The 55,389-nt window shown below is 74.5% G+C and carries 52 protein-coding genes (1 of these 52 running past the window's edge); 28 read left to right on the top strand and 24 right to left on the bottom strand.

Translation table 11 applies throughout. The features are described 5' to 3' along the window. The 10 genes from ACFVYI_RS20015 to ACFVYI_RS19970 all read left to right on the top strand — a co-directional run. A protein-coding gene (locus ACFVYI_RS20015; protein ID WP_387887267.1) for an AMP-binding protein crosses the window boundary here: on the top strand, nt 1-959 show its 3' portion. 742 nt of this gene lie to the left of the window's left edge; 959 of the gene's 1,701 nt are visible here — the last part of the coding sequence; its start codon lies off the left edge, out of view; its stop codon occupies nt 957-959. Further along, the gene (locus tag ACFVYI_RS20010; protein ID WP_387887264.1) at nt 956-1,249 is read left to right on the top strand and encodes an acyl carrier protein; all 294 of its coding nucleotides are present in this window, start codon (nt 956-958) and stop codon (nt 1,247-1,249) included. The genes ACFVYI_RS20015 and ACFVYI_RS20010 overlap by 4 nt, the downstream gene beginning before the upstream one ends. Further along, complete coding sequence (locus ACFVYI_RS20005; protein WP_387887262.1) at nt 1,246-2,664, top strand: flavin monoamine oxidase family protein; 1,419 nt, start codon at nt 1,246-1,248, stop codon at nt 2,662-2,664. Before ACFVYI_RS20010 ends, ACFVYI_RS20005 begins: the two co-directional genes overlap by 4 nt. A 224-nt stretch (nt 2,665-2,888) precedes the next feature. Beyond that, complete coding sequence (locus ACFVYI_RS20000; protein ID WP_387887260.1) at nt 2,889-4,595, top strand: class I adenylate-forming enzyme family protein; 1,707 nt, start codon at nt 2,889-2,891, stop codon at nt 4,593-4,595. Nucleotides 4,596-4,601: 6 nt separating this feature from the next. Continuing rightward, nucleotides 4,602-6,017 (top strand): KamA family radical SAM protein, encoded by a 1,416-nt coding sequence (locus ACFVYI_RS19995; RefSeq protein ID WP_387887257.1) that lies wholly within the window; start codon nt 4,602-4,604, stop codon nt 6,015-6,017. Continuing rightward, on the top strand, nt 6,014-7,129 hold the full coding sequence (locus tag ACFVYI_RS19990) for a RimK family alpha-L-glutamate ligase (protein ID WP_387887254.1): 1,116 nt from the start codon (nt 6,014-6,016) through the stop codon (nt 7,127-7,129). The genes ACFVYI_RS19995 and ACFVYI_RS19990 overlap by 4 nt, the downstream gene beginning before the upstream one ends. Continuing rightward, nucleotides 7,126-8,370, top strand: coding sequence for a phenylacetate--CoA ligase family protein (locus ACFVYI_RS19985; protein ID WP_387887252.1), 1,245 nt, complete (start codon nt 7,126-7,128; stop codon nt 8,368-8,370). Before ACFVYI_RS19990 ends, ACFVYI_RS19985 begins: the two co-directional genes overlap by 4 nt. Then, the gene (locus tag ACFVYI_RS19980; protein ID WP_387887249.1) at nt 8,367-9,692 is read left to right on the top strand and encodes an MFS transporter; all 1,326 of its coding nucleotides are present in this window, start codon (nt 8,367-8,369) and stop codon (nt 9,690-9,692) included. The genes ACFVYI_RS19985 and ACFVYI_RS19980 overlap by 4 nt, the downstream gene beginning before the upstream one ends. Then, entirely contained in the window at nt 9,689-10,558 is an 870-nt protein-coding gene (locus ACFVYI_RS19975; protein WP_387887247.1) for an SDR family NAD(P)-dependent oxidoreductase, read from the top strand. The genes ACFVYI_RS19980 and ACFVYI_RS19975 overlap by 4 nt, the downstream gene beginning before the upstream one ends. 68 nt (nt 10,559-10,626) lie before the next feature. Next, complete coding sequence (locus ACFVYI_RS19970; RefSeq protein WP_387887245.1) at nt 10,627-11,892, top strand: phenylacetate--CoA ligase family protein; 1,266 nt, start codon at nt 10,627-10,629, stop codon at nt 11,890-11,892. 86 nt (nt 11,893-11,978) lie between these two features. On the opposite strand, the gene paaI is transcribed toward ACFVYI_RS19970, so the two are convergent. Then, nucleotides 11,979-12,416: a hydroxyphenylacetyl-CoA thioesterase PaaI gene (gene paaI / locus ACFVYI_RS19965; RefSeq protein WP_387887243.1), complete on the bottom strand. Its 438-nt coding sequence runs from the start codon at nt 12,414-12,416 to the stop codon at nt 11,979-11,981. 273 nt (nt 12,417-12,689) lie between these two features. Between paaI and ACFVYI_RS19960 the strand changes: the two genes are divergently transcribed. The 3 genes from ACFVYI_RS19960 (at nt 12,690) to ACFVYI_RS19950 (ending at nt 14,591) form a co-directional block, all read left to right on the top strand. Then, entirely contained in the window at nt 12,690-13,064 is a 375-nt protein-coding gene (locus ACFVYI_RS19960; RefSeq protein ID WP_387887240.1) for a hypothetical protein, read from the top strand. Further along, a complete protein-coding gene (locus tag ACFVYI_RS19955; protein ID WP_387887238.1) occupies nt 13,034-13,906 on the top strand; it encodes a chitosanase in 873 nt (290 codons plus the stop codon). Before ACFVYI_RS19960 ends, ACFVYI_RS19955 begins: the two co-directional genes overlap by 31 nt. Before the next feature lie 247 nt (nt 13,907-14,153). Next, complete coding sequence (locus tag ACFVYI_RS19950) at nt 14,154-14,591, top strand: hypothetical protein (RefSeq protein ID WP_387887235.1); 438 nt, start codon at nt 14,154-14,156, stop codon at nt 14,589-14,591. An 88-nt stretch (nt 14,592-14,679) separates the two neighbouring features. On the opposite strand, the gene ACFVYI_RS19945 is transcribed toward ACFVYI_RS19950, so the two are convergent. Together ACFVYI_RS19945 and ACFVYI_RS19940 are read right to left on the bottom strand one after the other, a co-directional pair. Beyond that, entirely contained in the window at nt 14,680-15,255 is a 576-nt protein-coding gene (locus ACFVYI_RS19945; protein ID WP_387887233.1) for a hypothetical protein, read from the bottom strand. 87 nt (nt 15,256-15,342) lie between these two features. Next, a complete protein-coding gene (locus ACFVYI_RS19940; RefSeq protein ID WP_387887231.1) occupies nt 15,343-15,534 on the bottom strand; it encodes a hypothetical protein in 192 nt (63 codons plus the stop codon). Between the two features lie 306 nt (nt 15,535-15,840). Between ACFVYI_RS19940 and ACFVYI_RS19935 the strand changes: the two genes are divergently transcribed. The 3 genes from ACFVYI_RS19935 to ACFVYI_RS19925 all read left to right on the top strand — a co-directional run bounded on the left by ACFVYI_RS19935 (nt 15,841) and on the right by ACFVYI_RS19925 (nt 18,764). Further along, entirely contained in the window at nt 15,841-16,575 is a 735-nt protein-coding gene (locus tag ACFVYI_RS19935) for a DUF4232 domain-containing protein (RefSeq protein ID WP_387887229.1), read from the top strand. A gap of 116 nt (nt 16,576-16,691) precedes the next feature. Continuing rightward, complete coding sequence (locus ACFVYI_RS19930) at nt 16,692-17,639, top strand: MBL fold metallo-hydrolase (protein WP_387887227.1); 948 nt, start codon at nt 16,692-16,694, stop codon at nt 17,637-17,639. A gap of 195 nt (nt 17,640-17,834) precedes the next feature. Continuing rightward, nucleotides 17,835-18,764 (top strand): hypothetical protein, encoded by a 930-nt coding sequence (locus ACFVYI_RS19925; RefSeq protein WP_387887224.1) that lies wholly within the window; start codon nt 17,835-17,837, stop codon nt 18,762-18,764. A 60-nt stretch (nt 18,765-18,824) separates the two neighbouring features. Here the strand turns inward: ACFVYI_RS19925 and ACFVYI_RS19920 are convergent, their stop codons facing one another. From ACFVYI_RS19920 to ACFVYI_RS19900, 5 genes are all read right to left on the bottom strand, one after another. Beyond that, nucleotides 18,825-19,544, bottom strand: a complete 720-nt coding sequence (locus ACFVYI_RS19920; protein WP_387887222.1) for an AIM24 family protein — start codon at nt 19,542-19,544, stop codon at nt 18,825-18,827. Nucleotides 19,545-19,574: 30 nt separating this feature from the next. Then, complete coding sequence (locus ACFVYI_RS19915; RefSeq protein ID WP_387887220.1) at nt 19,575-20,267, bottom strand: AIM24 family protein; 693 nt, start codon at nt 20,265-20,267, stop codon at nt 19,575-19,577. 33 nt (nt 20,268-20,300) lie between these two features. Beyond that, the gene (locus ACFVYI_RS19910; protein WP_387887217.1) at nt 20,301-21,635 is read right to left on the bottom strand and encodes a TerD family protein; all 1,335 of its coding nucleotides are present in this window, start codon (nt 21,633-21,635) and stop codon (nt 20,301-20,303) included. Between the two features lie 213 nt (nt 21,636-21,848). Beyond that, a complete protein-coding gene (locus ACFVYI_RS19905) occupies nt 21,849-23,213 on the bottom strand; it encodes an FAD-dependent oxidoreductase (protein ID WP_387887214.1) in 1,365 nt (454 codons plus the stop codon). A 149-nt stretch (nt 23,214-23,362) separates the two neighbouring features. After that, nucleotides 23,363-23,863: a MarR family winged helix-turn-helix transcriptional regulator gene (locus ACFVYI_RS19900; protein WP_387887212.1), complete on the bottom strand. Its 501-nt coding sequence runs from the start codon at nt 23,861-23,863 to the stop codon at nt 23,363-23,365. Between the two features lie 102 nt (nt 23,864-23,965). On the opposite strand from ACFVYI_RS19900, the gene ACFVYI_RS19895 reads away from it, so the two are divergent. Further along, on the top strand, nt 23,966-25,207 hold the full coding sequence (locus ACFVYI_RS19895) for an alpha/beta hydrolase (RefSeq protein WP_387887211.1): 1,242 nt from the start codon (nt 23,966-23,968) through the stop codon (nt 25,205-25,207). 16 nt (nt 25,208-25,223) lie between these two features. On the opposite strand, the gene ACFVYI_RS19890 is transcribed toward ACFVYI_RS19895, so the two are convergent. Next, nucleotides 25,224-25,703: a hypothetical protein gene (locus ACFVYI_RS19890; RefSeq protein WP_387887208.1), complete on the bottom strand. Its 480-nt coding sequence runs from the start codon at nt 25,701-25,703 to the stop codon at nt 25,224-25,226. Between the two features lie 327 nt (nt 25,704-26,030). Between ACFVYI_RS19890 and ACFVYI_RS19885 the strand changes: the two genes are divergently transcribed. From ACFVYI_RS19885 to ACFVYI_RS19875, 3 genes are all read left to right on the top strand, one after another. After that, nucleotides 26,031-26,555, top strand: a complete 525-nt coding sequence (locus ACFVYI_RS19885; RefSeq protein ID WP_387887205.1) for a hypothetical protein — start codon at nt 26,031-26,033, stop codon at nt 26,553-26,555. A 37-nt stretch (nt 26,556-26,592) separates the two neighbouring features. Then, entirely contained in the window at nt 26,593-27,858 is a 1,266-nt protein-coding gene (locus ACFVYI_RS19880; protein ID WP_387887203.1) for a sensor histidine kinase, read from the top strand. A gap of 455 nt (nt 27,859-28,313) precedes the next feature. Beyond that, nucleotides 28,314-30,683, top strand: coding sequence for a HelD family protein (locus tag ACFVYI_RS19875; RefSeq protein ID WP_387887201.1), 2,370 nt, complete (start codon nt 28,314-28,316; stop codon nt 30,681-30,683). Between the two features lie 97 nt (nt 30,684-30,780). Here ACFVYI_RS19875 and ACFVYI_RS19870 read toward each other — a convergent pair whose 3' ends face one another. Then, nucleotides 30,781-31,764 (bottom strand): aldo/keto reductase, encoded by a 984-nt coding sequence (locus ACFVYI_RS19870; protein ID WP_387887200.1) that lies wholly within the window; start codon nt 31,762-31,764, stop codon nt 30,781-30,783. 149 nt (nt 31,765-31,913) lie between these two features. Here ACFVYI_RS19870 and ACFVYI_RS19865 point away from each other — a divergent pair, with 149 nt between their 5' ends. Continuing rightward, on the top strand, nt 31,914-32,471 hold the full coding sequence (locus ACFVYI_RS19865; protein ID WP_387887198.1) for a hypothetical protein: 558 nt from the start codon (nt 31,914-31,916) through the stop codon (nt 32,469-32,471). Between the two features lie 63 nt (nt 32,472-32,534). On the opposite strand, the gene ACFVYI_RS19860 is transcribed toward ACFVYI_RS19865, so the two are convergent. Next, entirely contained in the window at nt 32,535-33,470 is a 936-nt protein-coding gene (locus tag ACFVYI_RS19860) for an NADP-dependent oxidoreductase (protein WP_387887300.1), read from the bottom strand. 80 nt (nt 33,471-33,550) lie between these two features. Between ACFVYI_RS19860 and ACFVYI_RS19855 the strand changes: the two genes are divergently transcribed. Next, nucleotides 33,551-34,507: a GlxA family transcriptional regulator gene (locus tag ACFVYI_RS19855; protein WP_387887196.1), complete on the top strand. Its 957-nt coding sequence runs from the start codon at nt 33,551-33,553 to the stop codon at nt 34,505-34,507. On the opposite strand, the gene ACFVYI_RS19850 is transcribed toward ACFVYI_RS19855, so the two are convergent. Next, nucleotides 34,483-34,773, bottom strand: coding sequence for a WhiB family transcriptional regulator (locus tag ACFVYI_RS19850; RefSeq protein ID WP_387887194.1), 291 nt, complete (start codon nt 34,771-34,773; stop codon nt 34,483-34,485). The two genes, ACFVYI_RS19855 and ACFVYI_RS19850, sit on opposite strands and share 25 nt — an antisense overlap. A gap of 261 nt (nt 34,774-35,034) precedes the next feature. Next, on the bottom strand, nt 35,035-36,663 hold the full coding sequence (locus ACFVYI_RS19845; RefSeq protein ID WP_387887192.1) for an AMP-binding protein: 1,629 nt from the start codon (nt 36,661-36,663) through the stop codon (nt 35,035-35,037). Nucleotides 36,664-36,794: 131 nt separating this feature from the next. Here ACFVYI_RS19845 and ACFVYI_RS19840 point away from each other — a divergent pair, with 131 nt between their 5' ends. From ACFVYI_RS19840 to ACFVYI_RS19830, 3 genes are all read left to right on the top strand, one after another. Continuing rightward, nucleotides 36,795-37,241 carry an SRPBCC family protein gene (locus ACFVYI_RS19840; protein WP_387887189.1) on the top strand — a complete coding sequence of 149 codons (447 nt, stop codon included), beginning with the start codon at nt 36,795-36,797 and terminating at the stop codon, nt 37,239-37,241. A gap of 196 nt (nt 37,242-37,437) precedes the next feature. Then, nucleotides 37,438-38,595 (top strand): N-acetylmuramoyl-L-alanine amidase, encoded by a 1,158-nt coding sequence (locus ACFVYI_RS19835; RefSeq protein WP_387887187.1) that lies wholly within the window; start codon nt 37,438-37,440, stop codon nt 38,593-38,595. A gap of 93 nt (nt 38,596-38,688) precedes the next feature. Next, nucleotides 38,689-39,576 carry an NAD-dependent protein deacetylase gene (locus ACFVYI_RS19830; RefSeq protein WP_387887184.1) on the top strand — a complete coding sequence of 296 codons (888 nt, stop codon included), beginning with the start codon at nt 38,689-38,691 and terminating at the stop codon, nt 39,574-39,576. A gap of 39 nt (nt 39,577-39,615) precedes the next feature. Here ACFVYI_RS19830 and ACFVYI_RS19825 read toward each other — a convergent pair whose 3' ends face one another. Further along, nucleotides 39,616-40,869: an MFS transporter gene (locus ACFVYI_RS19825; protein ID WP_387887182.1), complete on the bottom strand. Its 1,254-nt coding sequence runs from the start codon at nt 40,867-40,869 to the stop codon at nt 39,616-39,618. A 143-nt stretch (nt 40,870-41,012) separates the two neighbouring features. On the opposite strand from ACFVYI_RS19825, the gene ACFVYI_RS19820 reads away from it, so the two are divergent. Further along, nucleotides 41,013-41,903 (top strand): LysR family transcriptional regulator, encoded by an 891-nt coding sequence (locus ACFVYI_RS19820; RefSeq protein ID WP_387887180.1) that lies wholly within the window; start codon nt 41,013-41,015, stop codon nt 41,901-41,903. A 67-nt stretch (nt 41,904-41,970) separates the two neighbouring features. Here ACFVYI_RS19820 and ACFVYI_RS19815 read toward each other — a convergent pair whose 3' ends face one another. The 3 genes from ACFVYI_RS19815 to ACFVYI_RS19805 all read right to left on the bottom strand — a co-directional run bounded on the left by ACFVYI_RS19815 (nt 41,971) and on the right by ACFVYI_RS19805 (nt 45,172). Beyond that, nucleotides 41,971-43,356, bottom strand: coding sequence for a M20/M25/M40 family metallo-hydrolase (locus ACFVYI_RS19815; RefSeq protein ID WP_387887177.1), 1,386 nt, complete (start codon nt 43,354-43,356; stop codon nt 41,971-41,973). 200 nt (nt 43,357-43,556) lie between these two features. Continuing rightward, nucleotides 43,557-44,468, bottom strand: coding sequence for a glutaminase (locus ACFVYI_RS19810; RefSeq protein ID WP_387887297.1), 912 nt, complete (start codon nt 44,466-44,468; stop codon nt 43,557-43,559). A 107-nt stretch (nt 44,469-44,575) separates the two neighbouring features. Next, nucleotides 44,576-45,172, bottom strand: coding sequence for an MBL fold metallo-hydrolase (locus ACFVYI_RS19805; protein WP_387887175.1), 597 nt, complete (start codon nt 45,170-45,172; stop codon nt 44,576-44,578). A 129-nt stretch (nt 45,173-45,301) separates the two neighbouring features. Here ACFVYI_RS19805 and ACFVYI_RS19800 point away from each other — a divergent pair, with 129 nt between their 5' ends. Then, nucleotides 45,302-46,210, top strand: a complete 909-nt coding sequence (locus ACFVYI_RS19800) for a GlxA family transcriptional regulator (RefSeq protein WP_387887294.1) — start codon at nt 45,302-45,304, stop codon at nt 46,208-46,210. A 22-nt stretch (nt 46,211-46,232) separates the two neighbouring features. On the opposite strand, the gene ACFVYI_RS19795 is transcribed toward ACFVYI_RS19800, so the two are convergent. Next, nucleotides 46,233-46,937 carry an NAD(P)-dependent oxidoreductase gene (locus ACFVYI_RS19795; protein WP_387887174.1) on the bottom strand — a complete coding sequence of 235 codons (705 nt, stop codon included), beginning with the start codon at nt 46,935-46,937 and terminating at the stop codon, nt 46,233-46,235. A gap of 116 nt (nt 46,938-47,053) precedes the next feature. On the opposite strand from ACFVYI_RS19795, the gene ACFVYI_RS19790 reads away from it, so the two are divergent. Next, on the top strand, nt 47,054-47,890 hold the full coding sequence (locus ACFVYI_RS19790) for a DUF1963 domain-containing protein (RefSeq protein WP_387887172.1): 837 nt from the start codon (nt 47,054-47,056) through the stop codon (nt 47,888-47,890). Between the two features lie 40 nt (nt 47,891-47,930). On the opposite strand, the gene ACFVYI_RS19785 is transcribed toward ACFVYI_RS19790, so the two are convergent. The 6 genes from ACFVYI_RS19785 to ACFVYI_RS19760 form a co-directional block, all read right to left on the bottom strand. Next, a complete protein-coding gene (locus ACFVYI_RS19785; RefSeq protein ID WP_387887169.1) occupies nt 47,931-48,938 on the bottom strand; it encodes an MsnO8 family LLM class oxidoreductase in 1,008 nt (335 codons plus the stop codon). Nucleotides 48,939-49,020: 82 nt separating this feature from the next. Then, complete coding sequence (locus ACFVYI_RS19780; protein ID WP_387887166.1) at nt 49,021-50,472, bottom strand: GH1 family beta-glucosidase; 1,452 nt, start codon at nt 50,470-50,472, stop codon at nt 49,021-49,023. Nucleotides 50,473-50,501: 29 nt separating this feature from the next. Further along, nucleotides 50,502-51,338 carry a carbohydrate ABC transporter permease gene (locus ACFVYI_RS19775; protein WP_387887164.1) on the bottom strand — a complete coding sequence of 279 codons (837 nt, stop codon included), beginning with the start codon at nt 51,336-51,338 and terminating at the stop codon, nt 50,502-50,504. 5 nt (nt 51,339-51,343) lie between these two features. Beyond that, complete coding sequence (locus ACFVYI_RS19770; protein ID WP_387887162.1) at nt 51,344-52,285, bottom strand: carbohydrate ABC transporter permease; 942 nt, start codon at nt 52,283-52,285, stop codon at nt 51,344-51,346. A gap of 23 nt (nt 52,286-52,308) precedes the next feature. Then, complete coding sequence (locus tag ACFVYI_RS19765; protein ID WP_387887159.1) at nt 52,309-53,595, bottom strand: extracellular solute-binding protein; 1,287 nt, start codon at nt 53,593-53,595, stop codon at nt 52,309-52,311. Between the two features lie 446 nt (nt 53,596-54,041). Next, nucleotides 54,042-55,112, bottom strand: coding sequence for a LacI family DNA-binding transcriptional regulator (locus tag ACFVYI_RS19760; RefSeq protein WP_387887158.1), 1,071 nt, complete (start codon nt 55,110-55,112; stop codon nt 54,042-54,044). Between the last annotated feature and the right edge of the window lie 277 nt (nt 55,113-55,389).

Raw genomic sequence — 55,389 nt, 5'->3', positions numbered from 1 at the left:
CCTCCCTCAACTGGGACACCTGTTTCGAGGAGATCCTGCCGACGCTCGCCACGGGGGCCGCCCTGGTCTTCGACGACGCGGCGCACAGCGGATCGTTCCCCCGCTTCCTGCGCATGGTCGAGCGCGAGCGGATCACCGTCCTCGACCTGCCCACCGCCTTCTGGCACGAACTGGTGCTCCACCTCACCGAGGACCGGACACCCCTGCCCGACTGCGTCCGGGTCCTGGTCATCGGCGGCGAAGCGGCGAGCGCGGCCCGGCTGGCCGACTGGGCCGCGCTGGACACCGGGCGGATCCGCCTGGTCAACACCTACGGCTGCACCGAGACCACCCTGATCACCCACGCCGTCGACCTGCACGGCCCGCAGGCCCCCTCGACCGACTGGGGCCGGCCCGGCGGCGCCCGGGCCCCGATCGGCCTGGCCCTCCCCCATGTCATCCAACTCATCAGCGAAAAAGGTGAGTTGCTGATCGGGGGACCGTCGGTCGCGCTGGGCTACCTCGGACTGCACGAGGCCACCGCCGCCAGGTTCACCGTCGTCGACGGCGAGCGCTGCTTCCGCACCGGCGACCTCGTGAGCAGTTCGCCGGACGGCCTCCTCACCCACCGGGGCCGGCTGGACGGCGAGACCAAGGTCCGGGGCGTCCGGGTCGACCCGGCCGAGGTCGAGGCGCACATCGCGGGCCACCCCGGGGTGCGCGCGGCAGCCGTGGCCGCGGTGACGCTCGCCGGCCGGTCCGCCCTGGTCGCCTATGTGGTGGCGCGGGCGGGCACGGCGGCCGAGGCACTGGACACCGACCTCCTGGCGTACCTGCGCGGCAGGGTCCCCGAGCATCTCGTGCCCAGCCGGGTCACCGTCGTCCCCGAACTGGTGCTCACCGCGAGCGGGAAGGTCGACCGGGCCGGCTCGCACCGGCGGCACGCAGCCCATGACCAGGTCAAAGGAGACCTTCGTTGAGCGTTGACACCACCTCCGCCGCCGGCGCCGTCCCTTCCGGCGCGGAACGTTCCGACGCGGACCCTTCCGCCCCCGGGATCGACAGCCTGGTGGCGGTCTTCCGCCGGGTGCTGGAGACCCCGGACGTCGCGGCGGACTCCGACTTCTTCCGGCTCGGTGGCGATTCGCTGATCGCCACCCGGGTGCTCAGCGCGATCGCCCGCGACCACGGCGTGGAGCTGTCCTTCGACGACTTCCTGCTCGCGCCGACCCCCCGGGCGCTCGCCGAGAAGATCGCGGCTGACAGATGACCGGCTCCGACGGCTCCGCCACCACACCCCCCGACCGCTCCGCCGCAGCACCCGCGGCAGACGGGCCCGGCCGGGCAGCCCGGGCCGGCCGCGTCAGCACCGCCGTCGTGGTCGGGGCCGGGCTCGCCGGCCTCACCGCCGCGACCGGGCTGGCCGCCCGGGGCATCGACGTCACCGTGCTGGAGGCCCGTACGCGGGTCGGCGGCCGCACCCACGGCCTGCTGGTCGCGCCCGGCCGGCAGGTCGACGCCGGAGCCGCCTACCTGGGCGAGCGACACACCGAACTCCTCTCCCTCGTCAAGGAACTGGGGCTCGACACCACGCCGACCGCGATGCACGGCGCCAGCCGGTTCGTCCTCGGCCGCGAGGGCACCACCCGGGACGGCCGGTTCCCACCGCTGAACGCCGTGGCCCTCGGCGACCTCTTCGAGCTGCTGGACGAACTCACCGCGGCCGTCCGGCCCGACGCGCCGTGGCTCACCCCGGACGCCGCCCGGCTGGACAGCCTCACCGCCGCCGCCTGGGCCGAGCAGAAGCTGACCCACCCGGACGCCCGGCTCTTCTTCCCGCTCTTCCTCGGCGAGATGATGGCCGCCGACCCGGCCGACGTCTCCGTCCTGCACATGGCGTTCTACCTCCGCTCGGGCGGCGGCGTCCGCTACCTCAACGCCTTCGAGGGCGGCGCCCAGCAGGACCGGATCGCCGGCGGCGCCCACCAGGTGTGCGAACGGCTGGCCGGGCGGCTGGGTGCACGGGTGCGGCTCGGCGAGGTCGTCCGGGCGGTCCACCAGGACGACGACGGGGTCACCGTCCACGCGACGGCCGGCGCGTACCGGGCGGACGTCGCGGTGATGGCGCTGCCGCCGCTGCTGGCCGATGCCGTCGAGTACCGGCCGTGGCTGCCGGTGCGCCGGGCCGGCGAGCGGACGGCCCGGGGCTGCGCCGTCAAGGCGACCCTGGTCTACCCCGAGCCGCTCTGGCGCGAGCACGGGCTCTCCGGCTGGTCCGTGAACGCCGAGGGCCCGCTGCTGTCGACGGTGGACGACTCGCCGGCCGAGGGCGGAGTCGGCGTCCTGACCGGCTTCGTCACGGGGCGCGAGGCCCGGCGGTTCGGCGCGCTCGACCCGCGACGCCGGCGCGCGGCCGTGGTCGAGCAGGCCGCGCGGGTGTTCCCCATGCTCCCGCCGCCGACCGCCCTGCACATCACCGACTGGGTCAACGAGCAGTACAGCCACGGCTGTTACGCCGCGCTCCGGGGGCCCGGCGACTGGCTCCGGCACGGCCCGACACTGACCGCACCGCATCGGCGGGTGCACTGGGCCGGCACCGAGACGAGCACCGAGTACTTCGGTCTGATGGAGGGCGCCGTCCGCTCCGGCCACCGGGTCGTCGCCGAGATCCTCGCCCGGGGCTGACCCCGGTACCACCGACGGACCCGCCCCGGCCGGTCCGTTCCGAAACCGCACCACCCGCACCGGGGCACCCCTGCCCGCGACCGGCCCCCGGGCGCCCCGGCCGCCGTGCCGCCGCCCCCGATCCACCGGTGCACTCGCACCCCCGCACACCCGTACCCCGATCCCACCCAAGCCCTGGCCGGTTCCACAAGAACCCCGCCGGGCCACCTCCTCAGGAGACCGCCATGAGCGACCGGAGTCCCATCGCGCCCCTCGCCGCCAGAGAGCGGCTGATGACCGAACCCGCCCTGGGCGCAGGCAACTTCCTGGACCACGCCCTCTCGGTCAACCCGAACCGCGCGGTCCCGTTCGCCTACAGCCACCACACCGACCACCGCGGCGCCGTCGTCCTGCGCGGCCACAGCCTGCTCGACCTCGCCGCGCTGCGCGACCGCTACGCCACCTGGTACCGGGCCAACGGCGTGCGCCCCGGCGAGCCGGTCGGCGTCGTCGTCGGCGAGGGGCTGGAGCCACTGCTGCACTTCCTCGCGCTCACCGCCCTCGGCGCCGTCCCCGCCCTGGTCAACGACGCCATGCGGCACGACGTCATGGTCCGCTACCTCGACCACGTCGGCGTGGTCGGCATCGTCGCGGACGACCCCACCCGGCTCGCCTCGGCCTACCGCGAGGACCCTCGGCGCCGCCCCCGGTTCATCGCCATGGCCGCCGAGATCCAGGCCTTCGACGCCGCGGCGGCCCGGCTCCCCGACGACTACCCGTACCGGCACGCCGACGACGACGTGGTCGCCCTGATCCACTCCTCCGGCACCACCGGGACGCCGAAGTCCACCATGCTGGCGCACCGTCAGTTCTGGGACGGCAAGCAGCCGCGGATGGTGCGCTTCCCCGCGGAGCCGTACGACCGGCTGATGTCGATGATGCCGCACACCCACGCGGGCGGTCTCAGCTACTTCCTCACCGCCACCCTGCTCGGCCTGCCGACCGTGGTGATGTCCGACTGGCGGCGCGCCACCGTGGAGCCGGTGATGGAGGCCTTCCGGCCGACCATGGTGGCCTCCTTCCCCCGTACCTTCGTCGAGCTGGCCACCGGCGAACCGCCGACCCGGGGCGCGGCCGAGGTGCACTCCTGGTTCAACACCGGTGACAGCGCGCACTACGGGCACATCCGGCGGCTGGTGCGGCTCGGGCGGCGGCCGGCCGGGCTGATCAGGCCCTGGCTGCTGCCGCGGCAGCAGGCCGAGCAACCCGACCTGCCCGGTTCGCAGTTCATCGACGGCCTGGGCTCCTCCGAGATGGGCATGGCGCTGTTCGGCCAGGTGACCACACCGGAGAGCGCCCGCGACGACCGCTGCGTCGGCAAGCCGCTCGACGTCGTTCGGCGGGCCGCGGTGCTCTCCGAGGGCGGCGAGGAACTCCCGGACGGCACGGTCGGGTTGCTCGGTGTGGTCAGCCCGTCCCGGACCCCCGGCTACTGGAACGACCCCCGGCTCACCGCCACCTTCGAGCTGGCCGGCTACTGGCTCACCGGTGACGTGGCCCGCCGCGACGCCGAGGGGAACTTCTACCACCTCGACCGGACGGTGGACGTCATCGACACGCTGGGCGGGCCGGTCTACAGCCTGCCGATCGAGGAGGTGCTGCTGGCCGACTGCGGCGACCTCGTCCAGGACTGCTCGGTGATCGGGGTGCCCGGGGCGCCCGGCGAGGGCCAACGGCCCGTCGCCGTCGTCCGGTTGCAGGCCGACGCCGGCGACCCGACCGCGGAGGAGGTGCAGGAGGCCGCCAACAAGGCGCTGACCGGCGCCGGACTGGCCGCGCTCGCCGCGGTGAGCATCGCCCGCACGCCGGAGGACTTCCCGCTCGGGCCGACCGGCAAGGTGCTCAAGCGCGAGCTGCGGACCCGCTTCGCCACCCTCTTCGCCGGCCAGTAGCACCCGATGGACCCCCACCCGACCCGGCAGCCGTACCAGTACGTCCGGACTCCGCTCGCCGAGCCCGACTGGCGCCGGCTGCCGGGCTGGCGCCACGTCACCGCGGCCCAGTGGCGGAACGCCCAGTGGCAGCGGGCGCACTGCGTGCGCAACCCCCGGCAGCTGCGGGCCGTCACCGGCGGTCTGCTCACCGACCGGTTCTTCGACGAACTCGCCGCCGACCAGGAGCAGTTCGCCACCATGTCGATGCTGCTGCCGCCGCAGATGCTGAACACCATGGCGCCGCACGCACCGACCGGGCCGCCGGCCTTCACCGAGGCGTTCCTGGCCGATCCGGTCCGCCGCTACATGCTGCCCGTCCGCGCGGACCGCCACCCGCGGTGGCCGAGCCACCCCAAGGCCGAGCGCGACTCGCTGCACGAGGCCGAGATGTGGGTGGTGGAGGGCCTCACCCACCGCTATCCCACCAAAGTGCTGGCCGAGTTGACCGCGACCTGCCCGCAGTACTGCGGCCACTGCACCAGGATGGACCTGGTCGGCAACTCCACGCCCCAGGTCACCAAGACCAGGCTGGCGCTGCGACCGGTGGACCGGCAGGAGCAGATCCTCGACCACCTCAAGCGCACCCCGTCGGTGCGCGACGTGGTGGTCTCCGGGGGCGACCTCGCCAACGTGCCCTGGCCGCAACTGGAGACGTTCCTGCTGCGGCTGCTGGAGCTGGAGTCGGTGCGCGACATCCGGCTGGCCAGCAAGGCGGTGGTCGGCCTGCCGCAGCACTGGCTCCAGCCGAGGATCGTCGAGGGGCTGGGCCGGGTGGCCGCCGTCGCGGCCCGCCGCTCGGTCAGTCTCGCCGTGCACACCCACGCCAACCACGCGCAGTCGGTGACGCCCCTGGTCGCCGAAGCGGCGCGGGCGCTGCTGGACGCGGGGGTCCGGGACGTCCGCAACCAGGGCGTGCTGATGCGCGGCGTCAACGCCACCCCGGAGGACCTCCTGGACCTCTGCTTCGCGCTCCAGGGCGAGGCGAACATCCTCCCCTACTACTTCTACCTCTGCGACATGATCCCCGGCGCCGAGCACTGGCGCACGCCCGTGCACCAGGCCCAGCGGCTGCAGGAGGCGATCATGGGCTACCTGCCCGGCTACGCCACCCCGCGGATCGTCTGCGACGTCCCGCAGGTCGGCAAGCGCTGGGTGCACCAGGCGGTGGCCTACGACCGCGAACGCGGCATCTCCTCCTGGACGAAGGACTACCGCACCGCACCGGAGGCCCGCGAGAGCGGCGCCGACCTGGACGCCGTGCTCGGCCGGCGCCACCTGTTCTACGACCCGGTGGACACCCTCCCGGAGCCCGGCCGCCGCTGGTGGTCCGAGCGGTCCGGCGGCCCCGCGTCCCCACCCCCTCGGAAGGACTCGCCGTGACCCCACCCCGCACGACGCCGGGCCCCGCCCACCCCGCGACGCCGGGCCCCGCCCACCCCACGACGGCCGCCGCCCACCCCGCGACGCCCGGCGCCGGACCGCTGCGCCGGATGTGCTGGATCTTCCCCGACCGGGAGTCCACCAGCATGGCGGCGATGTGGCACCCCTTCTTCTGGGACCTCTACGAGGAGGTCGCCGAGAGCCTGGGGATGAGCTGGACCAGGCACGCCCCCGAGGCGGTCACGGTCGACGGCACCGTCCACGGACGGCCGGTGGTCTACGTGGACGACGTACCGGTCTCGCCGCAGGACACCCTCTTCGTCACCGCGCTCTACTCACTGCCGTACCAGTCGATGGACGTCTTCAACCAGTACGCGCTCTACGCCGTCCTCGAACAGGCCGGCTTCTACCTGCCCTTCCCCCCGCAGATGTCGCTCATCGGCAACGACAAGCTGGCCACCCTGCTGCACCTCGCCGGCTCCCCCGTCCCGCCGATCCCCTCGGTCCGGATCGGCACCGGCCGCGACATCGCCAAGCACCGGTACGAGGTGGCACTGGGCAACATGACGTACCCGGCCATCGTGAAGCCCGCCGGGTGGTGCGGCGGCGGCGGGATCAACCTGGCGCGCAGCGCCGAGGACCTCCGGGGCCTGGCCAGCCTGGCGCAGGGCGGGGACACCACGCTGGTGGTCCAGCCCTACCTCGGCGACGGAACGGTCGACTACCGGGTGTACGTCGTCGCCGGCGAACCGTACGCCGTGATGAAGCGGATCCCGGAGCCCGGCTCGCCGGTGGCCAACGCCAGCCGGGGCGGCGCCATGGAGTTCCCACCCGTTCCGGCCGAACTCGCCGCCGCCACGGCCTGGTTCGCCGAGCGGCTGCCGATGCCGTTCTTCTGCGTCGACTTCCTCTTCGACGGGGAGCGGTACTGGTTCTCCGAGCTCGAACCGGACGGCGTGATCGCCCCGGACCTGGACGACCCGCAGCGCACGCTCCAACGGGACGTCACCCGCGCCCGGTTCACCGCGTACCGGGACGCCCACGCCAAGTGGCTGGCCGACGGCGGCACCCCCGCCGCATCCCCCTCGGAAACGGAGAACCCGACACGATGACGGACTTGTTCTCGCTCCCCCCGGCGACGGCCGGGCCACAACTGCACGTTGCCCGACGCACCCTCGAACGACTCCGGAGCGTACCGGAGTTGGCGCAGCGCTACGCGGACTGCGGCGCGCCCCGCACGCTCGACGACCTCGCCGCGCTCCCGCCGCTGGACAAGGACGGTCTCAACACCGCCCTGGCCCACCTGCAACCCCGGGCCGAACGGGGCGCCGGCGCGACCTGGCTCTTCCAGAGCGGCGGCAGCACCGGAGCACCCAAGGTCGGCCACGCCCCCACCGGCTTCTACATGACCGGGGTGCACGCGCAGTGGCAGCCGCTGGACCGCGACGACGTCTTCGTCAACGCCTGGGGCGCGGGCCGGATGTGGGGCGCGCACTTCCTCGCCGCCGCGCTGGCCGACCTGTCCGGGTGCCGGATCCTCGCGGTGGGCTCGGTCACCACGGACGAGTACGCCGACTGGCTGACGTTCTTCGCCGCGACCGGGGTCACCGCGATCGGCGGCACCCCGAGCGTGCTCCGGCTCTGGTTCGCCCACGCCCGGGCCGCCGGGCTGGAGCTGCCGGCCCTGCGCAAGGTGCTCTGGCTCGGCGAGGCCTGGCAGCCGCAGCTGGCGGCGGACCTCGCCGCGGTCGCACCGCAGGCGCGGCGGTGGGGCATGTTCGGCAGTACGGAGACCTGGGTGGTCGGGACCAACACCCCGGACTGCCCGGCCGACACCTTCCACCCGCTGCCCGAGCAGCTGGTGCACGTCGGCGCGCAGGACCTGCTGGACTTCACCACGCTCAACCCGGACATGCTCAACCCGGTGCTGCGCTACCGCACCGGCGACGCCGGGACGCTACTGGCCTGCCCGTGCGGCCGGCCGGGCCCCGCGATGCGGGTGCTGGGCCGGCGGGACAGCGTGGTGCAGGTGCGCGGGCTCGGGCTGCACGTGGACGAGCTCATCGCGCGGGCCGAGCGGGAGCCGGGGGTGTCCCGGGCCCAGGTCCTGATCACCGAGCAGCGCGGCCGGGCCGCGACGGTCGAGCTGCTGCTGCTCACCGGCCCGGACGGCACTGCGACCGGCCCTGCGGACGTCGAGCGGCTGCGCAGGCAGCTGCTGTCCGCGACCTTCACGCTCAGTACCGCCTTCCAGCACGACCCGGAGTCCTTCCGGGTGCGCCCGGTCGACGAGCTGATCAGCAACGACCGGACCGGCAAGACCGCCGGCCTCGTCGTCCGGGAGGGGTCGTGAAGCCGCGACGGCCCGTCTCCCTCGGGCGGGGGTTCAACCTGTTCTGGGCCGGCCAGACGGTCAGCACCGTCGGCGACCGGGTCACCGTGTTCGTCGTCCCGACCCTGATGATCTTCGTGCTGCACGCGAGCGCCCTCCAGGTCGGCGTCGTGGCGATGGCCCAGTACCTGGGCATCCCGCTGCTCGGCCCGGTCGCCGGAGTGCTGGTCGACCGCTGGGACAAACGCCGGACGATGCTGGTCTGCGACCTCGTCCGGCTGCTGGCCGTGGCGGCCATCCCGCTGGCGTACTGGCAGGACCGGTTGTCCACGCCACTGCTGGTGGGCTGCGTGGCGGTGATCAGCGGCGCGACGATCTTCTTCAACGTCGGCTACCTCGTCGCCGTCCCGGCCGTCGCGCCGAAGGAGCAACTCGTCCGCGCCTACTCCCGGTTGGAGGGAAGCGGCTCGGTCTCTGAGGTGGCCGGCCCCTCGATCGCGGCCGGCCTCTACAGCGCACTGGGCGTCGCCGCCCTGCTCGTCGACGCGGCCAGCTACCTGGTCTCCGCCGCCTGCTTCCGCCGGATGCGGCCCTGGGGCGAGCGGACGATCGCCTCCGGGTCCGTCCGGGAGCGGCTGACGGCGGGGTTCCGCCTCAACTGGGCCGACCCGGTGCTGCGGCGCGTGGTGGTCGCTGCGGTGACGCTCAACTGCGGCGGACCGGTCTTCGTCACCGTCCTGCCGGTGCTCGCCTACCGGGGCCTCGACGTCTCGGTCGGCGCCTTCGGCGCGGCCATGTCGGTCGCCGCGGTGGGTGCGCTCACCGGCGCGGTGGTCGCCCCGAGGATCAGTGAACGGCTGGGCCTGGGAAGGACGTTGGCCTGGGCGCTGCTGCTGCACTGCGTGGTCGGGCTCGGCGTGCTCGCCGCGCCCGCGCTGCCGGCCGGGCCGGTGATCGCCGTCACGATGGGCTGCTACGGCTTCTTCATGTCGTGCATCAACGTCTGCAGCGCCCCCACCCGCCAGTCCCGGATGTCGGAGCGGAACCAGGGCATGATGCACGCCGCCTTCCGGACCGTCACCTGGGGGGTGATCCCGCTCGCCGCCCTGGTCGGCGGCCTGGCAGTCTCGCTGCTGACCGGGCCGCTGGGGATCCTGGACGCGACACGCACGGTGATGGCCGGCGGCACCCTGCTGGCGGCGCTCTCCTTCCTGCCGGCGCTGGGGATCCAGCCGCTGCTCGACGCCGCCGAGCGGGACCGGGCACGGTCGGCGGGCGGCGGGCCCGCGCCGGACGAACCCGTCAGCAGCGCCCCGTCGGCCCCGGCGGAGCGCGCCTCATGACGCCGGACCGGGGTGTCGTCCTGGTGACCGGGACGTCCTCCGGCATCGGACTGGCCGTGGCGGTCACCGCGGCCCGGGCCGGCTTCACGACGGTGGCGACCATGCGCGAGCCCGGCCGGGCCGACGCCCTGCGCGAGGCCGCGGACCGCGCCGGCGTCCGGGTGGACGTCCGCCGCCTCGACGTGACCGACGCCGGCTCCGTCGCCGCCTGCCTCGACGACGTGCGACGGGCGTACGGACGGCTGGACGCGGTGGTCAACAACGCCGGCGTCTCCAACTCCGATCCCACCCTGGAGATGTCGACCACGGCCGCACTGCGGGCCAACCTGGAGGTGAACTTCTTCGGCGTGGTCGCGGTCAGCCGCGCCGCGATGCCGCTGCTGCGGGCCGCCCGCGGGCGCCTGGTGACGATCGGCAGCGTGCACGGGGTCGTCGGCCAGCCGTTCAACGAGGCCTACTGCGCGGCGAAGTTCGCCGTCGAGGGGTTCATGGAGAGCCTGGCCCCGGTCGCCGCGGCGCACGGCGTCCGGGTGTCGGTCGTCGTGCCGGGCTTCGTCCCGGACACCTCGTTCGGCGTCTTCCCGGACATCGACCGCTCGACCGTCCGGGCCGCCTCCGGACCGTACGCGGACACCTTCACCGACTACCTCGACCGGATCGGCCGCGAGGGCTGGGAGACGGCCGGCCAGCCGGCCCGGGAGGTGGCCGAGGTCGTCGTCCGGACCCTGCTCGCCGAACGCCCGCCCTTCCGCGTCCCCACCAACGCGTGGGCCGCCGCGTACCTGGACCGGAAGCTGGCCGACCGGGACGGCTCGACCGTCCAGACGCTCGCCCACGCCTGGATCGGCCGACCGGACCTCTCCTGAGCCGAACTCCACCGAGCGAGAACAGAACTGACGCATCCTCACCGCACGCCCGATCGACAGGAGACGCAGTGCCCGCGAAATCGCTCCAGGAGCTCGTCGACTTCGCCCGCAGTCACTCGCCGTTCTACGCGCAGGCGTACCGCGACGTACCGCGGACGATCTCGCACCTCACCGAACTCCCGCTCATCGACCAGGGCGCGTTCTGGGCCGCGAACACCTGGCCGGACAACCGCCTGCTGACCGGCCCGCTCACCGACGCGGGCGTCTACAAGACCGGCGGCACCACCGGCGTCCCCAAGTTCTCCCCTTGGTCGCGCACCGAGCACGCCGACTCGGTCACCGCGTTCGGCGCGGGCATGGTCCGGGCCGGACTGAAGCCCGGCCACCGGGTGGCCAACCTGTTCTGCGCCGGCGAACTCTACGGCGGCTTCCTCTACATCGAGAACGCCCTGCACCACGCACCGGTGGAGAACGTCCGCCTGCCGGTCGGTTGCGCCGCACCCGACGACTACGTCGTCGACCTGATCACCGGCTTCGGCGTCCACGTCCTCGCGGGCGAGCCGATGAAGCTCAGCGCGGTGGCCGAGTGCCTCGTCCGGCGGGGGCGGAGCGCCGACTCCGTGGAACTGCTGCTCTTCGGCGGCGACCTGCTCTTCGCCGACCTGCGGCCGATCCTGTCGCAGGCCTTCCCGAAGGCCGCCGTCTCCTCGCTCGGCTACGCCTCGAACGACGCGGGCCTGGTCGGCTCGCCGGTGCCGGGCGACGACGTCCGCGTCCACGAGGCCTTCCCCGATCGCACGGTGGTGGAACTGGTCGACGAGGTGACGGGGGAGCCGATCACGGCTGCCGGCGTGCCCGGCCGGGTCGTGGTCACCAACCTGTTCCGCACCCTGATGCCGATCCTTCGGTACCCGACCGGGGACCGCGCCGAGTGGGTGGACCCGGAACGCGGGCGGTTCCGGCTGGTCGGCCGGTCGAACGAGGGCGCGCGGGTCGGTACGGTCGCCATGCCGACCGAGGAGATCCGCGCGGTACTGATCGCCGCCGACCCGGACGGCGCCGTCTCCGGCATGCAGATGGTGCAGCACCGCCGGGACGGGCGGGACGGCCTCGTCCTGCGCCTCGGGTACACCGGGCAACCACCGGCCGAACCGGGGGCACTGGGCGAACGGCTCGTCGCGGCCGTGTACGCCGCCATCCCGCTCTATCCGGCCGAGGTGGCCTCCGGTGCCATCCACCACCTCACCGTCGAGTGGGTACCCCGGGCCGAGCTGGCCACGAACCCCCGGACGGGCAAGCTCCGACAGGTGGTGGACGAGCGGCCCCGGGACTGACCCTCCGAACCGGGCCGACCCTCCGGCCGGCGCACGGGGCCCGCGGGCCGGGCGGGCACGGGGCTCGCGGGCCGGGGCCGGCCCGGTCAGCCGGCCTGCGGTCGGCCGGCGATGACGAAGCTCTGCCCGCGGAACTCCGCGACGACCCGCCCCGCTACCTGGCGGACGGTCACGTCGTAGATCCCCTGCCGCCCGGAGCGGGTCCGCTCCACCGCCTCGGCGACCAGCTCGTCGCCGACCTCGGCCGGGGCCAGGAAGGTGACCTGAGCGGCCTGGGCGACGGTCACCGGTCCGTGGCTGTTGCAGGCGTAGGAGAACGCCGCGTCGGCGAGCAGGAAGAGGAATCCGCCGTGCGCCGTCCCGTGGCCGTTCACCATGGACTCGCCCACCCGCATGCGCATGACCGCCCGACCGGCGGACACCTCGTCCAGGGTGATGCCCAGCGCGTGGCTGGCCCGGTCGCGCGCGTACAGCGCGGCGATCGCCGATCCTCCGGCCGGGGCCGGTCCGGTCTCCGCGTCCACGACGTCCTGCCTTTCCGGGAGCCGCCGCACGGGACGGTCGCCCCGCTGCCGCCGCCCTCCCGCGCACCGGATTACACCGAGCCGCGCCACCGCCTGTCAATGACCTTCCCCGGACCGCCACCGGGCCGGGGCGCCCGGTCCGGTGGCGGTCGGCGACGGTCCCGGCCGGTCCGGGCGCGCCTTCCCGCTCGAACGACGGGCCGCTACTGTTCGGTAACCGCGGCCGGACACGGCCCGCGGTACCCGTCGTACGACACCGTCCCAGGAGTGACCGTGAAGCGATCGAGACTCTCCGCCCGGCTGCTGAGCGGACTTCTGCTCGGCGCCGGAGTGCTGCACTTCGCCGCGCCCCGCCCGTTCGACGCGACCGTGCCGAAGCGACTTCCGGGCAGCCGGCGGGGCTGGACGTACGCGAGCGGCGTCGCCGAACTCGCCATCGGCACCGCGGTCGCCGTGCCGCGCACCAGGAGGGTCGGGGCACTCGCCGCCGCGGGCTTCTTCGCCGCCGTGTTCCCCGCCAACATGAAGATGGCCTACGACTGGCGGCACCGGCCGGCTCCGCTGCCGGCCCTGGCCGTGGCCCGGCTGCCGCTCCAGGTGCCGCTCGTCCTGTGGGCGTGGCGGGTCGGGCAGCGCAAGCACGGCTGACGGACCCCCGGGGGTGCGGCGCCGCCCGGGCCGCAGCCGCCGCCCTCCTGGTCGCGGGCCTGATCGCCGGTGCGCTCACCGCCACCGCCGACGCCGCCGAACCCCGCCCGGCCGCGGCCACCGCCGCCCGCGCCGTCGCGGCCTCCGACCTCGGCAGCCCGGAGAAGAAGGACGTCGCGATGCAGCTGGTCTCCAGCGCCGAGAACTCCTCGCTCGACTGGCGGGCGCAGTTCTCCTACATCGAGGACATCAACGACGGACGCGGCTACACCGCAGGCCTGATCGGCTTCTGCTCCGGGACGGGCGACATGCTCGACCTGGTCCGGGCCTACACCGAAGCCGTCCCGGACAACCCGCTGGCCTCCTATCTGCCGGCCCTTCAGCAGGTCAACGGCAGCGCCTCCCACGAGGGCCTGGACCCGGGCTTCACCGCGGCCTGGGCCGCGGCAGCCGGCGACCCCGCCTTCCGGCAGGCCCAGCTCGACGAGCTCGACCGGGTCTACTTCAACCCCGCCGTCTCGCGGGCCAAGCAGGACGGGCTGCGCGCGCTCGGCCAGTTCGCCTACTACGACGCGGCCGTCGTCCACGGCCCCGACGGTCTGGCCAGGATCCGCCAGGCGGCACTGGCCACGGCCACCCCGCCGTCCCAGGGCGGTGACGAGACCGCCTATCTGGAGGCCTTCCTCGACGCGCGCAACGCCGAGATGGTGACCGAGCCCGCGCACAGCGACACCAGCCGCATCGACACCGCCCAGCGGGTCTTCCTCCGGGCCGGCAACCTCGACCTCGACACCCCGCTCCACTGGGCCGTCTACGGCCAGCAGTTCAGCATCTCCTCCTGACCAGCACGCCGCCCGGCGCAGGGGCGCCTGCACCGGGCGGCGTCCGGGGCCGGTCGGAGCGCGGCGCGGGACGCGGGGCACCGCGGGCACCACCGGCCTCCGCCGTCAGCCTCCCGGCCCCGGACACCACCCGATCGACCGAGTCGGCAGCGGCCGTCCGGGTGGCCCCGGGCGGAAACGGTCCGCACACGCATGGCCGGATCGTTCTGCCGTACATGCCCACACAGAACGATCCGCCGAGGCCCCGGTGCGCCTGATCGGACGGGCCGCCTCGGCGGTCCTCTCCCTGACCATCCTGATGCTCCCGGCGGTGGCCGCCGGCGGCGACCGCCAGAGCGGCTCCGGCCCCGGCCCCCGGCCGCCCGAGAACGGCCACGCCGGGTGGGAGGTCGCGGCGGGCGCCGCCAACGTCCGCCGCGACCACTCGGTCAACGACACGGTGCTCGGCCTGACGCACTGTGGCGACCGGGTCGAGATCGTGGACACCTGGACCTCACCGCTCGGCACCCGCTGGGGCAAGGTCGTGGTCACCGGCAACGGACTCACCGGCTGGGTGCTCTGGTCCCTGCTCACCCGCCACGAGCCGACCGTCGCGTCCGTCGCGACCTGTCCGCCTCAGGAGTGCCGCCGCGCCTCTCCCCCGTGCGCCGGCGGCTCCGCCGACATCGGCCCCGTCCGGCTCTGAGGCACCCGGCTCCGGCCCGCGCCGGCTCCGACGCAGGCCGGCCCGACGTCACCGGCCCGGCCTCGTCGGCCCGGCCTCGTCGGCACGATCAGAGCTCGTCCACCACCGCACCCGCGGCCAGGGCACAGGCGGCCATGACGGCGAGCAGGACGAGCACCACCGTGCGGTCCGCCGCGTCGGGGCGCGGGCCCAGCCGCGGCTCGACCGTGCCGCGCGGGTCCACCGTCACCCGGAGCCGGTCACCGAGGGCGGGGTGTTCGCCTCTGGTCCCGATGCCCCTGACCTCGGTCCCGTCGGCGAGCCGCACGTCGACCGCGGTCACGGCGGGCCCCTGACCGGCCATCGGGTCGGAGCTGACGATCGCCCGGACCACCTCGCCCTCCGAGGCGACGCCCCGCTCGTGCAGGAGCTGTTGGTCCTGCATGCCGAATCCGGCGACGAGGAGGACGACCCAGGCGGTCAGCAGGCCGAACAGGGCGGCCGCCGTCCTTCCCGCGTCGTTCCTGAGCAGCCGGACCAGACCCGCCAGCGAACCCAGCACGATCAGGCCGAAGCCCACGGCGGCCGGCGGCGCCCAGTCGATGTCCCGCAGTTCGAGGAGCCCCCAGGCGCCCAGGACGGCGGGGGCCAGCCAGCACACCGCCACCACCGGAACCACGAGCACCGCTCCCGGCCGACTCCGCATGCCCCACCCCCGGACACCCTTACCCGGGACGGCCCGCGGCGACGCCCGCGGCGACGATCCGGGGTGTCAGCGGCGGCCGAGCAGTCGTCCCAACCAGCCGGTGCCCTTCTCGGCGCCCCGCTCGGCACCCTTCGCACCGCCCTCCCCGCAGGCGCAGCGCTCGGACCGGGGCACTCCGGCCAGTACCTCGTCCACGTGCCGGCCGCAGCCCGCGTAGCCGGGCTTGCCGCAGGACCGGCAGACAACGCGTCGACACATACCGCTCTCCTCGCTCTCGGGGCGGCCCGTCCGGCCGCCTTCCCGAATATACCCGAGGGGGTATTTTTGCCGTCCACGCCCGATCCGGGCCGGAGTCCGCCCGGCGTCCACCCTGAGCCCGCCCGTTCCATTCCGCCGTTCCAGGCAGACGCGTTCCCGCAGGTCAGAGGCCATAAAACATTCCGGCCTCCCAGATCGGCGGCCGGCTCTGGCGGCCGAGGCGGTTCCCGCGCCAAGGTCGTGCCCAGACCCGGCAGACCGGGTTCCCTTGCCCGCACCGCACGACAGACACCGGGGGACCTCCCAATGCGCACCCACCGCAGCCGCACCACCGTCCTGGCCGCCACCGGCACCGCCGCCCTCGCCCTCGCCCTCACCGCCTGCGGCGGGGACGCCACGGACACCGGGGCCGCCGCACCGACCCCCGCGGCCGCGCGGTCCACGCCCGGCACGGCCGACACCGCCCCGAACACGGCGCCCGCACAGGGCGCGGCCAGCACGCCCGGCGCGGGCGCCGGGACGAGCGGCGCGGGCGCGCAGGGCGCCGGCACCGGGAAGGGCTCGCCCACCGCCCGGCCGACCGGTGCCTCGCAGGCGCCCGCCGACCCGGCGGCGGCGAGCGCGCCGCCGTGCACCGTCAAGGACGTCGCCGTCACCGCCGCCCTCCAGGACGGCCCGCCCTACACCCACATCGTGCTGACCGCGAGGAACACCTCGGGTCACAGCTGCCGGCTCAGCGAGTACCCGCAGATCCGGTTCCTCGAAAGCCACCGCGAGAACGTGCCCGCCGTCGCCAAGAGCAAGCCCGCCTCCCCCGTCGTCCTCGCCGCCGGCGCCCCCGCCTACGCCGTCGTCAAGCTCTCCGACGGCGGTGTGCACGAGAACAACGAGCCGGTGACCGCGTTCTCCGTCGCCCTCGCCGGCGGCAGCGGCCAGGCCACCGTCAAGGCCCCCGGCGCCGGCGGCATCGCCGTCGACCCCGCCGTCTGGGCGACCGGCTACTGGACGCCCGAGCTGCGCAACGGCGCCGACGAATTCTGATCCGCCCCCGCCCGCGGCGCCTGGTAGGTTCGCGACGGCGGCTCCCGGCCGAGCCGACGCCGGACGAGGGCGGGTGGCGCACTCGGCCGGTGCGAGCGACAGCGACGGGAGAACCCATGACCTCCGGCCCGCACCCGATCGGCCCGGCGAGCCCGAGCGGTCCCCCGCGCGCGCTCAGCTCCGCGGCCGCGATCGACTTCGCGGCCGCGGACCGGGCGGCGCACGCCGCGGGGCGCTCCCTCGATGTGCGCTGGATCCACGGGTCGGAGTCGGCGAAGCACAACACCGACCCCGAACTCCAGGTCCACCACTACGACGAGCACACCGTGATCCTCCGGCAGAACATGGCCGTCGACTACGAGGCGCCGTTCCTCTTCCTGCTCTTCGGCAACGAGCGCGCGGTCCTGATCGACACCGGCGCCACCACCGCCCCCGAACACCTCCCGCTCCGCCGCGTCGTCGACGAGCTGGTCGCGGGGTGGCTCGCCCGCCACCCGCGCACCGCCTACCAGTTGCTCGTCCTGCACAGCCACGGTCACGGCGACCACATCGCGGGGGACGCGCAGTTCGCCGGGCGGCCCGACACCGTGGTGGTGGACGCCGCGCCCGACACCGTCCGGGCGTTCCTCGGCCTGGGCGACGACCCCGACCGGCCGGCCCACCTCGACCTCGGCGGGCGGGTGCTGACCTGCCTGACCAGCCCCGGTCACCACGAGGCCGCCATCACCTACTACGACCCGTTCACCGGCTTCCTGCTCACCGGCGACACCGTCTACCCGGGGCGGCTCTACATCGCCGACTGGGACGCCTACGTCGCGACGATCGACCGGCTGATCGCCTTCGCCGCCGCCCACCCGGTCAGCCACGTGCTCGGCTGCCACATCGAGATGACCGATCAGCCGGGGGTGGACTACCCGATCCGCTACACCCACCAGCCCGACGAGCCGCCCCTGCAGATGACCGTCGCTCAGCTGCACGACGTCCGCCGCGCGCTCGGCGAGGTGGCCGCCCGGCCCGGGCGGCACGCCTACGACGACTTCGTGATCTGCTACCGCACGGGCTGACCGGGACCGGCGCCGGACCACCCGCCCGGGCCACCGACCCGACGGGGCCCACCACCCGGCGGGGCCCGCGAAGTCGGGGCCGCGCGCCTCCCCGGCGACCGCTGCTCCGGGAGCCGCCCGGCGGGGCCGTCACGGTTGCGTCACACGACCACCGCTCCCCGACGGGGCGGCCCGCCGTGCTGGCAGACTCGCGCCATGACAAGCCCCTCTCCGTCGGCCGGGCAGCGGCCCCGGGTGCTCTCCTCGCTGGCCGTTCTCCTGCTCGCCGGGGCGGCCGTCACCGCGTGCACCTCCCCGAGCCAGGCGCCGCCCGGTCCGCCGCCGGCCCAGGCCACGTCCGCCGCCGGGCGGACCGCCGCCGTCTACACCCCGGACCACCCACTGGACCAGGAGCAGCTGAAGCAGGCCGCCGAGCAGCTGCGCAAGCGGGCCGAGGCGCGCGGCCTGCCGGATGCCCGGGTCACCTCGACGGCCGCGGCCCTGCGGCTCTCGGTCGCCGGGCAGGTCTCCGGAGACCGCCTCGCGGCGCTCGGCCGCCGGACCGCGCTGGACTTCCGGCCGGTGCTGGCCGTGGCGGCCGGCGCCGCCGCCCCGGAGCCGGGCTCCGCGGACTCCACCCCGACCGGCGCGGTGCCGCCGGAACTCGCCGCCGGCTTCGCCGCGCTGAGCTGTGCAGGCCCCGACACCGCACTCGCCGCCGCGATCGATCCGGGTGCCGCCGTGGCGGTCTGCGGCACCGTCACCAAGGCGGACCCGGTGGCGATGAGGTTCGCCCTGGCACCGGCCGCCGTCCGCGGCACCGACATCGCGAAGGCCTCGGCGGCGTTCGACAGCCAGTTCGGCGCCGGCTGGCAGGTGACTGTGGAGTTCACCGCCCAGGGCGGCAAGGCCTTCGCCGACCTCACCGGCAGGATCGCGCCGCAGCCCGCGCCGGCCAACCAGCTCGCCATCTCGGTGGACGGCACGGTCGTCTCGCACCCGTACGTCGCCCAGGCGATCGTCGGCGGAGCGGCCGTGATCAGCGGTTCGTTCACCGAGGACGAGGCCAAGGACCTCGCCGCCGCCCTGAGCTCCGGCAGCCTGCCCGCCCACTTCAAGGCCGCGGTGTCCACCGGGACCGACTGACCCGGCGCCGACGGGTGCCGCCCGCCTGCCGCCCGGGTGGTGCGCCGTGCCGGGCGGCGGTCAGCGCAGCGGCACCCGCTGCGGCGGGAGGAGTTCGCTGGGCTGGACGATGACGATGCCGTCGCCGGTGAAGGACAGCTCCCAGCCCTCGGTGGCGGTGCCGCGGCGGCGCCAGGCCTCGGTGTTGCTGCTCTGTGCCTGGAGTTGGACGTCGAGGGCCGAGGACCAGCCGACCACCGCGTCGGCGTCCGCGTAGACGTACTGGCCCGCGCGTACCGGCATCACCAGCGGCAGGCCGGAGGTCATCACCACCAACGTGCCGCTGCCGGACAGCTCCAGGCTGTGCCGGCCGACGCCGGAGATCCGCTCACCACCCTCGATGTCGATCGCCCGCCACTCGATCGTGGTGTCCAGGGCCAGGACGTAGCTGCTGGTGATCGTCAGCCGTTCGCGCCGGAGGTCGAGGATGTGCAGGTGCTGGGCCAGGTTGGCGAGGTAGACCGTGCCGGTGCCGGCGCAGCGCATCAGGTCCAGGGCGGGCGGCTGCTGACGCGCCTGGTGGTGCTGCTGCGGATGGTGCTGTTGCTGCCGGTTGCGGCTCCGGCGGCCGGGCTCGGTCCAGCCGGTGAACTGCACCCGGCCGGTGTGCGCGACCATCGCGCCGCTGCGGGCCAGCACCTCGGCCCGCCCGTCCAGCGCGACCCGCAGCAACTGCGGGTTCTGCAGGGCGAAGCGCTCGTCGCCGGCCAGGGCGGTGTGGTCGAGAAGGGGACTGTGCACGGTGATCACTGCTCCTTGGCTGCGGACTGTTCAGCCGCGGATCTTGAGTCGGTCGGAGGTGTCCTCGCTGGGCTGGACGACGACGAAACCCGAGCCCTTGAAGCCCAGTTGGACCGCCTCGCCGCTGCCCCTGCCGATCAGTGAGCCGACCTTGAGGGTCCGCCGCACCTTGATCTCCAGCCCGGTCGTCCAGGCCACCAGCGCGTCCGGGTCGACGAACGTCTCGGCCTCCGCGCAGTCCAGCACCACCGGGACCCCGCGGGAGGTGACCGACACCCAGCCGCTGCCGCTCACCGTCACGTTGTACAGGCCCGTACCGGCCATCAGCGCCGGCCCCTTGACCTTCTCTACGGCGCAGCCCAGCGAGGCGTCCAGGGCCAGCAGGTGCGAGCCGTTGACGGACAGCGACTCGTCGTCGAGCTGGAGGTTGAGCACGTCCGCGCCGAAGTCGGCCAGGTAGAGCGTGCCGTCGCCGAACCAGCGCAGCAGCGGACTGCGCTCGCCCGACGCCCACTCACCGAGCGACCGGCGCAGCGACTGCGAGACCGCCTCGTACTGGAGGAACCCGTCGTAGGCAACCATCGCCCCGGGTTTGGCGAGCACGTCCTGCGCGCCGGTGACGGCGACCCGGCACATCGCCCCGCCGTGGTTGCTCATCCGCGCCGCGACCGGGGAGGCCGTGTACCCCTGCAGGTACGTGCCCGAGAGCACCTGCCGCTCCATTCCAACCTCCTTGTACCCGGGCGCTGCGCCCGCTCAGACCTCGAACGGCTGGACGACGACGAAGTTCCCCGGCCCGCCCCTGAACTGAAGGCTGTACGACTCCGCGGCGTGCCCCGCGTAGGCGGAGCGCCGGATCCGCACCGGGGCCGTGGTGATCACCTGGGCTCCGCGCGACCACGCGACCAGCGCGTGGACGTCGGCGTACGTCTCGGGCGCCGGGGTGACCGGCAGCACCACCGGGATGCCGTTGGTCTTCACCACCACCGTGCCGTGGCCGCTGAACTGGAGCGTGAAGAAGCCGCCGTTCGGCAGGCCCTCGCCCTCGATCCGGCGGACTTCGTGCTCCAGGTTCGCGTCGAAGGCCAGCACCCGGTCGGAGCTGACGCAGATGGCGTCGCCCTCCAGCCGCACCACGTGGAGGTGGGCGGCCTCGTCGGCCAGGAACACCTGGCCCTCGCCGGAGACCCGCATCAGCTTGAGCGTCTGGCCGGTGAGGTTGCCGGTGAGCTTGCGCAGCATGCCGGAGCTCTCGTGGGCGAACTCGGCCCGGCCCTGGTAGGCCACCATGCTGCCGTGCAGGGCGAGGACGTCCTGGCCCTTGCTCAGGGTGTAGCGGACGAGGTGGTCGTTCTGCTGCACCCACCCGGTCTGCTCGGGGACTTCGGCGTACTTGACCAGGGAGATCCGGACGCCGGGCGGCGTGGGCGGCTGCACGGGGAGCTGCGGCGCGGGCACCGGCGCGGCCGACACGGGAGCAGCGGGCACCGACGGCACCGGCGCCGGAGCAGCGGGCGCCGGGGCGGCCTGGACCTCGCTCCCGCCCTGCTCGGCGTCCTCTTCGAGCGCCTCGCCGCCGAAGTTCTCCAGCAGTGCCCGCAGGCCCCCGTCGAAGCCCTGGCCGACCGGTGTGATGCGCCACTCGCCGTTGCGCCGGTAGATGTCCGCCAGCATCACCGCACGTTCGGTGCTGAACTCCGAGCCGGTGAAGGAGTAGCGGCCGACCTCCGTCCCGTCCACGACGAGCCGGACGCACCCGGAGGTGACCTGCGACATCCGGCCCTCGCCGTCGATGGTCGCGGTCAGGCTCAGCCGGTCGATGGCCGGCGGGACGTCCGGCAGCACGATCCGGAACGCCTCCGTGTCACCGGACTGCCCGCCCAACAGCCGCACCGAGCCCTCCGGGCTGGCGGGCTGGTTGAAGAAGACGAAGTAGCGGTCGTCGCTGAGCCGCTGATCCGCGTCCAGACCGAAGCAGCTGATGTCGAACACCAGCCCCGGCGCGCTCAACCGCACACCGAGATAGAGGTCCGTACCCGGCGTCAGATCGGCTATTCGCACACGCGAAGCCTTGGCAAGTTCCCTGGTCATGGCGCCGGGCCGACCCTCCCCCTACGTCGACGGGTGTGGTCCGGCGACCCTACCCCACCTCGTCCGGACGCAGCAGACCCCCGCCCGGTTGCGCGCCCCGGCCACCGGGCGGGCCCGGCGAACAGCCGGGGCGGACGGTGCTCGACCGTCCGCCCCGTCGTGGTTCGGTCCACGCCGTCCGCCGCGGGCCCCGCCCCCGGGCCCGAGGGCCCGTCAGGCGCCGCTGTGGCGGAGCATCTCCTCGCGGTCGACGACCTTGACGCGCTCGCGCCCCTCGGCCGTGCCGAGGTCGCGCTCGTGGGCGTCGAGCTCCTTCCAGCCCTCCCAGGTGGTGAACCGGACGCCCTGGTCGCGCAGGTGGGCCACCACCGCGTCGGGCTCGGGCTCGACGGCGCCGGGGAGGCTGCCGGCGGCGTGGTCGGCCAGCAGGCAGGCGACGGTTTCGTTGGCGTCGCCCTTGGTGTGGCCGATGAGGCCGACGGGGCCGCGCTTGATCCAGCCGGTCACGTAGGTGGCGGCCTGGTGGGAGCCGTCGGCGGCCAGGACGCGGCCGGCCTCGTTGGGGACGGTGCCGCTGATCGGGTCGAAGGGCACCTTCGGCAGCTCGTCCGAGTAGTAGCCGATGGCGCGGTACACGGCCTGGACGTCCCAGTCGGTGAAGCGGCCGGTGCCCCGGACGTTGCCCGTGCCGTCGAGTTCGGTGCGCTCGGTGCGCAGGCCGCTCACCCGGCCGTCCTCGCCGATCACCTCGACGGGGGACTCGAAGAAGTGCAGGTGGACCCGGTGCGGGCGGTCGCCGATGTCGCGGATGGCCCAGTTCTCGATGGTGGAGGCGACCATGTCGGCGTGCTTGCTGCCACGGCGTTCGGCGATCGAACCCTCGTCGTACTCGATGTCCTCGGGGTCGACGACGACCTCGATGGTCGGGGAGTGGTCGAGTTCGCGCAGTTCCATCGGGCTGAACTTGGCCTGCGCCGGGCCGCGACGGCCGAAGACGTGCACCTCCAGCGCCCGGTTGGCCCTGAGCCCGGCGTGGACGTTCGGGGGGATCTCGGTGGGGAGCAGCTCGTCGGCGGTCTTGGCGAGGATGCGGGCCACGTCCAGCGCCACGTTGCCCGCGCCGAGGACGGCGACCTTCTCGGCCTCCAGCGGCCAGGTCCGGGGGACGTCCGGGTGCCCGTCGTACCAGGAGACGAAGTCGGCGGCGCCGAAGGAGCCGTCCAGGCCGGTGCCGGGGATGTCGAGGGCCCGGTCGGCCGTCGCGCCGGTGGCGAAGACCGCGGCGTCGTAGAAGCGGTGCAGGTCGTCCAGGGTGAGGTCGCCCGGGTAGTCGACGTTGCCGAACAGGCGTATGCCGGGCTTCTCCAGGACCTGGTGCAGCGCGGTGACGATGCCCTTGATCCGCGGGTGGTCGGGGGCGACGCCGTAGCGGATCAGCCCGAACGGGGCGGGCATCCGCTCGAACAGGTCGATCGAGACGCCCGGGTCCTGGGCGGCGTCGGACTTGAGCAGGGCGTCCGCGGCGTAGATGCCGGCGGGGCCGGCTCCGACGATCGCGATGCGGATCGGGCGGGACATGTCGGGTGGTCCTCCGGGCGGGCGAGCGGCAGACGGATGGTTGAAGCAAACCCGGGCAGTGTGCACCGGTGTAGGGGGTCCGGAGCTATGACCTCATAGATCCGACCTATGGGTACGGCTCGAACGACAGCGCGCGGCAGGCGGCGGCGTCAGAGCCCGTCGTAGATCCCGGCGAGTCCGCGCAGCACGGTGGCCGCCGCCTCGATCGTGGCGTCGTCGAGCCCGGCGACCAGGCGGTCCAGGTCGGCGTGGAGCGCCTGCTGGCGCTGGAGGTGCCGTTCGCGACCGGCCGCGGTGAGGGTGACGAGGACGGAGCGCCGGTCGTGGGCCGGCCGCTCGCGGGTGACGTAGCCGGCCTCGACCAGCCCGTTGACCAGCTGCGTCGCCGCCGCCGCGGTGGTCTCGGCGCCGGCCGCGAGCCGGCTGACCGGGATCGGCCCCTCGTCGGCCAGGACGCGCAGGGCCCGGGCGTGGGTGAGCGAGAGCGCGCCCGGGGAGCGGGTGGCGCGACCGCGCAGGCGGGCGTCGGCGGCACTGAGGCTGTACGCGGCGCGGGCGAGCGCCTCCAGCGCGTCGGCGCGTTCGACGCGCTCCGCTCCGGGCCGGGCCCGGTCCGACCGGGCCGGCCGGTCCGCATTCGGTTCGGTCATGGGGTGATCCTCTCCCGTCTGACGCCGGGGTTGACAGCCGGGTAAAGCATAAGTACTTAATAGTTAAGTACTTATCAATTCTCTTCCACAAGGGAGCGCACCATGACCGTCCGATCGACCGGACAGAGCTGGGCCCTGGACATCGCCCTCGCCCAGGGCGGCTTCGACGCCCTGCACCCGCAGGCCAAGGGCACGATGGAGCAGCTCGGCCACGACCACACCGACTTCGACAAGGTCTTCGCGCTGGTCCGCAGCGGCGCCATGCTGCCCAAGGCGTGGGCCACCGTCGCCGGGCAGGCCGAGCAGCGGGCCGCCCACCACGAGCGCGAGGGCTTCGGCCGCACCGCCGCCGACCTGTACCAGCGGGCGGCCGTGATGTGGGGCCGCGCCCAGTACTCGTTCCTCGACGCCTCCGACCCGCGCAAGACGGCGTTCCGCGAGCGTGCCGACCACTGCGTGGCGCGACTCGGCGAACTGCGCGGCCACCGGGTGCGCCGGGTGGAGCTGGAGTTCGAAGGCCGGCACGTCTACGCCCTGCTCCACCTGCCGCCCGGGCGCGTCGAGCAGGCCTCCGCGGTCATCCTCGGCCCGGGGATGGACATGATCAAGGAGGACTACATCTTCGCCGCCGAGCGCTACTACACCTCGCGGGGCATCGTGGCGCTCTCCATCGAGGGCCCCGGCCAGGGCGAGTCCCGGGCGAACGGGCTGACCCTCGACCTCACCAACTACGAGCGGGCGCTGAGCCGCTGCATCGACCACCTGGCCGGCCTCCCCGAGGTCGACCCGCAGCGGATCGGCATGTTCGGCATCAGCATGAGCGGCTACTGGGGCATGCGGGCCGCCGCCGCCGACCCGAGGCTCGCCGCGCTGGCCGCCTTCGAAGCCGTCACCGGCGACTTCGACACCATCTTCGAGCGGGCCCAGCCGAGCTTCAAGCACAACTTCATGTACATGGCCGGCTACACCGACGAGCAGGCCTTCGACCGCGAACTGGTCGACCGGCTGCCGCTCGGCGACCTGGTCACCCGGATCACCTGCCCGGTCCTGGTGGGCATCGGCGAGTTCGACGAGCTGACCCGGCTGGAGCAGGCACTGGCCGGCTACGAGCTGATCACCGCGCCCAAGGAGATGCGGGTCTACGAAGGCGAGTTCCACCCGCTGGGCGGTGTCGCGGCCGAGGTCTTCCGCTTCGGCGCGGAGTGGCTGGAGCGCGCGCTGGCCGGCGAACTGGCCGAGCCCGGCCGGGACGCCCGGTACTACGTGCACAGCGACGGCCGGACCACCGACGGCACCGCCGACCCCGCCTGGTGGCTCGGCACCGACCCGGTGACGGCGCGCTGACCGGCGCGGCCGGGGCTCACTCGATCCCCAGCGGGCCGATGCCCAGGTCCTCGCGCATGAGGCCGCGCATCCGGCCCATCGCCGAACGGCGCAGCGCGATCAGCGGCGCGTCCTCGGCGGAGCCGACGGCCGCCCCGGCCGCGTAGGCGTCGCGGACGCGGCGCAGGCTGAGGAACGCCTCGTTCCCGGCCGCCACGACCTGCGGCGGCCCGACCAGCCAGAGGCGCTCGCTCGCGGTGTAGAGGCCGGTGGCCCGGAAGGCCTCCCGCACGGCCGCGTCACGCGCCGACTCGGAGAGGTGGTCGCCCAGCGCGACCGCCCGGATCTCCTCGCCCGCGGCCTTGAGCGCGCTGACGAACTGGGTGTACACCTCGCGCCGCACGTCCAGCGCGTGCCGGGCCTCCTCGCGCCGCCAGCGGTTGCGGTCGGCGACCAGGGTGGCGGTGATGCCGATCACGGCACCGGTCAGCGTGGAGAGCAGGGGCATCCAGTCCATGCGCGGCAGCCTGTCGGAACGGGCGCGGCGGCACCAGTGGCTTTTCGGCTGTGCCTGCCTGCCGGGCCGGGCGCGGGACCGGGGCCGCTCTGGTCCCGGCCGGACAGGCTCCGGCCGGGACCAGGGGCTCATGTGTTCGGGACGCGCAAGGGGAGACCGTGGAGGAAGAGTTCCACGGTCGCGCAGCCCCCGTCGGGCGACTGCGCAGCGGTGCTCCGACCGCCCCGGTGCGGACGGCACGACAAACCGCCGGATCCGCTCGGCCCCCCGGCCGACCCGAGGCACCCGGCACGCGCCGCCGACCGTGGCCGACCCCGAGGACACGCCATGAACGACCGCTCCACCCCGACCTTCGACGTCGCCGTGCACCAAGCCGGAGCCGGCGGCGGGCCCGGCCCGGCAGTGGCCCACGGCTTCCTGCTCAGTACCCAGACCGTCCTGGTGCCGCAGCCGCCCGAGACCCTGTCGAGCCCCTGGCAGCGCCTCGTCGTCCGCATCACGCGGAACGCGGACCCGGACCCGGGCCCGGAGACGATCAACGTCGCCGGCCTGGCCCTGTCCGCGGTCGCCACGGACGGTGTCACCGCGGCGGCGGCGCTGCTGACCCTGAACAAGCCCTCGCGGCACACGGACGCGCTCAGGGAGCACTCCCGACGCGATCTCACCCGAGCCCTGCACACCCACGGCGGCGACCTGTGGGCGGCCTACGCCGATCTCGGCTACCCGATCGCCCGGCCGCCCGCCCTGATGCAGCCGGACACCTGGTGGCTCGCCTTCGCCGGCGACCTCACCGACTTCACCCGCGCCGAATGCTGCAACACCGTGCCGCAGCAAGCCTGCTGCTTCAAGTAGCCGGCCCGGGGCACCTGGCGGGAACACGGACCAGCTGATGGACACCACCGAACAGCACCCCGCGGACCGGGCGGCGGACCACCGCCGCCACCGGTCCGTGGGGCTGCAGGACCTCGCCCTGGCCCTCGCGGCCACGGCGCCGGACGTCTTCTACTTCGGGAACCCGGCGTTTCCGGGCACCTCCTGGGCGGAGCACGCCCAGGTCCTGGCACTCGCCTGCGTCCAGGCCGTCGCGCTGGCCCTGCGCCGGCGCCGGCCGATGGCGGTGTTCCTCGTCGTCTGGGCCGTCACGACCGGCGCGTGCCTGCTGACGCTGGCCGACGCGCTGTCCTTCACCCCGTTCTTCGGCCTGCTGCTCGCGCTGTACACCGTCGCGGACACCTGCCGACGCCCGGCCGCCTTCACCGCGCTGGCGCTCGGACTCGCCGCCACCGGGCTGAAGACCTACTACCTGGTCGACCTGGTGCCGACGACCGACAGCACCTCGATGCTGCTGTCCTCACTGGCCTTCTACGTGCTGGTCACGGTCTCGGCCTGGAGCCTCGCCCGCTGGGTCCGGGCCGGCCGGATCGCCGCCGAGCGCGACCGCCGCGACCTCACCGAGGCCCGCCGGGCGGTGGTGCGCGAGCGCACCCGCATCGCCCGCGAGCTGCACGACATCGTCGCCAACGCCGTCGCCGTCATGGTCATGCGGGCCGAGAACGCCAGGAGCACGACGCCCGCCGAGCAGACCGGCGCCATCGAGGCGTTCGGCCACATCGAGGACGTCGGCCGGTCGGCGATGACCGAACTGCGCCGCATGCTCCGGGTGCTGCGCAGCCCGGACGCCCCCGTCGAGGACATCGGCCGGCACGGCCTGGCCGATCTGCAGCCGATGCTGGAGGACGGCCGCCGGACGGGCATCCGGATCGACCTCGACGTCCGCGGCACCCCGCTCCCCCTCGACGACAGCGTCGACCGCACGGCCTACCGGCTGGTGCAGGAGGCCGTCACCAACATCACCAAGCACGCCGGGCCGGGCAGTCACGCGGCCGTGCGGATCACCTGGTCCGACGCCCTGCACATCGAGGTGGTCGACGACGGCGCCGGCCGTACCCTCGCGCTGCGGCGGGACCTCTCGACCGGACACGGCCTGATCGGGCTCGCCGAACGGATCGCGGTCTTCGGCGGCGAGCTGACCGCCGGCCCGCACCGGGCCGGCTTCCGGGTGGCCGCCACACTGCCGCTCTCCCCGACGCCGGCGGCCGGCGCCCCGGCTCCGGCCGTCAGCGGCGGCGGGCTTCGTCGGCGCGGCGGACTGTGAGAGGCTCCGGGAACTCCGGCACTGCGGCCGCGTGGTGACAGGCCCTGACGGACGGACGCGCGATCGGCGCGACGGACGGCAGCGCGGTACGCGGCGCACCGCGCTTCGTGAGGGGGTGGTCCGACCAGGGCGGACGACGAACGGGAAAGGGGACGTACCCACTCCTTTCCACTCCCAACTTATAGCGCACGGGGGGGCTTGCCGCAAGGCCCCGGTCGTGCCGCAGAATTGTCGGCCTGGGCCGGGGCCCGCGGACATGGAAGGTGCCGCAGCCCGTCCCCGTCCGCTCGCCACCGGTGCGCCGAAAGCGCCGACTTCCAAGATCCTTATGCTGGGAACCCCACCGGGGCCGTCGCGTGCGCGCGGTCCCCGCCCCCGAGCTTTGTCGTGTCGTACATGGCGGTGTCCCTCCGCCGCCGCCCTCGGTCGCCCGGTCGATCGAAGGTCCTGAGTCAATGGAGCTTGCCTTGGTCCCCACGTCGTCGTCCCCGTCCGAACCCACCACCGCCGGAGCCGGGACGAACCCGGGCGGCGGCGACGCCCCGGCCTCCGACGGCCGGCGGACCCGGGAGCTGCGGGCGGAGAACGCGTACGTCGGCCGGCTGTACGACCGGCTCGAAAGCCTGCGTGAACTCGCGACGGCCCGGCTGCGCGAGATCCACCGCCAGGACAAGGGCGGCACGCTCCAGTCCCGCCTGGAGCGCGACACCATGGAGCTCCACCACACCCGCCGGCTGGCGGAGCTCTACGCCGCCGAGTACGGGCTCTGCTTCGGCCGGCTCGACACCGCCGACGGCGAGCGCCAGTACATCGGCCGGATCGCCCTCGCCGACGACGACCACGAACCGCTGCTCACCGACTGGCGGGCCTCGGCCGCGGAGCCGTTCTACCGCGCGACGCCCGCCGCCCCCGGCGGGGTGACGGGGCGACGGCACCTGCGGAGCAAGGGCCGGACCATCGTCGACTTCGACGACGACGCCTTCGGCGTGGGCGCCCTGGACGGCCGGGCCGGCTCCGACCTCAGCGGGGAGACCGCGCTGCTCGCCTCGCTGACGGCGGCCCGGACGGGGCGGATGGGCGACATCGTCTCCACCATCCAGTCCGAGCAGGACCGGGTGATCCGCTCCGAGCTGAGCGGCGTGCTGGTCGTCCAGGGCGGCCCGGGGACCGGCAAGACCGTGGTCGCGCTGCACCGCGCCGCGTACCTCCTCTACACCCACCGCGACCGGCTGGCCAAGCGCGGGGTGCTGGTCATCGGGCCGAACACGACGTTCCTGCGCTACATCGACCAGGTCCTCCCCGCGCTCGGCGAGAGCGAGGTCGTGCTGAGCAGCATCGGCGCGCTCTACCCCGGCGTGACCGGGACGGACACGGAGACGCCCGAGGCGGCCGCCGTCAAGGGCGACGCACGGATGGCGCGGGTGCTCGCCACCGCGCTGGAGGGCCTGCGGCAGCTGCCGGAGGAGTCCTGGACCATCACCGTGGGGCGGAGCTCGCCCCACCAGGAGGAGCTCGTGATCGGCCGGGCCCTGTGCGAGCGGGCCCACGCCGCCGCCCACAAGAGCGGCGAACCGCACAACGCGGCCCGGGCCGCCCTGGTCGAGCGGCTCTCCTCGGAGCTGGCCCTGCGGATCGCCAGGGACCGGGGCGGGGAGATGGAGCTGGACGACGTGGTGGACCTCGCCGACTCGCTCGTCGTCGAGCGCGACTTCCAGGCGCTGGCCGAGAAGCTGTGGCCGCGGCTCGGCCCGGAGCAGCTGCTCACCACGCTGTTCGGCTCCCCTGAGCTGCTGGCGGAGGCCATGCCGGACTTCTCGGAGGCCGAACGCGCCGCCCTGCTGCGCGAACGGCCGGGCCCGGACCAGGAAGCCGCCACCGCCTGGACCACCGACGACGTGCCGCTGCTCGACGAGGCCGCCGAGCTGCTCGGCCCGCTGCCCGGCAGCGCCGTCTCCCGCCGGGCCGCCGCCGCCGCCGAGGCCGAGGAGCTGGAGTTCGCCAAGGTCGTCCTGGAGGACTTCGGCGCGGGGCTGGCCGAGATCGACGCGGAGATGCTGACCCGCCAGTACCGCGGCGAGGGGGAGTTCCGCCCCCTCGCCGAGCGTGCGGCCGAGGACCGGACCTGGGGCTTCGGGCACATCATCGTCGACGAGGCGCAGGAACTGTCCCCCATGGCCTGGCGGCTGCTGACCCGCCGCTGCCCCGGCCGTTCCATGACGATCGTGGGCGACCTCGCGCAGACCGGTGCGCCGGCCGGGCTGAGCTCCTGGGGCGAGGCGCTCGACGAGTACACGGCCGGGCGCTGGCGCACGGTGGAACTCACCATCAACTACCGGACCCCGGCCGAGATCATGCGGATCACCGAGGGCGTCCTGCGGGCGGTCGACCCGGCGCTCACCGCCCCCACCGCGGTGCGCAGCGGCGGGACCCGCCCGTGGAGCCTGCGGATCCCCGCGGACGACCGGGGGGCGGCCCTGCGCGCCGTCGTCGAGAAGGAGGTCGCGCAGCTGGACGGCCGCCGGATGGCGATCCTGCACGCCCCCGGCTTCCCGGCCGAACTGATCGACCGGCTGACCGAGGTGGACGGTGTCGCGCGCGCCGACGGCCCCTCGTCGCTGGACTCGCCCGTCGTGCTGATGACGGCCGCCCAGTCCAAGGGGCTGGAGTTCGACGCCGTCCTCGTCGTGGAGCCCACGGAGATCCTCGCGGCGCACTCCCGCGGCGGGAACGACCTCTACGTCGCCCTCACCCGTGCGACGAAGAGCCTCGGGGTCGTCCACAGCCGGGACCTGCCGGAGATGCTGCAGGGCCTGGACCCCCGCTGAGCTGACGGGGTGCGCGACGGCCCGGCAGGATCGACCTGCCGGGCCGTCGGGTGTGCGTGTTCAGGCGGGAACCGACGATCCCGTCATCGGCGGTGCCTCACCAGCGGTCGTGGACCTGCGGGCGGATCCGGCGGTCGTACAGGCCCCGCACGGCGGCGAGGGTCGTCGCGGACAGCGGCGGGAAGGCCGCGGCGGCGGCGTTCGCGCGGGCCTGCCCGGGGTTGCGGGCGCCGGGGATCACCGTCGTCACCCCCGGCTGCTGGATGATCCAGCGCAGCGCGGTCTGCGCCGGGGTCGCACCCGTGGGCGCGAGCGCGGCGAACTCCGCGGCCGCCTCGACCCCGGTCGCGTAGTCCACGCCGGAGAAGGTCTCCCCCTGGTCGAAGGCCTCGCCGTGCCGGTTGTAGCTGCGGTGGTCGTCCGCGGCGAAGGCGGTCTGCGCGGTGTAGCGGCCCGAGAGCAGCCCCGAGGCCAGCGGGACGCGGGCCAGGATGCCCACCCCGGCGGCCGCGGCGGCGGGCAGGACCAGCTCCAGGGGCTTCAGCCGGAACGCGTTCAGGATGATCTGGACACTGGCGACGCCGGGCCGGGCGATCGCGGTCAGCGCCTGCGCGCAGGTCTCGACGCTGACGCCGTACGCGGCGATCCGCTCCTCGGCGACCAGGGTGTCGAGTGCGTCGAACACCTCGTCGGTGGCGTAGACCGGCGTCGGCGGGCAGTGCAGCTGCACCAGGTCGAGCCGGTCCACGCCCAGATTGTCCCGTGAACGGTCCGACCAGGAACGGAAGTTGGCGAGGTTGTAGTGCTCCGGGCGCTGCTCGGCCCGGCGGCCGAACTTGGTGGCGACGAAGACCTCCGCGTCCGGGCGGCCCTTCAGGTAGCGGCCGATCAGCTGCTCGCTGCGGCCGTCCCCGTAGACGTCGGCGGTGTCGAAGAGGGTGACGCCGGCCTCGACGGAAGTGTCCAGGACGTCGAGCGCGTCCTCCTCGCGGACGTCACCCCAGTCCGCGCCGAGCTGCCAGGTGCCGAGCCCCACGACGGAGACGGGTCGGCCGGTCCGGCCGAGTACACGCTGTTCCATGGGGCGAGCCTCTCACAGGCGACGGGCGCGTTCACCGCCGCCGATCGCCCGGCGCGGCCGGTGCGGGCCCGTGCGTCCGGCGGCGCCTCCGGCCCTGCCCCGGGCCACCCGGCGCAGCCGGCGACCCCTCGTTCGGGTGGATCACGGCCGTGTCCCGTATCGCCGGCGGTCCGGGCACCCCGATCCTGGGCACGGCCGAACCGGTCGGCCGGCGGAGCGAGGACGAGGTGGGTGAGGGCGCGATGTCCCAGCGCTTGTGGTGGCGGGCCGTGCGGGTGGCGGGCGCGGTGGTGGTGCTCACGGCCGCACCGGCCGCGGCGGTCGTCCCGTGCGGCCCCGATCTCGGGGTGACGGCGGCCGACCCGGCCCCGGTGCACGGGGGCGGCACGACGACCGTGCACCCCGTCGTGGTCAACACCGGGGACTCGGCCACCACCGAACCGTTCAAGCTGGTGGTCCAGCTGCCGCCCGGGGTCGTCGGCACCGGGCTCGCCCCGGCCGTCTGTTCCACCGGGCCCTTCGGCCACACGGTGACGTGCACGTTCCCCGCCGGGCTGGCCCCGGGCGCCTCGGTCGGCGCCGACGTCCGGCTGGGCGTGGCCACCGGCATGGACCCGGGGGTGCTCGACGGCACCGCGCTGGTCGACCTGCCCGGGGATCCGACGCCGGGGGACAACAGCGCGCACTTCGACATCGTCGTGTTGTAGCGCCGCACGCGCACCGCCGGCCCGGGCTCGTCGGAGCCCGGCGGCGGTGCGCACCGACCCGGGCTATTCGTCGACGGTCAGCACGATCTTCCCGGTGACCCGGCCGGTGTCGCCCAGGTCGTGGCCCTTGGCGGCGTCGGCGAGCGGGAAGACCGCCTCGACGACGGCCCGCAGGTCTCCGGCGGCGACCAGCCCGGCGATGGCCTTCATCCCGGCCTGGTCGGCCTCGACCAGCAGCGGGTAGGCCCGCACGCCCCGGGCGGCGGCCTGCTCCGCGAGGTCGGCGGGCAGCGTGCCGAGCGCGATGCTGACGAGCTGGCCGCCCGGCTTCAGGGTGTCCAGCGAGCGGATCGCGGTGTCGCCGCCGAGGGTGTCCAGCACCAGGTCGACCGGGGCGATCCGGGTGAAGTCCTCGTTGCGGTAGTCGATCAGCTCGTCGGCGCCCAGCTCGCGCAGCAGCGCGTGCTTGGGAGCGCTGGCCGTGCCGATCACGTACGCGCCGCGGGTCTTGGCGATCTGCACGGCGAGGTGGCCGACGCCGCCGGCCGCGGCGTGGATCAGGACGCGCTGGCCGGGCCGGACGTCCGCCGCGTCGACGAGCGCCTGCCAGGCGGTCAGGGCGGCCAGCGGGATCGCGCCCGCCTGGACGTGGTCGATGCCCGCCGGCTTGCGGACCAGCGCGCGGGCCGGGGCCACCGCGTACTCGGCGAACGCGCCGACGCCGTACGGGTAGGGCAGCATCCCGAACACCTCGTCGCCGGGGCGGTGGATCGTGACGCCGGTGCCGACCGCCTCGACGACGCCGGAGACGTCCCAGCCGAGGACCACCGGGAGGCGGTCGAGGAAGCCGGCGTACTGGCGGTGCTTCCAGTCGGTGGGGTTCATGCCGGCGGCGCGGACGCGGACGAGTACCTCGGACGGGCCGGGCTCCGGGCGGTCGAGCTCGACCTCCCGCAGGACGTCGCTGCCGCCGTAGGTGTTCTGGGTGATGGCCTTCATTGTGCTCATGCATCCAGGATGCGACGGCCTCGACCTGCGTCGATAGCGGCCCGAAGGTCATGCTGTGCAAGAATTGGGCCATGCATCGCGTCGTCGTTCTCGCCCTGGACGGGGTCATCCCGTTCGAGCTGAGCCTCGCCTCCCGGCTCTTCGGGGCCGCCACGGACTCCGCGGGCCGGCCCCTCTACGAGGTGGTCACCTGTTCGCTGGACGGCCGGCCCGTCCGCACCGCCGCGGACTTCTCCATCACCGTCGAACGCGACCGCACCGCACTGGCCGGGGCCGACACGCTGATCGTCCCCGCCTCCGAGGAGTTCGCCCGGATCGTCGACCAGGACTCCCTGTCTCCGCGCATCACCGAGGCACTGGCGCTGCTGCGCCCCGACGCCCGGATCGCGGGCATCTGCGTCGCCACCTTCCTGCTCGCCGCGGCCGGCCTGCTCGACGGCCGCCCCGCCGCCACCCACTGGCGCCACGCCGACCGGTTCCGGCAGGTCTACCCGCAGGTCGACCTCGCCCCCGACGTCCTCTTCGTCGACGCCGGGCGCATCCTCACCTCGGCGGGCGCCGCGGCCGGCATCGACCTGATCCTGCACCTGATCCGCTCCGACCACGGCAGCGCCGTCGCCAACCTGGTCGCCCGGCGCTGCGTCGTCCCGCCGCAGCGCGAGGGCGGCCAGGCGCAGTACGTGGAACGGCCGGTGCCGGAGAGCACGGACGCCGGGACGTCCGCCACCCGGGCCTGGGCCCTCGACCGGCTGCACGAACCGCTCCAGCTGACCGACCTCGCCGGCCACGCGGGCATGAGCCGGCGCACCTTCACCCGGCGCTTCCGGGCCGAGGTCGGGCAGAGCCCGGGCCAGTGGCTCACCCAGCAGCGCGTCGACCTGGCCCGGCACCTGCTGGAGAGCAGCGACCTGCCGGTCAACCGGATCGCCGAACGGGTCGGCTTCGGCACCGGCGCGTCCCTGCGCCAGCACCTGCACACCGCGATCGGCGTGCCGCCGGGCGCCTACCGGAGGACCTTCCGGGCCTGACGCCCCAGCCGCAGGCGTTCGTGCTCGCCGAGACCGCCCCAGACCCCGTACCGCTCGTGGGCCTCCAGGGCGTAGCGCAGGCATTCGCGTCGGACGGGGCAGCCCGCGCAGACGGCCTTGGCGGCGTTCTCGCGCGAGTCGTGGGCCTCGCCGCGTTCGCCGACCGGGTGGAAGAAGAGACCGCTGTCGGCGGAGCGGCAGGCGCCGTGCAGCTGCCAGTTCCACCGGTGGTCGAGGGCTCCGGGCAGGCGTGCGACGTTCGTCATGACACGGGCTCCGTTTCCGTCGGGGGTGGTTCGGGGTGCTGAGCGCGGACCCCGGGCGCGGCGCCCCGACCGTCCCGGGCGGCGCGTCCTCGACCTCCGGCTGCCCCGAACGCGCCGCTCCACACCCCTCCCGGTCCTCTCGACACACATCGCCCCGGCACGACTCGCCCCGGCACGACTCGCCCCGGCACGACACGCCCCGGCACGACACGCCCCGGGCCGGCCGCGCGGGCCGCCGGACCCGCTCGACGCCCGGGCCCGTCAGGCGAGCCCCAGCAGGGCGACCGCCTGTTCGCGCATCTCCACCTTGCGGATCTTGCCGGTGACGGTCATCGGAAACTCCTCGACGAGGTGCACGTAACGCGGGATCTTGTAGTGCGCGATCCGGCCGCTGCAGAACTCCCGCAGCGCCGGCGCCGTCAGTTCGGGGGCGCCGGGGCGCAGCCGGATCCAGGCCATCAGCTCCTCGCCGTACTTCGCGTCGGGGACACCGATCACCTGGGCGTCCAGGACGTCCGGGTGGGTGTGGAGGAACTCCTCGATCTCCCGCGGGTAGATGTTCTCGCCGCCGCGGATGACCATGTCCTTGATCCGGCCGGTGATGGTGAGGTAGCCCTCCTCGTCCATCACCGCCAGGTCGCCGCTGTGCATCCAGCCGTCGCCGTCCAGGACCTCGGCGGTGCGGTCGGGCTGCTCCCAGTAGCCGACCATCACCGAGTAGCCCCGGGTGCAGAGTTCGCCGGGCGTGCCGCGCGGGACGGTGCGGCCGGTCCGCGGGTCGACGACCTTCACTTCGAGGTGCGGGCCGACCCGGCCGACGGTGGAGACCCGGCGCTCCAGCGGGTCCTCGATCCGGGTCTGGACGGACACCGGGGAGGTCTCGGTCATGCCGTAGCAGATCGACACGTCGCGCATGCCCATCCGCTCGACGACCTGCTTCATCACCTCGGTGGGGCAGGGGGACCCGGCCATGATCCCGGTGCGCAGGCTGGAGAGGTCGTGGTCGGCGAAGGACGGGTCGTTGAGCTCGGCGATGAACATGGTCGGGACGCCGTAGAGCGAGGTGCAGCGTTCGGCGGCCACCGCGCGCAGGGTGGCGGCGGGCTCGAAGCCCGGGGCCGGGATCACCACGCAGGCCCCGTGCGAGAGCGCGGCGAGGTTTCCCATGACCATGCCGAAGCAGTGGTAGAAGGGCACCGGCACGCAGATCCGGTCCAGCTCGGAGTAGCCGCACAACTCGCCCACGAAGTAGCCGTTGTTGAGGATGTTGCGGTGCGACAGGGTCGCGCCCTTCGGGAAGCCGGTGGTTCCCGAGGTGTACTGGATGTTGATCGGGTCGTCCGCGCCCAGCGCCCCGGCGGCGGCGTGCAGGGGGCCCCGGTCGGCGTGCGCGGCGCGGGCGAGCAGCTCGTCCCAGGCCGGTGAGCCGATCAGCAGGACGTCCTTCAGCGCGGGGCAGCGCGGGGCGGTCTCGGCCAGCATGGCCGCGTAGTCGGAGGTCTTGAACGACGGCGCGGCCACGATCGTGCGGGTGCCCGACTGCCGCAGCACGTACTCCAGTTCGTGCGCGCGGTAGCCGGGGTTGACGGTCACCAGGACGGCGCCGATCCGCGCGGTGGCGTACTGCGTGAACACCCACTCCGCGCAGTTCGGCGCCCAGATCCCGACCCGGTCGCCCCGGCCGACGCCGAGCGCCAGCAGCCCGAGCGCCACCCGGTCCACCTCCTCGGCCAGCTCCCGGTACGTCCAGCGGCGGCCGGCGGGCAGGTCGACCAGGGCCTCGCGTTCGGGGAAGGCGCGGACGGCGCGGTCGAGGCTCGCGCCGATGGTGTCGTCCAGCATGGGGGTGGCCGAGGTACCGGTGTCGACGCTGAGGGAAGGGGTGGTCATGCGGTGACTCTCCTGGACTCGCCCGGGCAGATGGCGACCGAGTCTATGCAAGGCCGCGCCTGACGTCATCGCCCGTGCCCGCCTGGGACGATGACGGGACGTCACCGATCCGTTTCGTCGAAGGAGAGCTCATGGCAGGCCGGTTCGAGACCACGGTCGAGATCGATCGCCCCGTCGAGGAGGTGTTCGCCTATCTCGCCGACGGCCGGAACGACCCGGCGTTCAGCCCGCGGGTGCTGGAGATCACCAAGGCGCCGGACGGCCCGACCGCCGTCGGCACCGTGTTCACCAGCACGGTCAAGGACGCCGGCATGAAGACCGCACGACAGATCCGGATCACCGAGCTCCGGGCGCCCACCACGCTGCGCTGGACCGAGATCTCGAAGAACCTCGTGACCTCCTCCGACGGCGGCTACGACCTGACGGCGGTGTCGCCGAACACCACCCGGGTGCGGATCTTCAACACCCTGGAGGGCCACGGCCTGGGCAAGCTCCTCGTCGGCCTCGCCCTCGGCGCCGCCCGCAAGGACGCGCCCGCCTTCGGCCGGCGCATCAAGGCCGCGGTCGAGGCCGCCTGACCCGGGTGGCGGGTCGCTGCTCGCCCAGACCCCTTCCGACCTGCACTTTCGGGCAAAGATTCCTAGGAATCGAACGGATGCACGGGGTCAATTGTGTACATTCGACCTTGACTGATCTTCTGTCAGCGGGGGGCGCGACATCCGGAGCGAATTCTCGGGCCCTCCGTTCCCGATCACGCCCGAGACAGGACCATCCATGCCCAACCCGAAGCCCGCCGTCACCCGGCGCACCCTCGTCACGGCGATCGGCGCCACGGCTGCCGCGCTCGCCGTCACCCCCGCCGCGTCGGCCGCGACCACCGGTGCCGGCACCGCTGCCGCCGGCACCGGCGCGGGCGGGGCCCGGCCGGTCGCCGCCCGGACGACCCGCGTCCCGGTCACCCGGGCGCAGTCCGCGGTGGGCCGGGCGGCCACCACCGTGCGGGCGGACTTCCCCATCCGCTACGTCGGCGTCAGCTGGGACGGCCCCACCCGCGGCGCCGCCATCCGCCTCCACCGCGAGGACGCCACCCCCGGTACGTGGCAGCCGCTGCCCGGCGGCTGCGCGGGCGGCCCGGACCACGAGGACCGCGCGGGCGGCGTCGCCACCGCGCTGATCGCCGCCGGCGGCGCGCCCGGCTACGACCTGCGCCTGCCCGACGGGGCCGGCAACGTCCGCTCCGCCGCCATCGACACCGTGCACGGCCCGGCCCGCACCGTGGCGATCGCCCCGACGACGCCCACCACCTTCTGCGGCGTCGAGTACGTCTCCCGGGCGGCCTGGGGCGCCGACGAGTCCAAGCGCTTCAAGAACGGCGTGGAGAACTCCCCCGCGAAGTACTACCCGCTCCAGACCCTGACGGTGCACCACACCGACACCCCCAACGCCGACCCGGACCCGGCCGCCACCATGCGGGCGATCTACGAGTACCACGCGATCACCAACGACTGGGGCGACATCGGCTACCACTTCCTGATCGACGAGGCCGGGCGGATCTACGAGGGCCGCTGGTCGGGCGACGACGGCATCCCGGCGCACGACGCGTCCGGGAACGTCGTGACGGCCTTCCACACCGCCGGCTTCAACTCGGGCAACCTCGGCATCGCCCTGCTGGGCACCCTCAGCAGCCAGGAGCCGACCGCGGCCGCCCGGGCGTCGCTGACCGCACTGCTCGCCGCGGTGGCCCGCGGGCACAACCTGGACCCCCAGGCGCACACCACCTTCGTCAACCCGGTCAACGGCGTGACCAAGCCGGTCGAGACGATCAGCGGCCACCGCGACTGGCTGGCCACCGACTGCCCCGGCGGCACGATGTACGCGAGCCTGCCGGCCCTGCGCGCCGACGTGGCCGCCTTCGGCACCGCCGGGCACTGACCCGGGCGGCCCGGGCAACCCCGGGTCGCCGCGAGGCCGTGCAGGAGGGCGCAACCCCCTGCACGGCCTCCGCCGCGTCGCTAGGCTGTGGGCATGGCTGTGGATCCGATGCCCGAGCCGCCGGCGGCCGGAGCGAGCGAGCCGCCGGACGCCGCGCTGGGCGAGATCGGACGGCTGCTGGCCGGCCGGGACGTGCTGGTCCTGACCGGCGCGGGACTGTCGACCGAGTCGGGCATCCCCGACTACCGCGGCCCCACCGGGAGCCTGCGCCGCCGGACGCCGATGACGTACCAGGAGTTCGTGGGCAGCGCGCAGGCCCGTCGCCGCTACTGGGCGCGCAGCCACGCCGGGTGGCAGTCGATCGCCCGGGCCCGCCCCAACGCCGGGCACCGGGCGGTCGAGGAGTTGCGCCGGGGCGGCCTGGTGTCGGCGGTGATCACCCAGAACGTGGACGGACTGCACCGCGCGGCCGGCACCCTGGACGCCGTGGAACTGCACGGCGGCCTCGACCGGGTGGTCTGCCTCGGCTGCGGGCGCGCCAGCACCCGCGCGGACCTCGACCGGCGCCTGCACACCCTCAACGGCGCCTTCCGCGACGAGAGCTCCCCGAGGAACGCCGACGGGGACGTCGAACTGCCCGACGCCCTGGTGGCGGCCTTCCGGGTCGCGGCCTGCCGGGCGTGCGGCGGGATCCTCAAGCCCGACGTGGTCTTCTTCGGTGAGAACGTGCCCCAGCCGCGCGTGCGGCACTGCTTCGACCTGGTCGACGAGGCGCGGGCGCTGCTCGTCCTCGGCTCCTCGCTGGCGGTCATGTCCGGTCTGCGCTTCGTTCGGCACGCGGCGCGGGCCGGCAAGCCCGTCGCGATCGTGAACCAGGGCGGGACGCGCGGGGACGCCTACGCCACCGTCCGGGTCGGCCTCCCGCTCGGCCGGACGCTGACGGCGCTGGCGGACCGGCTCGCCACCGCGCCGCCGCGCTGAGGCGCTCGGTCTCGGGGCGGGCCGGCTCCGACCCCACGGTCAGGCTCGGCCGGCAGGACCCGCCGGAGCCGCTCCCAGTGCCGCGACCAGCGGCGCCGCCGTCGCCAGGGCGCCGCCCAGCCACATCACCGCGGCCGGTCCGAGGCCGTCCACGATCCGCCCACCGGCCAGGGCGCCCAGCGCGATCGCCGCGTTGAACACCGCGACGAACAGCGAGGCCGCGCCCTCCCGGGCCTGCGGAGCGGCCCGGGTCAGCCAGGTCTGCGCGCAGACCGAGACACCGCCGTAGGCCACACCCCAGAGCACGACGAGAGCGGCCGCCCCGGGCAGCCGGGTGCCCAGCACGGGCACGGCCACCACCGCCGCCGCGAGCAGCGCGCCGATCGTCACCACCGCCCCGCGCACCCCCCGCCCCACGGCGGCGCCGGCCGCGAAGTTGCCCACCACCCCGCCGACCCCGTAGACCAGCAGCAGCGCGCCGACCTGCCCCGCCGACGCCCCCGACACCTCCTCCAGCACCGGGCGCACATAGGTGTACGCGGCGAAGTGCCCGCTCACCAACAGCGCGACCACGAGCAGCCCGGTGCGCACCGCGGGGATGCCCGCCAGCCGCAGCACCCCGCCCAACCGCAGGACCTGCTCGGCGGGCAGCGGGGGCATCAGCAGGGCCAGCGCCCCGGCCACCAGCAGCGCCAGGCCCCCGAGGGCCGCGAACGCCACCCGCCAGCCGGCCAGTTCGCCGAGCAGGGCGCCGGCCGGCACACCCAGGACCGAAGCCACCGCGATGCCGCTGAAGACCGTCGCGGTCGCCGGGCCGGCCGAGCGCGCCGGGACGAGCCGCACCGCCACGCCGGCCGCGAGCGACCAGACACCGCCCATGGCCAGGCCGACCAGCACGCGGGCCACCACCAGCACCGCGAACCCGGGTGCCGCCGCCGACAGCACATCGGCCGCGCCCAGCACCGCCAGCAGAACGCAGAGCGCCCGGCGCCGGTCCAGCCGTCCCAGCGCCGCGGTGAGCGGCGGCGCCGAGACGGCGGCGACCAGGCCGGTCACCGTCAGGGTCAGCCCGGCGGTCCCCTCGGTGACGTGCAGGGCGTCGCCGATCGGGGTGAGCAGCCCGACCGGCAGCATCTCCGAGGTGACGACGGTGAAGGTGGCGGCCGCCACCGCGAGCACGGCCGGCCACCCGCCCGACGGGGCCTCGACTGCCGGCGGGGCGGGTGTGGCCGGGGACACGGCCGGGGCCGGGTCGGGCGCGGTCACGGCGGGTCGGGATCGGAGTTCTGCCATGCGCCCAGCCAACGCCCGCGGCGCAGGGGGAACAAGGACGGATCGCTCACCCTTGCATGAGGTGGGCTCGTCGATCGGGCCGCCCGCCGCGCGCGGGCACGACAGGTGCCCGTCCGAGGGCCGCCACGCCGAGGGGGCCCGCCATGAGCGGTCTGGACCTGCGAGAGCTGGAGTGCTTCCTGGCCGTCTGCGAGGAGCTGCACTTCGGCCGGGCCGGGGAGCGGCTGTTCGTTTCCCAGAGCCGGGTCAGCCAGCTCATCCGCTCGCTGGAGCACCGGATCGGCGCGCGGCTGCTGGAGCGCACCAGCCGTCGGGTGCAACTCACCCCCGCCGGCCGGGAGTTCCTGGCAGAGCTGGGCCCCGCCCACGCGGCGCTGCGGGCCGCGGTGGACGGGGCCAGGGCCGCCGCCCTCGGCCGGCGGGGCCGGCTGCGGATCGGCTTCCAGGGCAGCACCGGCGCCGCCTTCATGGCCGCCGTCGCGGCCTTCCGCAGGCAACTGCCCGGCTGCGCGGTGGAGATCACCGAGATCCCGCTGTCCGACCCGTTCGGCGCGGTACGCCGGGGCGAGGTGGACACGGCCGCCGTCCTGCTGCCGGTCGCCGAGGACGACCTGCGGCTGGGCCCGGTCTTCTCCCGGCAGCCGCAGTACCTGGCGCTGGCCCGGCACCACCCCTGGTCGGGCGCGGCGGGGGTGAACGCCGAGGACCTGGCCGGCACCGAGCTCATCCGCGTCGCGCGGCCCGCGCCCGACTACTGGCGCACGGCCCACGCCCCGACCCACACCCCCGGCGGCCGGCCCGTCCCGCCCGGCCCGGCGGTCCGCACCCTGCAGGAGGGGCTCTCGCTGGCGGCGGGCGGCCTGGGCGCGATGCTGCTGTGCGGGCCCACCAGCGAGTACCACCGCCGCGAGGACGTCACCTACCTCCCGGTCACCGGCCTGCCGCAGTCGGCGCTCGGCCTGGTCTGGCACGGCGGGCGCGAGAGCGCCCCGGTACGCGCCTTCGCCCGGGCCGTCGCCGAGACCGTCGCCTGAGCCCGCCCGGCGGGGAGGCGCTGCGAGGTCCGCGCCGACGTTCACGTGGCGGCGCGTCGCACCGGTGTCAGCAGTGGCGCAGGAAGCGGTCCAGGACGCGGGTGCCGAACTCCAGCGCCTCGACGGGGACCCGTTCGTCGACGCCGTGGAACAGGGCGGCGAAGTCGAGCCCCGCGGGCAGGCGCAGCGGGGCGAAGCCGAAGGTGCGGATGCCCAGGCGCTGGAACGACTTGGCGTCGGTGGCGGCGGACAGCATGTAGGGCAGCACCCGGGCCCCCGGGTCCTCGGCGGCGAGCGACAGCGTCATGGCGTCGACCAGCCGGCCCTCGAAGGCGGTCTCGACGGCCGGCAGGCTGTTCCACTCCTGCTCGATGCCGGGCCCCAGGAGCGCGGCGACCTCGGCCCGGAACGCCTCCTCGCGGCCCGGGAGCACCCGCGCGTCGACCTCCGCGCGGGCGGTGGACGGCACCACGTTGGCCTTGTACCCGGCGTCGAAGCGGGTGGTGTTGGCGGTGTCGCGCAGACTGGCCCCGATCAGCCGGGACGCGTGCCCGAACCGGGCGAGCGCCGCCTCGGGGTCGTTCTCGTCGAACGGCACCCCGGTGATGTCCGCGACCCCTTCCAGCAGTTCGCGCACCGCGGGGGTGAGGACCAGGGGGAAGCGGTGCGTCTCCAGCCGGGTGACGGCCGCGGCGAGCTTGGCGACCGGGTTGTCGTCGTGCAGCAGCGAGGCGTGGCCGGCGGTGCCCTGCGCCCTGAGCCGCAGCCAGACCGCGCCCTTCTCCGCCGTCCCGATCAGATAGGCCCGGGTGGAGTCGCCGAAGCTGACCGAGAAGCCGCCGACCTCGCCGACCGCCTCGGTCACGCCCTCGAAGAGGTCCGGCCGGTGGTCGACGAGCCAGCGCGCGCCCTGGAAGCCGCCCGCCTCCTCGTCCGAGACGAAGGCGAAGACCAGGTCGCGCGGCGGCAGGACGCCGTCGCGCCGGTAACTGCGGGCCACGGCGAGCATCATGGCCACCATGCCCTTCATGTCCACCGCGCCCCGGCCCCACAGATAGCCGTCGGCGACCTCCCCGGAGAAGGGGTGCACGCTCCATTCGGCCGGATCCGCCGGGACGACGTCGAGGTGACCGTGGATCAGCAGGGCGCCGCGCGCCGGGTCGGCCCCGGGCAGCCGGGCGACGACGTTGCCGCGGCCCGGCGCGCCGGCCTCCACATAGGTGAACTCGTAGCCGACCTCGGCCAGTTTGGCGGCCACGTACTCGGCGGCCGGGCGTTCGGTGCCCACACCGCCCGCGTCCGCGGCGTTGGTCGTGTCGAACCTGATGAGGTCGCTGGCCAGGGCGACCACCTCGTCCCACGGCGGGACGGGCGAGCGGCCGGGGCCCGCCGGGGCGTCAGCGGGCCCGGCGTTCGCGGGCGGCGGGGCGGGCGAGGTGGTGCGCGGCGTCATGCTGGGGTGGTCCTCCCTGCAGGGCGGGCGGAGCGACCTCCCGCTCCCCCGTCGGCGGTACCCGTCGATCAGACCACAGGACCGGCCGTCTCCGGGGGCCGACGACCGGTTCGGCCGTCGACGCGGCCGGATCCGGCGCCCCGGGCCGCCGGTGGCCGGGCGTCACCGGCGGCCGGGCGTCACCGGCGGCCGGGCGAGCCTCAGAAGACCGACCAGCCGGTGGCCGTCGTCAGCGCGTCCAGGGCCGCCACCCCCAGCACCGAGTTCCCGGCCGCGTCCAGGCCCGGGCTCCAGACGCAGACCGTGCCCCGGCCCGGCAGCACCGCCAGCACTCCCCCGCCGACCCCGCTCTTGCCCGGCAGCCCCACCCGGTAGGCGAACTCCCCCGCCGCGTCGTACGTGCCGCAGGTGAGCAGCACCGCGTTGATCCGCTTGGCCTCGCTGCGCGACAGCAGCCGCGAGCCGTCGGCGCGGGTGCCGTGCCGGGCGAGGAAGAGCCCGGCGAGGGCGAGGTCGCGGCAGCTCGCCTCTATCGCGCAGTGCGCGTAGTAGTGCGCGAGCACGCTGTCGACCGGGTTGCGCAGGTTGCCGTAGCTGGCCATGAAGTGCGCCATCGCGGCGTTGCGGTGGCCGTGCTGCGCCTCGGAGGAGGCCACCGAGTCGTCCACCGCGACGGCCGGGTTGCCGGACTCCGCGCGCAGGAAGTCCCGGACCGCGCCGACGGCGTCGCCGGTCAGCTTGAGCAGCCGGTCGGTGACGACCAGTGCTCCGGCGTTGATGAAGGGGTTGCGCGGGATGCCGTGCTCGGACTCCAGCTGGACCAGCGAGTTGAACGGGTTGCCGGACGGTTCGCGGCCGAGGCCCCGCCAGAGCTCGTCGCCGCCGTCCGCCAGCGCCAGTGCCAGGGTGAACAGTTTCGACACCGACTGGATCGAGAACGGGTGCTGCCAGTGCCCGGCGCCGTACACCGCACCGTCCACGGTGGCGATCGCCATCCCGAAGGCCGTCGGGTCGGCCTGGGCGAGGGCGGGGATGTAGTCGGCGACCCGCCCCCGTTCGGGCGCCCGCCGGGCCGCCCCCATCGCCTCCTGCAGGAGCAGCTGGTAGTCCATGTCGTTCACGCTGCCATTGTCGGCCACCCCGCCGGGCGGGGCAGAGCCGGGGCCGACCCCGGCGCACGCCGGGCTCACGGGTCCCGGTCCGGGTCCCGGCCGGGGGTCTAGCGGGGCGCGGTGTCGTCGGCCGGGAACGCGGGGCCGTGGCCGGGCACGATCAGGTCCGCGGCGGCCAGCACCCGGAGCCGGGAGGCCCGCAGGACGTCGTGGTCCGGGGCCACCGGGTCGTCGACCGGACCGTTCGGCCGCCACCACAGGTCGCCCACGAACGCGACGACGCCGGTGTCGGTGCCGGCCAGCAGCGTGATGTCCTCTCGGCTGTGCCCCGGTGTGCGGATCAGCCGCAGCGACGGGGTGAGCTCGTAGCCCTCCGCGTCGCGGTCGGTCCACTGGTCGTGCCGGTAGATCGCCTTGTGGTCGTGGACCCGGGCCTCGCCGAACAGGCCGACGTTCATGGTGTTGTCCGGGTGGTGGTGGCTGAGCACCACGTCGGTGATGTCGTCGGGGCCGAGACCCAGCTCGGCGAGCGGGCCGAGGATCCGGTCGCGGCCGGCCACCATCCCCGGGTCGACGATCACATGGCGGTCCCCGTCGCCGAGGTAGGAGACGGTGGCGGCGACCCCGGGGCCGGTGGAGAGGGTGTAACCGGTGGTCAGGATCGAGTAGCGGGCGCTGCGGCCGAGCGGTGCGTCTGTCGTCATGCCCTCAGTCTCGCGGGCGGCCCGCACCGCAACGAGTGGCCGTGCTGCCACCGATCGCAGGATTCGTGCCACACTCCTCCGGTGCAGCCCTTCACCACGATCGCCGCCTACGCCCCGCCCGGCGTCGGCATGCTCGGCGCCGGCATCGTCTCCGAGGTCTTCGACGCACGCGGCCAGGGGCTGCCCCGGTTCGACTTCGCCCTCTGCACCGACCGGCCGGGGCAGGTCCGCACCGACACCGGGCTGCCCCTGGTGGTCGAGCACGGCCTGGACCGGCTGGCCGCGGCGGACCTCGTCATCGCCCTGCCCTGGGCGGACTTCCGCACCCCGCCCGGGCCCGCCGTGCTCGACGCGCTGACCGCCGCCCACGAGCGCGGAGCGCTGGTCGCCGGGCACTGCGTCGGGGCCTTCGCGCTCGCCGCGGCCGGGCTGCTCGACGGGCGACGGGCCACCACGCACTGGCGTTTCGCCGCCCTGCTGGCCGAGCGCCATCCGGAGATCGCCGTCGAGGCCGACGCGCTCTACATCGACGAGGGCCGGATCGCCACCGGCGCCGGTGCCGCCGCCGGCTTCGACCTCTGCCTCCACCTCCTGCGCCGGGAGCACGGCGCCGCGACGGCCAACGCCATCGCCCGTGACCTGGTGCTGCCGTCCCACCGCGACGGCGGCCAGGCGCAGTACCTGGCCACTCCCGTCCCCGAGGACTGCCAGGACGAGCGCCTCGCCGACGTCCTCGCCTGGGCCCGCACGCATCTCGACCGGCCACTGCCCGTGGCGGAGCTGGCCCGGCGCTCCCTGATGAGCCGACGCTCCTTCGCCCGCCGCTTCACCGCCGCGACCGGCACCACCCCGCACGCATGGCTGCTCGGCCTGCGGCTGAGCAGCGCCGAGGAGCTCCTGGAGACCACGGATCTGCCGGTCGAGGAGATCGCCCGCCGGGTCGGCTTCGGCAGCGCGGCCGTCCTGCGCGCGCAGTTCGTGCGCCGTCGCGGCGTGCCACCACGCTCCTACCGCCGCTCGTTCTCCCGCACGCCGTAGTCGTCCGCGGTGGCTCCGGACGTCAGCCGGCCACCACGGGGATGCCGTCCGGCCGCCCGGCGAGCAGGGCGGCGAGGTGGTCGGCGCAGTGGCGGGCCGCGGTGGCCATGGCCCCCCTGGTCATCCCGGCCGCATGCGGGGTGAGCAGGGCGTTCGGCAGCCCGAAGAGGGGGGAGGCGAAGGCGGCGTGCTCGTGCTCGAAGGTGTCGACGGCGGCCGCCGCGAGCGGGTGCCCGGGGTCCCGGAGCGCCTCGGCCAGGGCCGCCTCGTCGACGATGCCGCCCCGGGCGGTGTTCAGCAGGATCGACCCGGGCCGCATCAGCGCCAGCTCCGTCCGACCGATCAGCCCCCGGGTCTGCGGGGTGAGCGGCAGGTGCAGCGAGACGACGTCGCTGGTCGCCACGAGTGCGGGCAGGGAGTGGGCGGTCGGCACCTGGGCGTCGGCCGGGTGCCGGGCGAGGCCCCGGACCGCCATCCCGAGGGCACTCGCCCGTTCGGCGAGCGCCGAGCCGATCCGGCCCAGCCCGACGATGCGCGCGGACTCGTCGAAGGCGTCGACGTCGACGAAGGCGACCCGGTCGCCCCAGGCGGCCCGCGTGCCGGGGTGGTCGGCCACCCGCCGCAGGTTCAGGGTGACCTCCAGCCCGTGGCCGAGCAGCCGCTCCAGCTCCCCGGCGAGCAGCTCGCCGGGAGCCGCGTCCAGCAGCAGGACCCGCGCGCGATCCATGTCCCTCCTCGTTCCGCCCGTTGCGCGGACCCTACCGGCCGCCGCCGACAACGGGGCCGGGCGCGGGGCGGCAGCCGCCGACCGCGGTGTCGGTGCGGGGTCCTAGAGTGGCGGGCATGATGCGCCCCAATCCTGTGACCGCCGAGGACGAGCGAACGCTCCGGCAGCTGATCGGTGAGGCGGGCCTCGGGCCCTGGGAGGGCGAGTTGGTGGGGGTCGCCGAGCACGGCATCGCCCTCGGGACGCGCCCCGCCGACCACCGGGGGCCGGAGCCGTTCTCCCGGTGCGGCGGTGTGCCGGCCGTCCCGCCCGGCTTCGTCTGGCCGGGCACCGGGTCCGGTCCGGAGGCGGTGCCGGACTGCTTCGTCGCGCAGATCGACCTGACCGAGGTCGCTTCGGCGGACGTCAACGGCCTGCTGCCGTCCCGTGGTCTGCTCTACTTCTTCTTCCTCGGTCACGACGGCTTCGGTGGCCGCGACCCGGTGACCGTCCTCCACTTCCCGGACCACACCGCCGCCGACACCGCGCCCTACGACGTGGCCTCCGACCCGGCGTTCGCCGACCCCGAGGCCGGCTGGGGCGCCCCGCCGTGGGAGTTCACCGGGCCGCCCACCCCGCTGTACGCCGCCGGCAAGGCCCTGCTGGCGAAGGTCGTCCGGTTCCACGACGACCCGCTCGTCGACCTCCCCGAGGAGGCGGTGGACCTCCTGACCGCGCTGCCGGCCGCCGCCCTGGACGTCGCGCCGCAGCACGGGGCCTCCATGGTGCTGCTCGGCCCCGACCGGGATTCGGACCAGTACGTGGTGCCGCCGCACGGCCGCGGTCCGGAGCGTGTCCTGCTCGCCGCGGGCCGCCCGGACTTCACCGGCTGCCCGCTCTACTACGTCATCCGTGACGAGGACCTGGCCGCGGCCGACTTCGGTGGGGTCGAGGCCGTCACCGTCCAGCACTGACCCGCGCCGGGCGGCGCGGGTGCGCCCTGCCCAGCCCCGGTCAGAGCGGGCGGACCGCCTCGGCGAGGAGGCGGTAGGAGTCGAGCAGCGCCGTGCGGTCGTAGCTGTTGGTGGTGACGAGGAACTCGTCGGCGCCGGTCCGGGCCATCAGCGCGGCGAGCTCGGCGGCGGCCTGCGGCGGGGTGCCGGCGATGTGCCCGCGCAGCGACTGCTGGTAGGCCGCGCGCTCACGCGCGCTCATCTGCCGGTTCAGCACCTCCTCGGCGGGGGCGAGCGGCGGGAACTCGCCGTGGGTCCGCGCGTAGGCGCTCGACCAGGCCTCGGCGACCAGGAGCCGCTCGGCCTCCTCGGTCGTCCCGGCGACCGCCACCGTGCCGGAGACCACGACGTACGGGCGCGCCGCCTGCGCGGAGGGGCGGAACCGGGCGCGGTAGCGGTCGATGGCGGCCAGCATCCGCTCCTCCCCGCGCACGGCCGCGATGACCAGCGGGAGCCCGGCGTCGGCGGCGATGTCGGCGCCCGCGCCGGTGGCCAGGACGAAGGCCGGGACGTCCAGGCCCTCGGCGGGGCGGGCATGGACGTCCTGCCGGGTGCGCCCCGACCCGTCGAAGTAGCCGAGCAGCTCGGCCAGTTGCTCGGCGAAGCGGTCCGCAGCGTCCTTGTCCCGGCCGAGTGCCCGCCGGACGCCGTCGGTGAAGGCCACCGAGCGGCCCAGCCCCATGTCGATCCGGCCGGGGTAGAGCGCGGCGAGCACCCCGAACTGCTCGGCCACCACCAGCGGCTGGTGGTTGGGGAGCATCACGCCGCCCGTCCCGACCCGGATCCCGGTCGTGACCGCCGCCACCGCCGCGGCGAGCACGGTCGGTGCCGACCCGGCCACGCCGGGGACGCCGTGGTGCTCCGACACCCAGAACCGGTGGTAGCCGAGCCGCTCGGCGTGCCGGGCGAACGCCACCGTGTCCCGCAGCGCCTGGGCCGGCTCCTTCCCCTGTCTCGTCCGGGAACGGTCCAGTACCGAGAGACGGATCGCAGGCGCAGCAGTAGTCACCTCAGCGGCAACGACCGCCGCCGGGGATCGCATTCCCGGCCGTCCGGCGCCCGCCGCCGGGGACCTTCGCCAGGGGCCGGGGTCAGGACGGCGGGCCGGCCGGGCGGAGTTCGCCGGTGCGGACGACCTCCGCGTACCAGCGGGCGCTGTCCTTGGGCGTGCGCCGCTGGGAGGCGAAGTCCACGTGGACGATCCCGAAGCGCTTGCCGTAGCCGTACGCCCACTCGAAGTTGTCCAGCAGGGACCAGAGGAAGTAGCCGCGCACGGGGGCGCCGGCGGCGATCGCCCGGTGGACGGCGGTGAGATGGGCCCGCAGGTAGGCGATCCGCTCGGGGTCGCGCACGGCGCCCGAGGGGTCGCTGTAGTCGTCGTAGGCGGCGCCGTTCTCGGTGATCAGCAGGGGCAGGCCGGGCAGGTCGTCGCGGAGCCGGGTGAGCAGTTCGTAGAGGCCGTCGGCGTCGACGGGCCAGCCCATCGCGGTGCGCTCGCCGTCGGCCGGGAGGAAGCGGATGCCGTGGTCGGCGGGCCAGGGGGACCGTTCGCCGCCGTGGCCGTCCTGGCGCGGGGCGGGGTCGGCCGGGTCGTCGGCGGCGACCACCGTCGGAGTGTAGTAGTTGATGCCGAGCGCGTCGACGGGCCGGGCGATCTCGGCGAGGTCGCCGTCCTGGACGAAGGACCAGTCGGTGACGCCGGCGGTGTCGGCGAGCACGTCGGCCGGGTAGCGGCCGTGGAACACCGGGTCGAGGAAGATCCGGTTGGCCAGGCCGTCGATCCTCCGGGCGGCCTCGTGGTCGGCCGGGTCGTCGGTGTGCGGGCGCACCGCCGCCAGGTTGAGGGTGAGGGAGATCCGGGCCCCGGCCGGGAGTTCGGCCCGCAGCGCGCCGACGGCGAGGCCGTGGGCGAGCAGCAGGTGGTGGTGGGCGGTGAGCGCGGCGGCCGGGTCGGTGCGGCCGGGGGCGTGGACGCCGCTGCCGTAGCCGAGGAAGGCGCTGCACCACGGCTCGTTGAGGGTGGTCCAGGCGCCGACGCGGTCCCCCAGACGGCCGGCGACCAGGGCCGCGTACTCGGCGAAGCGCCGGGCGGTCGACCGGTCGGTCCAGCCGCCGCCCGCGGCGGAGCCGCCCCCGGCCGGAGTCTCCAACTCCTGCGGCAGGTCCCAGTGGTAGAGCGTGGCGACCGGGGTGATGCCGTGCTCCAGCAGTCCGTCGACCAGCCGGTCGTAGAAGTCGAGCCCGGCCTTGTTGACCGGGCCGCTGCCGCCGGGCTGGACGCGCGGCCAGGAGATCGAGAACCGGTAGGCGGGCAGGCCGAGTTCGGCCATCAGCGCGATGTCCTCGCGGAACCGGTGGTAGTGGTCGGTCGCGATGTCGCCGGTGTCGCCGTTGCGGACCTTTCCCGGCGTCCGGCTGAAGGTGTCCCAGATGGACGGGGTGCGGCCGTCCTCCCCGGCCGCACCCTCGATCTGGTAGGCGGCGGTGGCCGCGCCCCAGAGGAAGTCGGCGGGGAACGCGAGGGGTCGGGCGTGGTCGGTCATGTCGCCTTCCGGAGGTGTGGGTCGGGGGGTCAGCCCTTGACGGCGCCCTGCATGATGCCGCCGACGATCTGGCGGCCGAGGACGCCGAAGACCAGCAGGACGGGGAGCGTGCCGATCAGGGTGCCGGCCATGACGATCGACTGGTCGGGAACGTACCCCTGCCCCAGGGACTTCAACGCGACCTGCACGGTGGGGTTCTGCGAGCTGAGGGCGACGACCGGCCAGAAGAAGTCGTTCCAGGTGGCCATGAAGGTCAGCATGCCCAGCACCGCCATCCCCGGACGGGCGGCCGGCAGCACGATCGATCGGAAGATCCGCAGCAGCGAGGCGCCGTCGACGCGGCCGGCCTCGATCAGTTCGTCCGGCAGCGCCTGGATCAGGTACTGCCGCATGAAGAACACCCCGAAGGCCGAGACCAGCGAGGGCAGGATCACCGACGGCAGGGTGTTCTGCAGGTCGAGCCGGACGATCACCATGAACAGCGGGATCACGCCGAGCTGCGGCGGGATCATCACGGTGGCGACGGTGACCGCCAGCAGCAGTCCCCGGCCGCGGAAGCGCAGCTTGGCGAAGGCGAAGCCGGCCAGCGTCGAGGAGAGCACCACCCCGGCCGTGACGGTCGCCGAGACGATCAGCGAGTTCAGCAGCGCGTCGCCGATCGCGGCCTGCGCCAGGGCCTCGCCGATGTTGTGCAGCAGGTTGGGGCCGGGAGTCAGTGCCGGCGAGGCCGAGCTCAGTTCGGCGTTGGAGCGGCTGGCGGCCACCAGCGTCCAGTAGAACGGGAACGCGAACACCAGGGTGGCGGCGATCAGCACCACGTGGACGAGCGGGCCGCCGTGCAACGGGGATCGGGGGGTCGGTCGCATGCGGGTCACCGGTCCGTACGGTTGCGCCGGGCGGCGATCGCCGCGTTCAGCAGGGCGAGGACGACGATCAGCAGGAACATCACCCAGGCGACCGCGGCCGCGCGCCCGAGGTGGAAGAAGCTCCAGCCCTGCTCGTACAGGTAGAGGCCGAGGGTCTGGTACTGGTGGGAGATCCCGCCGCCGGCGTTGCCCTCGTACAGCAGCGGTTCGCCGAACAGCTGGGTGGCGCCGATGGTGGAGACCACGACGGTGAAGACGATCGTGGGGCGCAGGCCCGGGACGGTGACGTGCCGGAACTGCTGCCACCGGGAGGCGCCGTCCACCGCCGCCGACTCGTACAGCTCGCCGGGGATGGCCTGCATGCCGGCGAGGTAGATCAGCGCGTTGTAGCCCGTCCACCGCCAGGTGACGATGGCGGAGACGCCGAACTGCGAGGCCCAGGTGTCGGCCTGCCAGTCCACCGGACTCAGGCCCAGCCGGCCCAGCGCCCAGTTGATCAGGCCGTAGTCCCGCCCGAAGAGCTGGGCGAAGACCAGCGTGGCGGCGGCCACCGAGGTCGCGTACGGCAGCAGCATCGCGACCCGGTAGAAGGACCGGCCGCGCAGCCGGTAGTTGAGCAGGTGGGCCAGGCCGAGGGCCATCATCAGCTGGGGAACGGTGGAGAGGACCCCGATGGTGAAGGTGTTGCGCAGCGCGTTCCAGAAGAACGGGTCCGCCAGGAGGCGGCCGTAGTTCTGCAGGCCCAGCCAGTCCATCCGGTCGGTGGTCTGCAACTCGACCCGGTGGAGCGAGACATAGGCGGTGTAGAGCAGGGGGAACAGCCCGAAGGCGGCGAAGAGGACGAAGAACGGGGCGAGGAAGCCGTAGGGGGAGAGCCGCCAGGCCCGGCCGGTCCCGGGCTTCGCCGGGTCGGCCGCGGGCAGGCGGGCGGCGGAGGTGATGGCCATCGTGGAGTGGTCCTGAGCTCGCGTCAGCTGCCGTTGGCCTTGCGGATGTTGTCCATCGCGTGCTTCCAGGCGGTGTCGGGAGCGGTGCCGGTCCGCTCGACCTCGCCGAGGGCGTCGGTGAACGCCTTGCCGATCACGCCGTCGTCCACACCGAGCACCTGGGCCGGCATCGCGGCCGCCGACTCGCTGAAGATCCGGCCGATCGGCGCGTTGGCGAAGTACGGGTCGGTCACGTCCTTGATCGCGGCCTGTGCGCCGGTGGAGGACGGGAAGGAGCCCTGCTTGGTGAAGAGGGTGGTCTGCTGCTCCTTGGCGGTCAGCCAGGCGATCAGCGCGGCGGCCTCCTTCGGGTGCTTGGCCGTCCTGGGGACGGCCAGGTAGGAGCCGCCCCAGTTGCCGGTCCGGCCGGGGCCGGCGGCGACGTCCCAGGTGCCCGAACCGGCCTCGCCCGCCTGGCCCTTGATGTAGCCGAGCATCCAGGCGGGGCAGCTGAGGGTGGCGAACTTCCCGGTACTGAAGGCCTTGTTCCACTCCGGGGTCCACTGCGGGAGCTTCGCGGACAGGCCGTCCGCGACCAGCCGGCCCGCGTCGGCCCAGGCGGTCCTCACGGCCTGACTGCTGTCGAAGACGGGCTTGCCGCTCTCGTCGGCGTAGCGCACCTTCTGCTGGCCGACCTCGGCGGTGAAGAGGCCGGCCGCGCTGTCGGTCCAGACGTTGCCGGCCTGGGCCTTGGCGACGTACTCCTTGCCGAGGTCCAGATAACCCTGCCAGGTCGACCAACGGGCGGCCAGTTCGGTGCGGTCGGTGGGCAGGCCGGCCGCCTTGAACAGGTCGGTGCGGAAGCAGATCGCCTCCGGACCGATGTCCGTACCGGCCCCGAGGACCTTGCCGTCGGTGGTCTTCACGGCGGCACCCTTCCACGGCACCAGCTCGTCGTTGACCGAGCCGAGACCGAGGGTCTTCAGATCGGTGAACTTGTCGGCCTGCTTCTGCAGCACGCTCGCCACCCGGCCGACCTCCAGGCCCTGGATGTCGGCGAGGCCGCCGCCGCCCGCGAGCTTGGTCTGCAGGGCCTGCCAGTACTGGCCCTCGTCCTGGGTGTCGGTCTGCTTGACGGTGATGTTGGGGTGCAGCTTCATGTACTCCTCGTAGAGGCCGCTCTCCTTGAAGCCGAAGGTGCCGAAGAGGTCGACGGTGACGGTCACCTTGCCGTCGGCGGCGTCGGAGGAGCCGGCGGAGCTGCCGCAGGCGGTGAGCAGGAGGGTGGCGGCGAGGGCGGTGCTGCCGAGCACGGCGGTGGAGCGGCGCATGAGGACTCCCTGGCGGGGCGGGTGGGGTTGGTTTCGGGCGGCGCGGGCGGAGCGGCGGGGCACGAGGACGCAAGGACGAGGGGGGCGCGGGCGAGCGTGGGAAGGCGACGAGGCGAGAATGCGGGCCGGTCCGTTCTGAGAGCGCTCTCTTGAGAGCGCTCTCAGGCGCTGAGAGGAGAGTGCCGCGCGGCGGCGCGGCGGTCAAGAGGTCGAAACCCGAACGTAATCTCCGGGACACCGCGCGCTCGGCGTTCAGGGCGTGAAGGCGGACGCCGTGGCGGCGTGGGGGCGGGCGCCAGGTACGGGCCGGGCGCGGAGAGCGGGCGCACGGGCCCAGGCGCGCGTCCGGGTCCGGAGCCCCCGGCGCTCGGGCAGGCGGCGCGCTCAGGCCCGGTCAGGCCCGGTCAGGCACTCAGGCCCGGTCATCCGCTCAGGCGCTCAGGCGCTCAGGCCGAGGCGCGCAGGATCAGCCGGGTCGGGGTGATCACGGAGGTGGGGCCACCGGGCGGCAGACCCCGCGGGGCGCCGGCCGCCGCCGCGGGGCGCGCCCCGGCACCGACCAAGCGGCGCAGCAGCAGGCCGGCCATCAACCGGCCCATCTCCTCGATGTCCTGGCGCACCGTCGTCAGCGGCGGCTCCGTCCAGGCGGCGATCGACTCGACGTCGTCGAAGCCGACCACGGCGACGTCCTCCGGGATCCGGCGGCCCGCCTCCCGCAGGACCCGCAGCGCGCCCGAGGCCATCGCGTCGGAGGCGGCGAACACCGCGTCCAGGTCGGGCCGGCGGGCCAGCAGTTCGGCCATCGCGCGGCCGCCGCCGTCCGGGGTGAAGTCGCCCTCGGCGATCAGTGCCGGGTCGCCGTCGGGCAGCACGTCCCGGTAGCCGTCCAGCCGGTCCAGCGAGGAGGTCTGGTCGAGCGGACCGGTGACGGTGGCGATGGCCCTGCGCCCGAGCGCCCGCAGGTGGCCGACCGCCAGCCGGGCGCCGCCCCGGTTGTCGCTGTCCACGTAGACCAGGTCGCGGTCGGACTCGGCGCCCGCCCAGCCCGGTCGGCCGCCCACCACGAAGGGCAGCCCGACCTTGCGCGCCATGTCGGGCAGCGGGTCCGGCTGGTGCAGCGAGAACAGCAGCGCGCCGTCCACGTGGCCCCCGGCCAGGTAGCGGCCGACCCGCTCGTAGTCGTGCTGGTCCTCGACCATCATCAGGACCATCTGGTGGTCGGCGGCGGACAGCTCGCGGCCGATGCCGCGCAGTTGCTGGGCGAAGAAGGGGTCGGAGAACAGCCGGCTGCCGGGCTCGGCCACCACCACGGCGATCGCCCGGTTGTGCCGGGTCACCAGCGTCCGGGCGGCCGGGTTCGGGACGTAGTCGAGCTCCTCGACGGCCCGCCGGACCTTCTTCCGCAGGGCCTCGCGGACTCCCTCGCCGCCGTTCACCACCCGCGACGCCGTGGCCCGGGAGACCCCGGCCCGTTCGGCGACCGACTCCAGCGTCGGACGCGGCGTCTGCTCCGGCACCGTGGGCTCCTCTCGCGCGCGGACGCTTCGTCCCCAGAGCCTAGCGGGTTCCCGGAGCATCGGTGAGAGCGCTCCCAGTCGGCCGGGCGCAGGTGGCGGCCGAGGCGGCCGGGACGACGTGCCCCACGTCCCCGGCGGGCCCGGTCGGGCGCGCCGAAGCGGGGGGGGGGGGCCCCCCGCCGCCCCCCCCCCCCGCCCCCCCGCGGGCGGGGGGGGAAGTGTTCGACTATATGTTTGAGAAAAAAGGCGCGGGGGGGCGGGGGTGGGGTATGTATAT

The organism is Kitasatospora sp. NPDC058218 (genome assembly GCF_042882445.1).
In the GTDB taxonomy this organism is placed as follows: Bacteria; Actinomycetota; Actinomycetes; order Streptomycetales; family Streptomycetaceae; genus Kitasatospora.
Note: the sequence above shows the minus strand (reverse complement) of the source record. Positions and strands in the feature narration are given on the sequence as shown.

Excerpts from the sequence above, each read along its gene's own strand:
- ACFVYI_RS19900 (WP_387887212.1), bottom strand. The coding sequence starts at position 23,863 with ATGACCGAACCGAATGCGGACCGGCCGGCCCGGTCGGACCGGGCCCGG.
- ACFVYI_RS19975 (WP_387887247.1), top strand. The coding sequence starts at position 9,689 with ATGACGCCGGACCGGGGTGTCGTCCTGGTGACCGGGACGTCCTCCGGC.
- ACFVYI_RS19890 (WP_387887208.1), bottom strand. The coding sequence starts at position 25,703 with ATGGACTGGATGCCCCTGCTCTCCACGCTGACCGGTGCCGTGATCGGC.
- ACFVYI_RS19830 (WP_387887184.1), top strand. The coding sequence starts at position 38,689 with ATGGCTGTGGATCCGATGCCCGAGCCGCCGGCGGCCGGAGCGAGCGAG.
- ACFVYI_RS19835 (WP_387887187.1), top strand. The coding sequence starts at position 37,438 with ATGCCCAACCCGAAGCCCGCCGTCACCCGGCGCACCCTCGTCACGGCG.
- ACFVYI_RS20000 (WP_387887260.1), top strand. The coding sequence starts at position 2,889 with ATGAGCGACCGGAGTCCCATCGCGCCCCTCGCCGCCAGAGAGCGGCTG.
- ACFVYI_RS19840 (WP_387887189.1), top strand. The coding sequence starts at position 36,795 with ATGGCAGGCCGGTTCGAGACCACGGTCGAGATCGATCGCCCCGTCGAG.
- ACFVYI_RS19880 (WP_387887203.1), top strand. The coding sequence starts at position 26,593 with ATGGACACCACCGAACAGCACCCCGCGGACCGGGCGGCGGACCACCGC.
- ACFVYI_RS19940 (WP_387887231.1), bottom strand. The coding sequence starts at position 15,534 with ATGTGTCGACGCGTTGTCTGCCGGTCCTGCGGCAAGCCCGGCTACGCG.
- ACFVYI_RS19885 (WP_387887205.1), top strand. The coding sequence starts at position 26,031 with ATGAACGACCGCTCCACCCCGACCTTCGACGTCGCCGTGCACCAAGCC.
- ACFVYI_RS19800 (WP_387887294.1), top strand. The coding sequence starts at position 45,302 with ATGCTCGGCGCCGGCATCGTCTCCGAGGTCTTCGACGCACGCGGCCAG.
- ACFVYI_RS19770 (WP_387887162.1), bottom strand. The coding sequence starts at position 52,285 with ATGGCCATCACCTCCGCCGCCCGCCTGCCCGCGGCCGACCCGGCGAAG.
- ACFVYI_RS19810 (WP_387887297.1), bottom strand. The coding sequence starts at position 44,468 with ATGGACTACCAGCTGCTCCTGCAGGAGGCGATGGGGGCGGCCCGGCGG.
- ACFVYI_RS19930 (WP_387887227.1), top strand. The coding sequence starts at position 16,692 with ATGACCTCCGGCCCGCACCCGATCGGCCCGGCGAGCCCGAGCGGTCCC.
- ACFVYI_RS19795 (WP_387887174.1), bottom strand. The coding sequence starts at position 46,937 with ATGGATCGCGCGCGGGTCCTGCTGCTGGACGCGGCTCCCGGCGAGCTG.
- ACFVYI_RS19870 (WP_387887200.1), bottom strand. The coding sequence starts at position 31,764 with ATGGAACAGCGTGTACTCGGCCGGACCGGCCGACCCGTCTCCGTCGTG.
- ACFVYI_RS19910 (WP_387887217.1), bottom strand. The coding sequence starts at position 21,635 with ATGACCAGGGAACTTGCCAAGGCTTCGCGTGTGCGAATAGCCGATCTG.
- ACFVYI_RS19855 (WP_387887196.1), top strand. The coding sequence starts at position 33,551 with ATGCATCGCGTCGTCGTTCTCGCCCTGGACGGGGTCATCCCGTTCGAG.
- ACFVYI_RS19875 (WP_387887201.1), top strand. The coding sequence starts at position 28,314 with ATGGAGCTTGCCTTGGTCCCCACGTCGTCGTCCCCGTCCGAACCCACC.
- ACFVYI_RS19925 (WP_387887224.1), top strand. The coding sequence starts at position 17,835 with ATGACAAGCCCCTCTCCGTCGGCCGGGCAGCGGCCCCGGGTGCTCTCC.
- ACFVYI_RS19825 (WP_387887182.1), bottom strand. The coding sequence starts at position 40,869 with ATGGCAGAACTCCGATCCCGACCCGCCGTGACCGCGCCCGACCCGGCC.
- ACFVYI_RS19915 (WP_387887220.1), bottom strand. The coding sequence starts at position 20,267 with ATGGAGCGGCAGGTGCTCTCGGGCACGTACCTGCAGGGGTACACGGCC.
- ACFVYI_RS19815 (WP_387887177.1), bottom strand. The coding sequence starts at position 43,356 with ATGACGCCGCGCACCACCTCGCCCGCCCCGCCGCCCGCGAACGCCGGG.
- ACFVYI_RS19780 (WP_387887166.1), bottom strand. The coding sequence starts at position 50,472 with ATGACCGACCACGCCCGACCCCTCGCGTTCCCCGCCGACTTCCTCTGG.
- ACFVYI_RS19895 (WP_387887211.1), top strand. The coding sequence starts at position 23,966 with ATGACCGTCCGATCGACCGGACAGAGCTGGGCCCTGGACATCGCCCTC.
- ACFVYI_RS19775 (WP_387887164.1), bottom strand. The coding sequence starts at position 51,338 with ATGCGACCGACCCCCCGATCCCCGTTGCACGGCGGCCCGCTCGTCCAC.
- ACFVYI_RS19790 (WP_387887172.1), top strand. The coding sequence starts at position 47,054 with ATGATGCGCCCCAATCCTGTGACCGCCGAGGACGAGCGAACGCTCCGG.
- ACFVYI_RS19765 (WP_387887159.1), bottom strand. The coding sequence starts at position 53,595 with ATGCGCCGCTCCACCGCCGTGCTCGGCAGCACCGCCCTCGCCGCCACC.
- ACFVYI_RS19995 (WP_387887257.1), top strand. The coding sequence starts at position 4,602 with ATGGACCCCCACCCGACCCGGCAGCCGTACCAGTACGTCCGGACTCCG.
- ACFVYI_RS20005 (WP_387887262.1), top strand. The coding sequence starts at position 1,246 with ATGACCGGCTCCGACGGCTCCGCCACCACACCCCCCGACCGCTCCGCC.
- ACFVYI_RS19905 (WP_387887214.1), bottom strand. The coding sequence starts at position 23,213 with ATGTCCCGCCCGATCCGCATCGCGATCGTCGGAGCCGGCCCCGCCGGC.
- ACFVYI_RS19860 (WP_387887300.1), bottom strand. The coding sequence starts at position 33,470 with ATGAAGGCCATCACCCAGAACACCTACGGCGGCAGCGACGTCCTGCGG.
- ACFVYI_RS19935 (WP_387887229.1), top strand. The coding sequence starts at position 15,841 with ATGCGCACCCACCGCAGCCGCACCACCGTCCTGGCCGCCACCGGCACC.
- ACFVYI_RS19820 (WP_387887180.1), top strand. The coding sequence starts at position 41,013 with ATGAGCGGTCTGGACCTGCGAGAGCTGGAGTGCTTCCTGGCCGTCTGC.
- ACFVYI_RS19845 (WP_387887192.1), bottom strand. The coding sequence starts at position 36,663 with ATGACCACCCCTTCCCTCAGCGTCGACACCGGTACCTCGGCCACCCCC.
- ACFVYI_RS19985 (WP_387887252.1), top strand. The coding sequence starts at position 7,126 with ATGACGGACTTGTTCTCGCTCCCCCCGGCGACGGCCGGGCCACAACTG.
- ACFVYI_RS19805 (WP_387887175.1), bottom strand. The coding sequence starts at position 45,172 with ATGACGACAGACGCACCGCTCGGCCGCAGCGCCCGCTACTCGATCCTG.
- ACFVYI_RS19850 (WP_387887194.1), bottom strand. The coding sequence starts at position 34,773 with ATGACGAACGTCGCACGCCTGCCCGGAGCCCTCGACCACCGGTGGAAC.